This window comes from Streptomyces sp. H27-H5 (assembly GCF_026627505.1).
Taxonomy (GTDB): Bacteria; Actinomycetota; Actinomycetes; order Streptomycetales; family Streptomycetaceae; genus Streptomyces.
This window is the reverse complement of record NZ_JAPNLK010000070.1, coordinates 1-45,226: the sequence shown is the minus strand read 5'-3', so window position 1 is coordinate 45,226 and position 45,226 is coordinate 1. Positions and strand designations below refer to the sequence as shown.

The following is a 45,226-nucleotide window of genomic DNA, read 5'->3' as shown; positions in this document are numbered from 1 at the left end:
CCCCCTCCCCCTCCCCCGTCCCCGGAGTTGGCGGCGTCCGGCCGTCCGCAGGCGACGGAGAAGCCAGAGGTGAAGGAGAAGGCGGAGAGAACCGAGACAACCGAGACAACGAAGACGACGAAGACAACGGCGGCGGCACGGTCTCCGCGGCGGCGGGTGCGACGATCTCGCGCCGAACCCGCACCACGACCGCCGCCCTGGGCTGTGCCGTTCTGGCGACGTTGGGGGTCCTGCTCGCCTGGGACCCGCCGCCGTGGACCACGTTCCCGCACGATTCCCTGGGCGGGCGTGACGGCGGCCGCCTGAGGATCGGCGTCGTCGTGGACGCACCCGGGCTGAGCGAGTCGAATCGCGGCACCGTCAGCGGCTTCGAAGCGGCCATGACGGGCCGGCTCGCCCGGAGCCTCGGATTCACCGACGATTTCGAACTGGTACCGGTGACGGTCGAGAAGCGGACGGTGGCTCTCCGGGACGGGCAGGTGGACATGCTCATCGCCCATGACGAGATCACCGAAGAGCGCAGGAAGCAGGCCACGTTCGTCGGGCCCTACCTGAGGAGCTACCACGGGGTGCTGGTCAAGAAGGGGGACAAAAGCATCGCCTCCTTCAAGGACCTGAGCGGCCGGACGATCTGCACGCGCGAGCATGCCAGCACACAGGAAGCCCTGATCAGGGTCAACAAGGCGAAGATCGTGACCCGCTCGGACACGGAGCATTGCGTCCAGGCGCTGCGCACCGGCCAGGCGGATGCCGTCATCGGCAACCAGGTGGCCCTGTACGGCTACACGCAGAAGTACGCCGACGTCGAGGTGCCGCCTGCCGTGACCGACGGGCAACCCGTCGGCAACTTCGGCATCGCGCTGCCGAAGGGAACCTCCGCCGACGTGTGCAAGCAAGTGTTCAAGGCCCTCCAGGACTACGTCCGCAACGAGTGGGAGGCCGACTTCCGCACCCACTTGAACAGCGTTGTTCTGGCGTTTCCCACGACGTGGAACGCCTTCATCCCACCCGAAGGCGACATGGATCGACAGTCCTCCTGCGTCGCCTGACCGCCCGTCCTGCCCCCTCCTGACCGGCCCCTGACCCGCCCCCCTCGCCACGCGGTCGACCATCGCTCGGCAACCTGTCCAGGCCAGGGCGCTGCGGAAGCGTCGCCTGCCGCGGGCCCGCCGGTGCGGATGAACAGCGGCAACGTCCGTCGTCCGCCGCGCCGGGACGGTCGACGGCCGACACGCCACCCCGAAACCGCGTGGCCTCTGTCAGTGCCGGGTGGAAGGATTGACGCGGTCGGCATTCCGACCGCAACGGGGGGATGAGCATGGACAGCGAGAGCACCACGTACGTGTGGCCACGACAGGCGACACCGTCGGACACCGAGCAGTTGGAAGGATGGTTGGCCGAGCGCGGCTGGGAGGTCGACCCGACGGTCTACATGGCCGGCGCGGGCGGCGCCGCCGTTCAGGTCCGGCGCGCCGGGGCCGTCTGGGCCGACGGCGAGCCGGGGCTGTTGATCCTGCCTGCGGAGACCGTGGTCTGGGACGGAGCACGCATACGCATCGCGCCCCCGACGGCCGTGCCAGCGACTGCCGTGCCCACGGTTGCCAGAACGACGGCTGCCGTCGCCGCGGCTGCCGTGCCCGAGCGGTGCCCGGCCTCGTAGACGCACGTTCGAACGAGCCCCGGCGCGACGGGCCGGCGCGCGCCTGGTCCGTACGGACTCGCGCCGGTACCGGCCGATACTGATGCCGCTGTCGGTGTCGCTGCCGCTGCCGCTGCCCGCACTCGATGTCGCTCTCGCTCTCGCTCTCGCTACTGATGCCTATGCCGATGCGATGTCCGTGTCGACGGTTGCCTTCCGGCGTCCCGTCCCGGCCCGTCAGACGGTGCTGCGGGCAGCGCGGCGGCTGAGGGCGCGGGCGCGCAGCAGGGTGCGCAGGGGGGCCGCGAGTCCGTAGCCGACGTCCTTGCGCAGGGCGCCCACTCCGGCCTTTTCCACTGCCGTGAGTTGGTGGGCCATCAGTTCCGTCATGGCCGTGACCACGGGGCGCAGTCCGGGCTCCGCCAGGTCGGCGATGCCGTCGGTGGCCGCGAGGGCGGTGCGGGCGCGCTCACACTCGGCGGCGAGGAGGCCCCGTACGGCCGGGGTGTCGCGGGCCTGTTCGAGGTCGGTCCGGGTCACTCCGTGTTCGGCGAGACGGGCGCGCGGCAGGCAGAGACGGCCGTCCGCGAGGTCCCCGGCGAGGTCGGCGAGGAAGTCGACGCGCTGGGCCGCGTCCACGAATCGGCGCCAGCCGGCGGCCTGTTGCTCATCGGGGCCGTCCTGGTACTGGAGGCCGGTGGAGACGAGGACGCCGGGCCAGGCGTAAGCGTCGAGGTAGTCCTGGAACTCCGCTTCGTCGGCGAACCCGTCGAAGGCCGCCTCGGCGGTGGCGGCGCCGTCGAGGAAGCGGGTGATCCAGTGCACCGGCAGGTTCCGGGTGTGGACGGCGTCGGCGTACGCGCGCAGCAGCGGATCCGGACCGTGCTCGCCGGCCAGAGCCGCCTCGACGCGTGCGGCCAGTGCGGCGAGGCCTGCGGCGCGCTGCTCGGGAGTACCGGTCTCGGCCGTGTCGTCGACCAGGTTCATGAAGGCGACGCCGACGGCGAGTCGGGGCACCAGGTGCGGGGCGGCCAGCAGGCGCAGGGTGACGTACGGAGCCGGGTCGCGGCGGAGCACCCGGCGGGCGGTGCGGGTGTAGTCCTCCCGGAGCCGGAGGTCTGATACCCCGGCCCTGGTCAGGGTGGTGCTCCAACTGGGCATGGTGACCTTGCTCCTCGGATCGCGTCGGACCTCGCGTGAGCCCGTGCGCACGGGCTCACCGGCTCAGCGTTCCACGGGCACGCGATGTCAGGAGCCTACGAGGGTGGAGGCCACCATCGCGCCGGGGGGGGTGGTCTTCTTCGCGCCGTCGTGGAATCCGGCGAGGCGACCACGACGGCGATCGCAGGCTCCCGATCCGTCGCCGGCAGGCGGCGCGGGGTTCCGGGTGGCGCGAGCCGCCTGGCGGCGCGGGGTTCCGGGCAACGCGATCCGTCCCGGCAGCACGGGCCATCCCGGCGGCGCGGGCCGTCCCGCCGGCATGCCCGTCCCGTGCTGCACGACGGCCGGAGCCACCGCACCTCGCCGGGCCGGGCATCGGCCGGCCTCCGCCGCAGGACGCGCGGCGTCCGGCCGGCCCGGAGAACGAGGCCGGCGACTACGCGCCGGTGGCACTCCGGCTCTCCACCGGGCCGAGGGAGTCGATGTCCTCCATGAAGCTCAGCATCCGGGCATTGACCAGGTCCGGGTGGTCGATCTGCGGACCGTGGCCGGTCGCGGCGACGATCTCGGCTCGGGCGCCGGGGATCAGGCGCGGTACGCGCTCCAGCTGGCGCTTGGGGTGCACGAGCAGGCTGCGCTTGCCCATGATCAGGTAGAACGGCGTGCGGATGGAGCCCAGTTCGGCGTCCGACAGCGGTAGCGGCGCGGGGCGGCGGATCCGGAAGGCGCGGACGCCCGCCTGGATCCACGTACGCAGCTCGGGAACGACAATCACCGGCTGCTCCAGCCAGGCTGCGAGGCGGGGGCGCCACGCCTTGGGGGCGTAGGTGGCGAAGAGGCTGGCGAAGATCCAGACGAAGAAGCGCAGGCCCACCTTCTCCAGGCCGCCGGGGTCCAGGGCGGTGACGGAGGCGAACCGCTCGGGCCTCAGGTGTACCTGGTTGATGACCAGCCAGCCGCCGTACGAGGAGCCGACCAGGTGGACCCTGTCGAGTCCCAGCGCGTCGAGGGCCTCGTCCATCCACTGCGCCGCGCGCTCGGGCTGCCACATGGTCTCGCGCTGTACGCTGCGGCCGGGGTCGCCGGGGGTGTCGAGGGCGTAGACGGGCCGGTCGGCGCTGAGCGCGACGGTGTTGGGGTACCACTGGGCGGAGCAGCCGCCCGAACCGTGGATCAGGACGACGGGCGTGCGGGATTCCGCTGCCGGATCCGTGGGCCCGTACCGGTAGACGTGGGTGGTGCCGAAGGTGGTCTCGACGTCCGTCTCGGAGCGGATGGGCGCGCCCTTCGCGTAGAGCACGTCACAGGTGGCGAAGTAGCGGTCGCGCAGTTCGTCGTTGACGTAGTGGCCTATGTGGCGTCGCACGCGGTTCGTGTTCTCGGGCACGGGGCACCTCCGGGAGATCCGTTCTTCGTGATACGACAGTACCATTATGTTGATACGTCGGTACCATGAAAATCTCCCGGCCGACGGGAACGGCCGGCCCGGACCCATGGGCCAACGGCCCACGGATCAACGGCCCCATCACCCCGACCACGGCCGGAGGCAACACCGATGCCAAGGCGCGTGGACCACGCGGAACACCGCACCCGGATCGCCGTAGCGCTCATCCGGGTCGCCGGACGCCGCGGACTGCACTCCGTCGGCATGCGCGACGTGGCAACCGAGGCCGGCGTATCCCTGCGCCTGGTGCAGTACTACTTCCGGACCAAGGAGAGGCTGCTCTTCCACGGGCTCCGGCACCTCACCGATCGCTTCACGGCCCGGGTCGATGCCCGACTCGCCGCCGCCGGACCGGCCCCGGGTCCGCGCGCGACGATCGAGGCGCCGCTGCTCGCCTCGTTCCCCGTCGACGAGGAGAGCCGCACGTTCCACCTCCTCTACAGCTCCTACTCGATCCTGTCCGTCACCGACGGCACGCTCGCCGCCCAGCCGTTCACGCAGGCCGGACGGCCAGGTCGGTGATGACCTGGCCGTCCGGGACTACGTGTCGGGTGCCACGCGGCGGGCTCAGCATTCGCCCCCGGCAGCCTCTGTGGCGGCGTGGCGGGAGCGGGATGAGCGCCGCGTCAGGTCAGAGCCTGGCCTGGGATCCGTTGAGTTCCACGAAGCCGAGCGTGCGCCCCAGCCCCACGAGGCTCGTCACCACACGGCCCAGCACGTTGATCGACGCGCCCGGGTTGTTCCGGATGTTGTACGCGAACTGCGAGATGGCGCCCCAGTTGTTCTCCAGATCGGCGTAGCCCCCACCCAGAGGGGTGCTCTCCCAGCGTGCAATGTTGTTTCCGTACACGGTCGAGGATCGGGCTGAACCGGCTGGCCTCCGAGAAGATCTGAACGGCCGTCAGCAGCCCGCTTCCGACGTTGTCGCTGTAGTCGGTGGGGCTGTGGAGTTGCTGCATGCCGTGGTACATCCGCTGGGGGTTCAGCACCAGCTCGGCCCTGTTGTTCCCACCGGGCAGGCCGGCGTAGTTGCCGGTCCTCGGCATGATGCGCGCGTTCGTGATGCCGAGCGTGTTCTGGAACTCCTGGACCCGGTCGTTGAACACGAAGTGGACGTTGCTGCCCGGGGCGTAGAAGCCGGCGACGTACAGATTGTCCGCCCACAGATGGACGGACGCGAGGTGCGCGTTGTCCGTGTCCAGCACCCGGACCTGAACCAGGCGACCGCGCTCCGTGGTGGTCTGCGCGAGGCCCTCGTAGTGGGTGGGGAGGCCGTAGGTGAGCCGATGGATGTCGGCGTTGAGGTTGTAGTGGCTGCCTGAGGCTAGGTCTGCCTCGCGTGCCCGAATTGCCTCTCCGGGCACGCCTGCTGATCCCGCCGCGCACACGTCACCCGTCCCCGACGCCGCCGACCGCCCCTGCCCCCGGCCCCCCTGCCCCCGCTCCCGGCGTTCCTCCAACGGCCGCGAGAGATCGCGTCCGTACCGGGTGCGTGCTCGCTGTCTCTACCCTGGTGACATGAACGTGTTCGAGGGCGGTGACGGCCGGTACCTGGAGATGACCAACGGTGGCACGGCGGTGTTCGTGGACGTGCTGATGCTCGCCATGTCCGCGCTGGCCCGCGAGCCGTGGGACTTCCGCTTCGCCGCCCTGCTGACCCTTCAGGACCAGAACGTGATGGGCCGTGGAGTGGTCGGCTTCGACCTGGCGGAACTCGACTGGGGAGACACGCCTCAGGAGCGGGCCGCGGCCAAGGACTTCCTGCTGCGCGTACTTGACCTGGCCCTCTCGCGCCACCGGTGGGAGGAACTGACGTACGAGCCGCCCCGGGCCGAGGGGTACCTGCGTACGTACCGGGCGATGGTGGAGGACTTCGACCCCGGCACCCCGACGGCCGGCGCGGGCGTCCTGCCCGGGCCCGACGAGGCCGCGATCGCCTCGTGCGCACGCCACCGGGTACTGGACGCATTGCCGTTCTGGGAGGCGTGCGTGTTCTGCACCGCCGGCGTCTGAGGCGCCACGCCCCGTCTCCCCAGTGGTGCGGTTGTGTTCAGGTGCCTGCGGCAGTCCGCGCCGCAGGTGCCGGCCGGACGATGGCGCAGCATCCGAGGCCGATGACCAACATGGCCACGGAGAAGGCCAGGGCGGCCTGGGTGGCGGTGGTGGAAGTGCTTCCGAGGTGAGCCTGGAGGAGGACGCCCGTCGCGGCGCTGCCGAGGACCCCGCCGAGTTGGCGGGTGGTGTTGAAGACACCGGAGGCCGCGCCGACCAGGGATGGTTCCAGGGTGCGGGTGGCGATGGCGGCGAGTGGCGCCGACACCAGTCCGATGCCGATGCCGGAAACGAGCAGGGAGGGCATCAGCGCCCATGGGCTGATGCCCGGGCGCAGCAGCCATGTCAGGGAGCCGAGGCCCGCGATCAGCAGGGCGAAGCCGGCGCCGGCGAGCAGGCGGGGACTGGTGGAGTCGGACCGCTTGCCGGCGAACCGTGCGCACAGGGAGGACAGGGCGAACATCGGCACGGTGATGGCGCCCGCCGCCGGCGGACCGTAGCCGAGATCGCTCTGCAGATAGACCATCAGTGGCAGGAACAGGCCGCCCATGGCGGCTCCCATGGTCCCGCCGGCGGTGACGGCCGCGGAGAAGTTCCGGTGGTGGAACAGCCGTAGGGGCAGGAGCGGCTCATCGGGGTTGTGGTGCTGCCACCACACGAAGGCCGCCAGGCACAGGGCGCCGAAGACGAGGATCGAGGGGATCGTGATCGGACCGGCGACGGTGCCCCAGTCGTAGGCCTCGCCGCTCTGCACGCCGAAGACCAACGCCGCCAGACCGAGGCCGCTGAGCACGATGCCCCACAGGTCCAACCGGTGGTCCTTGGCCGGCCTCCAGTCCGGGAGCAGGCGGTGGGCGGCAATCCACCCGGCCACCCCGACCGGCAGGTTGATCAGGAAGATGCCCCGCCAGCCGGTCCAGGCCACGAGCAGCCCGCCGATCACGGGTCCGGCGGCCATCGCCGCGCCACCGACCGCGGCCCAGACACCGAGCGCTCGGCCCCGGCGCTCGGCGGGGAAGAGGTGGACGATCAGCGACATGGTCTGGGGTGCGATCAGCGCGGCCGTCAGCCCTTGGACGGCCCGAGCCGCGATCAGTACCGGTGCGCTCGGAGCGAGCGCGCACGCCAGTGAAGCGAGGGTGAACCCCGTGACGCCGATCAGGAAGATCCGCTTGGGCCCGTACCGGTCGCCGAGTCGGCCCGCGAGGATCAGCGGGACGGCGTAGCACAGGGCGTAGGCGCTGTTGACCCATACGGCGTCGTTGAGCGACGCGTCCAGGGACGCGCGGATGTCGGGGACGGCCACGTTCACGACGGTGGCGTCCAAGCCGATCATGAAGAAGCTGACGCACAGGGCGTACAGCGCGGCCCGGGGGCTCGGGGACGCCGAGCCGGAAGACGAACGGTTACGAAGCAGGCGGTGCAATGGCGGTCGTGTCCTAGGCATGCCCGCCTCGGCCGCACGTGACGGCACGGGAAACCGAAGTGGGGAACGGAAGCCCTCCACGGGCGATGACGTTCACACACACTTCGATCGCACAACAGGCTCCCGGATACTCGACGACACACCCAGGGCGACTCGATTCAATCCTCCGGAATCACCGTCACCCCCGGCAGCGCGCGTCCTGGCATCCGCCGCGGGTGACGTGACGAAGCCGATGTGGCGGCGGGGAACGACGCCGGCCCGGGTGCCGCGCGAACGTGTGCGGTACCCGGGCGGCCCCGCGGCCGCGTTCGTAACGACGGCCTCGTCACACGGCGGCCGGGGATCGGTGGTGAGCAGCGCGAGTCCTCCTCGGTATGACGCGTGCCACTCTCCGGGGGCTTCAGGGCGGGCATGCGCGATCATGATCGGAATGGACACTCGTTTTCTAGGCATCGCCGAACTGGACGAAGTCCCGTCCGTGGCCGTCGTGGTCGACGTCATGCGTGCTTACACCGTGGCGGCCTGGGCCTTTGCCCGGGGGGCGGAGAAGATCGTGCTCGCCGAGTCGCTGGAAGAAGCCCTGGCACTCAAGGCTTCCCACCCGGATTGGGCGGCGCTCAAGGACGGTCCACCCGCGCCCGGGTTCGACATGGTCAACTCGCCGGGCCTGCTGCGGTCCGTCGACCTCGGCGGACGGACCGTTGTACAGAAGACCACGGCAGGCACGGTCGGCGCCCTCGCGGTCAAGGACGCGTCGCTGGTGCTGTGCGCCGGCTTCGTGGTCGCGGAGGCAACGGCTCGACTCTTGCGGACGCGCGCGGGTGACAGTGTCACGTTCGTGGTCACGGGTGAGGACGGGCAGGCCGATGAGGATCTGGCGTGCGCCCAGTACATCGCTCGGAGAGCCACCGAGGCGGAGACGGACGCCACCGAGTACGTCCGCCGCGCTGCCGCGTCGCGCGCCGCCGGCGAACTGGCGGAGGGTGTGCGTCAAGGAGTCCACCCTGATGACGTCGAACTCTGCCTTGAGGTCGACCGGTTCCCCTTCGCCATGGTGGCGACCCTCGAAGACTCGCTGATGGTCCTCCGTCCGTACGCCGCGCCTTCGCCGGCCGATGACACCTGGATCTGAGTCGTTGGTGCAGCCCGACTCTCACCGGTACGCAACTTCTGGCATCCCGACTGGAGTCCGAGGCCCACCGGGACATCCGACGCGCTGCTGATCGCACGGTCCGAGGCGGGCGGCCGCCGAGCCGACCCGGCTGCTTGCGGTTGGCGGCCTGGTCGGCGGGCTGCGGGATCACCGCCCGGAAACGGCCTGGTCCTGTGACGTCCATGGCCATCGGGCCTCGCGGCCGGCCTCGACGAGGCCGATCATCCGGAACCCGGCGTCCGTCAGGCCGCCGAAGGTGTGCCGGTTGGGGCCGCCGGGGCCGTGGGCGGGCTGGTACCCCGCCAGGTTCCAGGTGTAGACCGGGACGTCCTCCGGGACCGGTTCCGCCGGACCGCGGCGCCCCAGGTGCGGACCCGTCTGCTCGTCGGTGACGATCACGACCCTCTCGTGGCCCCGGTAGTGGGCGCGTACCGCCGTGGCGGTGTCGGTGCCCCCGAGGTCGTTGAACCGTTTGAGTACGTCGAGCACCGGCTCCCCGGACCGGAACGGCACCTGCGCGCTCGATGATCCGAACTCCACCAGGTCCGCCTCCTGCGCGCGCATCGCCAGCGCCGTGCCGAAAACAGCCGCCGCGTCCGCTCGGGTCAGGGTGGACCGCTCCGAGACGGTGCCATAGAACATGGAGCCCGACCGGTCCACCAGGATCAGGGTCCGGCCGGTGAGGGCCGGCACGTTGGCCAGCGAGTGGCTCAGCGCCACCTCCAGCCGCGTCGACCAGCGCGCCGACCGTGCGTGGCGGTGGGCGGCCAGGTAGCGGAAGGGGAACTGCCTGGACCGGGCGACCTCCTCGGCGTCCGAGATCCGTGCGGCGACTCCGGCGGCAGCCTCGTCCGAGATCCCGGCCCCGTCGAAGTTGCGCAGGTTGCGCAGCAGCGCCATCGGTCCCATCGAGGGGATCACGGCTTCCCAGACGGCGGCGTCCAGCGGTCCCTGGAGCCAGCCCGCGAGGGCCTCCCAGGTCATGCCCGCCGTGGCCAGCCGCTCGGCGCCGTCCGGCCCGGTGACCACGGCGCGCCGCTCGTCCGCCGGCAACTCCATCAGCGTTCGGTGCGCGGTGAGCAGCCGGTCGCCAGGCGGCGGCGCCGCGTCCTCCGGGTGGTGCCGGCGGTCCAGTGCATACCGGAACAGCGGGCCCTGCCAGGGCTTGGCCGGGTCGGGTGTGGCGTGGACGAGGTTGAGGACGTCGCCGAAGCGGAAGGCCTTGGAGGCGGTGTCGTACTTCAGCAGGGAGCGGGACGAGTACAGCCGCCGTACCGCGTCGGCGATGCCCCGCTTCACGGGCTGTGGGACGCTCCGCCCGTAGGCCGAGGTCCAGTGGGCGAGCAACTCGCCGGGCTCGTCGGCGCGCTGGAGCACGGAATCGATGACGGACCGGTTGGACGGCCCCACGCAGGACCCGGCGGCGAGCCGTGCCCTGACGTACGCGGCTGCGCCGATCAGGGAGGCCGTACGCATGTTTCCCTCGCCTCGAAGCCAACGCAGCAGGCCGGCTGTCCATGTGGGGTCCTGGAGGGCGAGTTCACCCACGAGGCGGGTGTACCGCTCGTCGCGTTCCGGGCCGCTCTCGTAGAAGGTCTGCTGGGAGACGAAGTTCCCCACGGCCAGGAGGAAGAGCTCCTCGCGCGGCTCCCGGACGAAGCCGGGGCCGCCTTCATAGGTGAGCTGGTCCGCCCCGGTGGGGTGATGGTGGGACCACGAATCGATCGCGGTGCGGGCCGCTGCGGCGGAGATGTGCGGGGCCACGAGCATCTCGGACCAGATCTTCGACGTGCGCGGGGTGTGGCGAGGCAGGGAATCCCCCCGGATCCAAAGGCAATGGGGAGCCCCGCCCGAGGCGTCCGACGAGGCGGAGGAACGGGCGGGGCACAGGCGCCCGCGCCGCCCCGAGGTCAGAAGTGGCCGCGGCGTCACTTGGTTTCGGAAGGAAGTAGCCGCAGCCGAGCGCATCGGGGGACGCGGTCGCGCCGTCACATTAGGCAGGCCCGCGCACCGCGTGCCAGTCAATTAAAGGGCGGTGGGGAAGACGGACACCGGCATCATGCAGCGACATCCGCGTCCCGTCCGTGGACGCGTACGTGGTCGGGTCGCGTCCGTGTCCGGGGCATCGAAGCCGTTCTCAGTAGGGTTCTTCCGGTACCTCGCCCGTGAGGTACTCCGCGTCCTTCAGTAGGTGCTCGGTCACCCGCACCCCCGTGAGCCGCTCGGTCAGCGCGAGCACCGCCGCCTTGCGGTCGAGGCCGGGGTCCTCGTCGCCTGTCGGGTTGAGCCCGACCTCTCTCATCAGGGCGTTCAGCTCATCAGGAGCGCTGCCGGTTCTGTCCGCCGGCCACTCGAAGGTGACCCTCAACTCCCCGTCCTGGTACGAGTGGAAGAAGTCCATGGGCTTCCCCCCGTTGCTCGAATGCGAGACGGCTCGCGTCCCGGCGGAGAGGGCTTCCATGATGCTCGACCGTGTTCCCAGGTCGCCGCCGAACTCCAGGGCGAGGGCCCATCTCCCTCCCTCACCGGGCACCTCGAAGGCTCCTGCCAGGAAGGACTCGGGCCAACTCGCGTACCCGAACATGATCTCGCCGTGTTCCCGGATGAACTCGTCGATCCCCACGCAGGTGTCACGCGGGTCGGCCCCCGCCGTTCGCAGCAACTCCGCGGGCGAGACTCCCCGGACCAGCGTCATCGTGTACCCGATCTCCAGGGCGTAGTTGAACACGGAGGAAGCGGAGCGTATCCAGCCGTAGTCGGCTGCGCTGGGTGACGTCATGCGGCGCATCCTGCCGGCGCCGACTGACACCGGGACGCGCACCCCTCGAAGCGGGCGGCAGGTCGGCGGTCAGCGGTCAGCGGTCAGCGGTCAGCGGTCAGCGGAAAACTCGATGGGTCGTGTCAGTGCCTCGTGCGAGGCTTCTGATCATCGGCGGCATCCGACCTGTGCCGCCACCATGTCCCAGGGGGGATCCTCATGTTCACAGACCGACGTCGGCGTGCGCTCCGGGGCGTGCTCGCCGCCACGGCCGTCACTGCCGCGATGGCCGCCACGGCCGGTACGGCCTTCGCCTCCGGCGACCCGGCCGGGGCTGCACAACGGGCCCAGCAGCAGGCCCAGAAGCAGGCCGAGCATGTCCAGGGGGCAGGACGGCTCGCCCGCGCGGCCGGTTCCGTCGAGACGCCGAGCTTCGCGATGAACGCCATGGACAAGCAGTCCACCGAGCTGTACCTCTACTTCCCGAACCGCCAGGGCGCCTTCGACGACCGGTACAACGTGGAGGTCAGCTTTGACGCCTTCGCCGACTCGATCAACGTCGACAACAACAAGGACGGGTACAGCGACGGCACCTGGAGCCTCTACAAGAGCGGGGTCCTGAGCTACGGCTGGATCGACGACCAGCTCGGATACCACAGCAAGGACGTCGGCACCGCCTGGAACATCTACACCACGGTCCTGTCCCCCGGCAGTCTCGGCGGGGCCCAGGAGGCCGACCTCATCGGCCTCGACAAGGCCGGTGACCTGTGGGGTTACCTCGGCAACCCGGACGGCACGCTCGGCGAGCGCACGCGCATCGGCGGTGGCTGGGGCCAGTACACCCAGCTCGCCGGCCAGGGCGATCTGACCGGCGACGGCAAGGCCGACATCGTCGCGCGGGACAAGGCCGGCGTCCTGTGGCTCTACAAGGGCACCGGCGACTACAAGGCCCCGTTCGCCGCGCGTACGCAGATCGGCGGCGGCTGGAACACCTACGACCGTCTGCTCTCGGTCGGCGACCTCGACGCCGACGGCAGGGCGGACCTGATCGCGCGCAAGCCCAACGGCGACCTGTACCGCTACTCGGGCACGGGCGACGCCGGCGTCGTCTTCCAGAAGCCGGTCAAGATCGGCAACGGGTTCCAGATCTACAACCTGCTGTAGCAGCAGGCCGCGACGGGACGGGGGCTGCCCATGGGCGGGGGACGGCGCCCCCGCTCCGTCTCCCCCGCATGGGCATGGCCGGTCGACGGGACCCGCTACCCGTCGACCGGCCTGCGGAGCTCGCCCCGGCGCGCCGCCGGCGGCGGCTGTCGTGGCCGCAGGCGTCGGCGCGGTCCTGGCGTTCGGCCTTCGGGCGTGGTCCTTCCGCCGCTGAAGGGCCTCTTGGCTCCGGTGCTGTCGTCGATGTCGTACGAGGTTCCCGTACAAGCGGAACGGCTCCGCCCTCGCGAGGAGGGGGAGCCGTTTCCATCCGGGTGGGACCGGATCGCGTCAGGCGTGGCGGTGGTGACGGTTGTTGCCGGTGACCAGTCGGTAGACGGCGAGGAGGATCACGGAGCCGATGATGGCGGCGATCCAGGTGGACAGGTCGAAGAAGCCGTCGATGGAGTCGACGCCGAATATGACCTTGCCGAGCCAGCCGCCGAGCAGACCGCCCGCGATGCCGATCAGCATGGTGATGATGACGCCGCCCGGGTCCTTGCCGGGCATCAGGGCCTTGGCGATGAAGCCCGCGAGCAGTCCGATCAAAATCCAGGCGATGATGCCCATGACGCTTCTCCTACCTCGATGAATAAAGCCGGTGTTAACGAGCGTCTGCACCGAGTCGAGGTTTCCAAACGTGCCGAGTTCTTGATCATTCCGCGCAGGCGGAAAGTGACCTCGACCTTGACGGCCCGGGGCGGTTGTGGGCCGTGATGGCGCGGGCGACGTTACGGCCGCGCGAGGTGGTCGCACGTGAAGCGGGGGCCGGCCTCGACCGGCCCCCGACCACCATCGCGTACCGGGCCCGTACCCGGGTTCGTACCGAGTCAGCGCGCGGAGCCTGCGCGTCGCATCCGTGCGGCCAGCAGGAGGCCGGCGCCGGCGACGAGTGCGGTGCCCGCGCCGCCCGCGATCAGGACCGCGTCACCCGCGCCGGTGGCGGCGAGCGGGGAGCCGCTGCCGCCTTGGGCGGTGACGGCGGTGTTGCCCGCGTTCGTGCCGGTGTTGGGCTTGCCGGTGCCGGGCTTGGTGTCGGTACCGGGGTGGGAGCCGTTGCCGGAGTTGTTCTGGTTCTGCTTCCCGTTCTGGTTCTGACCGTTCTGGTTCTTGTCGTTCTCCTGCTGCGCCCTCTTGTCCCTGGCACTGGCTTCGTGCCGGCCGGTCGCCAGGAACGCAACGCGGTCGGCGGCGGTGCCCGCCAGCGCGGCGCGGCCCGCCTTGACCAGTTCCGGGCCACCGCCGTCGATGATCTTCGCGATGGTGACGCGGTTGTCCTGGTCGCGCAGCTCGTACTGGGTCTTCTCGAGGAACTCGCGCAGCTGGGCCGGGGTCGCGGTACCCCTGAGGAGCTTGCTGATCGCCTCGCTCAGGATGGGGCCGTCCCACGCCTCGTCGATACGGGCCAGCTCGACCCGGTCGTCCGAGGCCTGCGCGAGGTACCGCCCCGTCTTCAGGAAGGCGACGCGGTCGGCGGGGGTGCCCTTGAGCGCCTTCTTGGCCGCCTCCTTCACACCGGGGCCGGCAGTGCCGATCAGCCGGGAGATGTCGACCTGGTTGTCTTCGTCGCGCAGCTCGTGCTGGGTGACCTCGTAGAAGTGACGCAGCTGCGCCAGAGTCGCGTTGCCGTCGAGGAGCTTCATGATGCCTCCCTCCAGGCCGGGGCCGGCGCCGTTCAGGAGGCGGATGACGTGGATGCGATAGTCGACGCGACGGATCTCGTGCTGCTCGGTCTCGATGAACTCGCGCATGGCCGCCGGCCCGGCGGCGATGGCTTTGTGGCCGGCTTCCTTCATGCGCCCGCTGGCCATCGGGTCGGCAATGATCGCGAGAATGGTCTTGCGATCCTCGTCGGCCTGACCGGGTGCGGCCTGGTCGGGCACGACACGGTCGGGCACGGTCGGGGCCGGCGGGTTGCCGGCGACCGAGGCGTCCGGGCCGGCGGCGAACGCCGGCGACGAGATGAGGACTACCGGAGCAAGAGCGGCAGTGGTGACCGCTGCTGCGATCCGAGACAACTTCACGAAAACCCCCTGGAAATGTTCCTACCAGGGCGTGAGACTCGCCGGCCGCACCGATGGTTGTATGGCGCACCGAGAATTGCCGCCCGGAAAGCAGTGCCGCTCGGGGCGGGCCTGTCAGCCACTCCAGTCGATGGCGGATGATGTCGGCACCTGTGTGGTGTTCCACCCGCCCGTCGGTCGCCGGGACGCGAAGTGGGCGATGGCGTTCCGGGTCGCCGCGCAGATCGTCGACGGGTGTGTGGAGGCCGCCATCGGCGCATTCATGATCCGGGCAGACATCGCCTACGAGCTCGGCCATCCCGCGGAGTTGGAACCCCTCGTCTGCCGCGCGATCAACCTGGACGCATGGGAGGAGAGCTGGGGAGTCTCCTTCGAGGAACTCGACCGGGAAGCGGTCGAGGCGGCTCGGCGGTTCCCGAGCAGGCGCTCGACGGCGGAGGCGGGGGCCTGACCGGCGGCCTCGTTCCGAGGTCGGCGGGCGGGTGGCGGAGCCACCCCCGGACTACCGGTCCGGCGCCGCCCCGGAGTTCGTGTTCCGGGGCGGCGCCGTCGACGGCCGGGTCAGGCGGTGGTGATGTTCTCCGCCTGCGGGCCCTTCTGGCCCTGCGTGATGTCGAAGGTCACGGCCTGGCCTTCCTGGAGCTCGCGGTAGCCGGTGGAGTTGATGTTGGAGTAGTGCGCGAAGACGTCCGGTCCGCCGCCGTCCTGCGCGATGAAGCCGAAGCCCTTTTCGGCGTTGAACCACTTCACGGTTCCGCTGGCCATGATCATGCCTTCCAGTCGAGGTCGGATCCGCACCACGCGGACCCGGAGGTGATCGCCCTGGTCCGGCACTGCACAGCGAAACACCCACGCCAGGGGCGCGGGCAGGTACTGCGAACCACGACAGCTGAAGCAGAAGTTACACGCCGGAGCTGCCCGTCACCAGAGAGCAAGGGGCACTGAGGTGGATGTTTGTGTCTGAGGCGGGTGCTTCTGTGCCGGGCTGCGGTGATCATGCGGGTATCGGACCGAAGGGTCCGCCTCTCCGCGAACGTCGGACCGGGAGATCTCAGGACCGCCCCTCAGGGACGCGTGACGGCGGCCACGATCTCCCCGATGAGCTTGACCGCCTTGAGCTCGTCCAGGGCGACCAGGCCCCGCCTCCTTGGCCTCCGCTTCGGTGTCGGGGATCAGATCGGTCGACTCCCAGCGCAGGTCACGGCCGAACACCTCGTCCGATTGCTCGTCCCTCAGCACCCGCCGCCTGAGGAGGGGGCCCTGTCGGTCCTCCGCGGTGGAGTACACGACCTGCCCGTCGGCGTCGAGCGCGTCGAGGACGGTGTCGCCGAGCAGCGTGACGGGCGGGTTGCCGAGGTGGCTCTCCAGGGTGCCCGGCCGGAACCGCACACCCGTCAGATCGAGGAACCCCGCATCGTCCCGGATGAACTCGCCGCCCCGCTCGTAGAAGAGGACCAGCCGCTCGTAGAGATCGGGAAGGTCCGAGAACGCGGCAGGGTTCCGCGCCCGGAGTTCCGCCATGCGGACCGCGCCCGAGCAGGTCTGCCGAACCTCCCCGTGGGGCAGGCGATCCAGGAACTCACCGAGTTCGGCTGCCAGTTCAGGAGTCGGCTGGAATTCTGGATCCACGTACGAGGTCACATCGAAGATGGGCCGGCCACCAACGGCCGCGTACGCCTGGGCCCACACGGCCGCCCGGCGCGTGTATTCACGGAACAGGACACGACGGGACTTGACATTCCCGAAGGCGAAGTCCCAGTCACCCGTCCAATCGACCGCACGGAGGCGATTCAGCGTGGCAGACGCCGTCCGATCGGTCACTTGGACTCAAGGGTGACGAGGGTGACGAGGGTGACCGGGCCGGGTCGGTCATCGCCCGAGGAGTCCGGTGTCCGCCTCCCCCTGATGTCGACGATCGCTTCGCGACCGCTCCGATGACTGTTGACGTGGAAGTGGCCGCAGTTGCCGGGCGGTGATCTCGCGGAGGCTCACTCGTGGGTTCCTTCGGGTGCGGGGATCCTGGTCGAACCGCGCGTTGAGGTGATTGTCCCGCCAGGGGGTCGGAGAACGGGTCGAGGGTCACCTCGTACGGGCGAAAGGGCCGGCCGCCTCCCGGGCGGGGCCCTGTCGCTCAGCCCGCCGTCAGGGAGAAGCGGCGGACGACCTCGATGCTGAGGTTGTCGTGGATGGTGAAGAACGGGCAGGCGGCGAGTTCCGTGCCGCTCGCCGCGTCGCGGGCCACGACGCGGGGGCGGCGCGCTGTGCGGTCCAGGTCCGGGGCGTGTTTGCGGCCCAGTCGTACCCGGCGGGTCACTCCGTCGGCCCGTACGTCCAGGAACGCGTCCCACACGCCCGGCCCGATGGGGGCGCCGTCGTCCACCACGGCCAGGTTCGCCTCCACCCGGAAGCCGGCCGTGTCCAGGCCTTCCCCCAGGTCAGGCGAGGCGACCGCGACAACTTCGGCGGTGTGCTCCCGGCCGCTGTCGCGTTCGCGCAGGACCAGTTCGCCGCCCAGCCGGGCGGTGCTCAGCGACTCCACGTACGCGTGACCGGTCAGGCTGACCTTGCCGCCCTTCCAGGCGATCGACGCGAGGTAGTGCTGGGCGCGCAGCTTCGACGTGACGTCGAACAGGACGTCCGGAAGGCCGGCGGTCGGATCCCGGAACAGCGGGTAGAGCCGGTACACCCGGCCGTTCTCCGCCAGGTCCTCCGGGGGCTCCGCGACGGGGTCGTACTCCATGAGGTGCTCGAAGGCGCCCGGGGCGCAGCTGACGAAGGCGTACAGCCGGATCCAGTCGATCCGGCTCAGCTCGTTGCCCATGTCCGGCGTCCAGTACGCCTGGACGAGCGCCCGCCCGCGGGCGTACACCTCGGCCGTGAACGCCGGGTTGCGGTGTCGGGCGTTGACGCCCGGTAGGAGTGCCGTGCGGATCAGGCTGCGGAAGTGCCGGCCCAGCATGCGCCGGCGACCCACGGGGTCCTGTACCCGCTCGGCCACCAGGGCCATGACGCGCTCGATGTGGCGCACCGTTTCGTCGGCCGTCCGGCTGCGCGAGGTGATGTTCTGCCCGTCTTCGCGCAGGCGCAGGTAGTAGCAGTCGTAGTCGCCGACCACGGAGATCGTGCCGGCGGCCAGGTAGGCGGCGGTGACGAAGACCTGGTCCTCGCCGTACCAGAGGTCGACCGGGAAGCGGATGCGGTCGGCCTCGATGATCTGGCGGCGGATGAGCTTGGCGACGTGCAGCGACCGGTAGACCTCCGAGGTGTACAGGTCCGCGACCTCGGCGTGGCGGTACGCCTTCTCGGAGACGGTGCGGCCGAGGCCGACGTGGCGGCCGAGGACGATGTCGCTGCCCTGCGCGTCGGCCATCGTCAGGAGCCGTTCCAGCGCCTCCGGGCCGAGGTAGTCGTCGGCGTCGAGGGTGAACACGAACCGGCCCCGGGCCAGGTCGAGGGCCCTGTTGCGCGGGCCGCCCGGGCCGCCGGAGTTCGCCTGGTGCACCACCCGCACCTGGGGGTGGAGGGCGGCGAAGCGGTCCAGCTCCGCGCCGGTCCCGTCCGTGGACCCGTCGTCGACCGCGATGATCTCCAGCCGGGCCATGCCCAGGGTCTGGCCCGCGACCGAGTCCAGGCACTCGGTCAGGTAGGGCATCGCGTTGTAGGCAGCGATGATCACCGATATGTCGGGGAGACGTTCGTGGGGCATGCAGAGATTATGAATGCCGCCGGATCCCGGCCGGCCGGCCGGGGGCGATGGAGGGTCCGGGGCGGGTCGGGCGGCCGACCAACGCCGCCCGCTCGATCGGCCTGGATGAGGTCAGGTGCCGGCCAGGCTGTATCGGCGTCGATGGGCTTCGCCATCAGGCCTCCGTGAGAACGTGACACCCGGGAAACACAAGTGTCAGGGCTGAGACCACCCCAGTACGGGGACGGAGGGCGCCAACTCGGCATCCGGAAGGAGTTCAGGGCAGGGGAAGGTCATGAGCGTGCCGGTACTCGCCACTCATGCCGGAAGGAGCACCCGTGGCACCACGGCCCGGAGCGACACCGCAGACGAACCGATACCCCTACCGGAATGTACCGCGAGCGCCTTGCGCGAAGCCTTACATCGCACCGCTCACCGCCCTGGAATGGTGGCGACTCCACTCGACAGCCTGCGCACGCGACTGCAGCGGGGGCACCACGAAGCCCGCATGCCCCTCGCCCCGGCTCGCCAGGATCGGCGGCAGCGGTCGAAGGGCCCTCGGCAACACCAGGTAGAGGAGGAACGTTCGGCGCTCTGCATCACCGGCCGCAACGTCAACTTCGAACCCGCAACATATGCGGATGTGCTCCTTGTCGCCTCCGGCCGACCCGACGGTGCCCGGCCCCGAACGACACCATCCGGTGGGGCCGGAAGGCTCCGTGGCCCGGGCATATGACTTGTCGAAACGCGACTACCCGGCCGCCGAATTCCTCGGCAGTCGGGTAGTCGATTCACGCGACCCGTTCAGGGTTTGACCGCGCACGGAGAGATTGACCGGTCACATGACATGATCCAGCGTCTCAGGCGCAATGCCCTCAGTCAGGGTCACCTGGAGATGGGCTCAAGGTACCGCCCCCATATGAGGGCCTTCCTATAAGGCCCATCACCATCACTGTCATACTGCGGCTCGTCAAACTTCACCCAGTATTCCATCTCTCCAGTGCGTGCCATTGCATGATCCACGGGAGATCCCAGGCCATCAATCTCCCCTTCGAATTCTACTTGCCACGGCCCACTCCAGGATGAGTCCTGAATTACGGTGACGCGCGTTCCCGAAGGTAGAGTTGCGGGCCCACCAGCACCGCTCGGCGCAGCAATGTTGATCTCGTCACCCACCAGATCGATCCTTGAATTTGAAGTCTGCAGATTCCAGCGTGTTCTTATTGTAGACGTAGTGTACCTCGACCTCCTTTACTTTCATTTCCATTTTGACCCACCCGTCGGACGCAGGCCAGCGCGGATCCTTCATCACTGTGGGAAGTTCAGTGCCATAGATCGGATTCTCCTTGGCAAGGTCCATCGCGAGCTGCTCGTTCTTCCCACCTGCCGAGGTGCGCCCCGTCGATGCCGACTCCGCCTCGCGAAGTGCGGTACCAAAACCATTGTTGAATCGCTGGATACCGTCAACAGCCGTGTATCCACCCCCGACAGCCACGCCAGTCGAAAGAACGATTGCGGGCGCCCCTGCAATGCAGCCGATTCCCGTGAGGCAAATGGCACCGCCGGCGATATCCCCTCCGACACCGGCGGCTATCATCGCGAAGCCACCTGCGGTTTCTGCCGCCCCAATCCACACTTCGGGCTCACTGAAGATGGCCTGTGCGTACGCACCAGTGGTGCGCGCAGCATCCTTTACCCAGTCAGGGAGCCAGTCTTCGTCCTGCTTCTCCGGGACTGAATGCTCCTTGAGCCATGCCTCCTTTGCCGCCTGCCAAGCAGCCAGTTCAGCCTGCTGCTTTTCGATGACGGAATTCCTGGCTTCTACGGATGCCTGCTCCGCCGCCTCCGAGTCCTTGCCCGCTGCGGTCGCAGAAGCACGTGCTTGATTCGCGGCCACCGTGGCCTGTTCTGCGGAACTGCGCGCCTGATTGGCGGACTTTTGCGCTCGGGTGGCAGAGTTGACCGCGCTGGCTGCCGCCCGCAACGCGTCGGCTTCGGCCTGACGTGCCGTCTTCGCGGAAGCCGCGGCCCTGGTGGCGGAGGCAGCAGCGTCCTGTGCGGACTTGTCCGCCTGCGCGGCGTAGCCATTCGCTTCCGCAAGGGAGGCCTTGGCCTGCTCCGCGTACTGATTGGCCAGGTCCGCGGCGCCTCGTGCAGTCGCTGCGGCCTTGCCGGCCTCGGCAGCCCTCTCCTGGGCGGTGGCCGCAATACCGGCGCCGGTGGAGAGGAGCTGCTGGATCTGCAGGTGATGCGTATTGGCGAGCTGGTCCTTGCGCACCGCCTTGTACTGGCCGGTCTCTATGAAGTTGTGTAGAAGGTCTGACGGGCCTTCCACCGCGATGCGTGCAGCCGCCTTGAGTTCGGGGCAGCTGTTCTGCGGGCAGTCACTGCTGACAAGCTGGGTGGCGCGGAGGCGTTCATCTTCCGTACGGGCAGCGTACTGACCGGTGTTGAGGAAGACCCGGTAGGTTTCGACGTTGCCGGAGTTGAGGGCCGCCCGGCCTTGTTCCTTGAGAACCGTTCCGCCGGTGGAGATGGCCTGCGTAATGTAGAGCCGCAGTTCATCCGCCATGGCCTGGTACTGACCACTGCTCAGGAACGCGCTGATCCTGGCCTGATCGCCCTTGAGTGCCTCGGTCGCTGCGGCTCGGACCTTGAGTGACTTGGCGTCCAAAGACACTGCTTCGACGCGGGCACGGCTGTCCTGCTGCTTCGCCGTGTTGCGCCCCTTGCGAATGTAGTCGGCAATGGCTGCGTCCGAACCGGCGAGGGCTACCTGGGCGGCGGTGCGGCTCCAGGGCTCGCTGGCCTTCAAGGTCTGCAGGGCGATCTTGCGACCCTTGCTCGCGATGGCCTTGACGTCCGCCTCAGGCTTGGCGGCTGCGTCTGCCAGGGTCTGGGCCTCGGCTTCCAGATTCTTGGCCTGCTGGGCTACGGTTGTCTGCGCCTTCGTCCGCTGCTCTGCCTGGAAGGCAAGGTCCTTGGCCCTCTCGATGCCTTCATTGGTGCGGGCCTTGAGCTCCTCAGCCTCGACCTCCCGTGCCAGAGCGTGAACGGCGTTGGCCTTCGCGATGGCAGCCGTGGCCGCGTCTGCGGCCTTCTTCGCCCCGTCGGCGTGGAGTGCGGCCTTGTCGGCGGCTCCGGCAGCCTCACCGGCGTGGTCGGCGGCTTCGTCGGCCGCCTTGGCCGCGTTCTCCGCATGAGTGGCAGCCCCTCTGGCCGCGTCGCGGGATTCGCGGGCGGCTGCAGCCGACTTGCGCGCGAGCGACTCGGCCGCGTTGGCGGCGCGCGTTGCTTCGCGTGCATGCCGCTTTGCGGAGGCGGCAGCAGCAGCGGCCTCGTCCGAGTGCGCGCCGGCCTGGTCGGCGTAATTGCTGGCATTGGCGGCGGAGTTGGCGGCGCTGTCCGCGTCGGCACCGGCTCCTGCCGCTGCCCTTGCAGCTGCCCCGGCCGCATCCGCGGCGTCGCCTGCCTTGTCTGACGCTTCGGCTGCCAGCAGAGCGCCCTTGGCGGCGTTCCGGGCGTTCTCGGCGGCCTTACGGGCAGTGCTCGCATCGCCGGCATTGGTCGCGGCATGTGCGGCGGCGTTCTGCGCGTACGTCGCCGCCTGAGCCGCACCGGCGGCCGCGGACGCTGCCTGACTGGCAGCGTTCGAAGCAATACGGGCAGAGTTGTTGGCCGCGCGTGAGGCGCTGATGGCCTGCTGGGCTGCTGACGCGGCCTGTTGCGCCGCAGCAGCAGCCCTTCGAGCCGCGCTCGCGGCGCGCAGCGCGTCATTCTTGGCCGCAGCCGTCTCGACTGCAGCCTTCTGGGCCGCTTCCTTGGCCATCTGTGCGGCGGCAACGGCTACAGCGGAGGCGGTCTTGGCTGCTTCCGTCTCCGCCGCTGCCTGGCGACCGGACTCGGTGGCCTGTTCGACGAGTTGCGCGACGGTGGCGTGTTCCTTGTCCTGCGCCCTCGCAGTGTGCTGTCCGACCTGCAGGAATTCGCGGACGTCCTCGGCCGAGCCGCTCATCGCGATCCGGCCGGCCTTCCGAACGTTGGGGCCACCGGTGCTCAGGATCTGGGTGAGTTGGACCCTGTCGTCCTGCTCTTGCCGCTGGTACTGACCCTGCTCGAGGAAGTTCTTGAGGTCCTCGGGCTTCCCGTTCAGCGCGGCGCGCCCTGCCTCCTTGACCTCCGGTCCACCAGTGCTGACGATCTGGGTGACACGGACCCTCTGATCTTCCTCCAACGGCGCCTTCCAGCCGTCCTTGAGGAAGGTCTTCAACTCGGCGTCGGTGCCGGACAGCGCCTTGCGGACCGCGTCCTGCAGGCTTCGCCCGCCCACACTCGCTATCTGCGTGGCAGCGATCTGGTTGTCCTGGTACCCGGTCTCGCCCGCCACCCGGTCAAGGAACGTCTTGACTTCCGCATCACTGCCAGTCAGAGCAACTTCAGCAGCGGCCTTGAGCCCGGGACCTCCGGTCTTCCACAACTCCAGGGCACGGCCGCGGTCGGTGGCCGGGATCGGGCCGCCGCCGGTCTCGGCTGCTCCGGCGGGAGCCGCGCCAACCAGGCCCGCCACCATGGCCATCGGCAGCAGGCTCAAACCGAGGGTGCGAAGCGCACGTCCTGTCTTTCCCGCCGTTCCAATTGGCAGGTCTCTTCGTATCAAGGTCTCTCATTTCACTGACCGCCGGCTCTGAGAACCACCGGGCGCCGCATCTCGACCGCAAGATCATAACCAGGACCTTCTAGAAATTTTTTCGGCCAACACTTTTCAGCCATCAGTTCTCAGTTGCAGACCTGCTCACGGATCAAAAACCGCCGGAAGGACCGGGCCACAGGGCGGCTCGGGCACCCCAACCAACGCTCCATCCGGAACAGGGAATTCCGTGGCGCAGCGAAGCATTCGCGACACACTCGCCTTCTAATTTGTGCCATTTTGTCAGTTTTTTAGCAATAACTCCTGGTTCTATGAATTTGACGAAGCAGCAGGTCAGGGCGCTACGCTGCGCGACGAAGATCTCCTTCACATCTCTCACACACACGGGCTTGGGGATCCATATCGCCCCTTCCCGGAAAAGGAAAAATCGATGACTTCGCTTATCAGAAACATCTTCATCGGTGGAACCGCCTGCGCCGCCGTAGTGATTGGTCTCCCCGCCCTCGCCTCTGCCACGTCGTCCACGGCGGCTACAGCTTCCGCATCGAACGACGCTCCTCCTTTCGCCATCGAGGACTTCTCCTACCCGAATGCAGACAAGATCCTCATCGAAAAGGGGATCAAGATCCTCAAGGGTGACGGCCGTCTTCTGCTCGCTGATTGCAACCCGAATGTCCCCCAGATCAAGGTGAGGACCGTCTCCGATGCGGCTACCGGCAGGGCCGGGGTGTACTGCTTCGGAGCCACGGGCAAGTTGGGCTTCCTCACTCTGGAACTGCCTCGCGTCACCTCGCTGGAGACCGCCGACCACTCCATCAGCGCGGACCTGACCGCCGAGGGGCAGACGAAGACGATCGACGTACCGCAGGACGACTTCAAGCCCGTGGGCGAAGGTGACATCCCCTCAGGAGCGAAGCGCTCTGTGCTCGTCGAACTCCGTATCACCGGCTGACCACCATCAGATTGGGCCGCAAGGGTTACGGGCGGCGGCGGTAGGAGCGAAGCCCGCACCTCCCTCACCGCCCCTTGCACACTGCCCCGCGCACCGCACCACCGGCGGAGCTCGCACGTCCGTGCCCGCACGCTCTCGAACCACCGCTCTTACCTCCCGGCCGCGCGCCGGTTGACCGCGTGAAGAGTCCTACAAGAAGAGGAAGCATGTCCTTCGTCCGTCCGAGACCGAAGTGGTTGGCTGCCTGCATGACAGCAGGCATCGCCGCTTCGCTGCTGTCCGCCGGCACCGCCGAAGCCGTGGTGGGGACTCCCGCCACCGCAGGGAAGTACGCGTTCGCCGCCCGGCTGAGCATCGGTTCCGAGGCCACAGCCCGGGCGTGCACCGCCGCTCTGGTCGATGACCAGTGGTTGGCCGCCGCCGCCAGTTGCTTCGCCGGCACCCCGGGAGAGACCGTCCCGGCCGGGCAGCCGCAGCAGCCCGCCACCGCCACCTTGAGCAACGGTCAGACCCTCAAAGTCATCGATCTCGTTCCCCGCGACGACCGAGACCTGGTCCTGGCCCGGCTGGAGCGCTCGGTCACCGACATCACCCCGGCGAAGCTCGCCACGGCCGCCCCGATCCAGGGCGCGCAGCTCGTCGGCGCGGGCTACGGACGCACGAAGACGGAGTGGGTGTCCGACCGGCTCCACCAGGCCAACTTCAGCGTGACCGGCACGAACGCCGGTGCGTTCGACGTCGTCGGCAAGACCGCCGCGGACGCGCTGTGCAAGGGAGACACGGGCGCTCCGCTGCTCAACGCGGCCGGGGAGATCGTCGGCGTGGGCAGCAGGTCCTGGCAGGGCGGCTGCCTCGGCACCGACCCGACGGAGACCCGTACCAACGCGGTCGCGGCCCGTGTCGACGGCCTGGCCGGCTGGCTCGACTCGGCGCGGCAGCGCCCCGTCGTCGTCAAGAGCGGCCAGACCCTGCGGTCGGGCGAGACCCTCGCTTCCGAAAACGCCCAGTTGATCATGCAGGACGACGGCAACCTGGTCCTGTACCACCGCACCGGCGGACAGAACAAGGGTGGCGCCCTGTGGGCGTCGGGCACCGGCGGCAACCCGGGCGCGTTCGCCAGGATGCAGCCCGACGGCAACTTCGTCGTCTACAAGAAGGGCTCCACCGGCGACGAAGCCACGGGCGCCCTGTGGGCGTCCGGCACCGCCGGCAACGCGAGCGCCCGCCTGGAACTCCAGGGCGACGCGAACCTCGTCGTCTACACCAAGGACGGCGGCCACGGCATCGGCGGCCACCTGTGGCACTCCGACACCTACCCCCGCGGTGACAAGCTTGCCTCCGGCGCGAAGCTCATGCCCGGTCACTGGCTGACCAACGGCAAGAACGTCCTGATGATGGACATCCAGGGCAACGTCCTCGTCCGCGACGTGGCCACCAGCCGCGAGGTGTGGGGCAAGTACACCTGGGACTGGGGTTCGTACCTGTCCATGCAGGCCGACGGCAACCTCGTCCTGTACAAGAAGGGCACCAACACTGGAGCCCTGTGGGCCACCGGCACTCACGGCGGCGACGGTTCCTACGCCACCCTGGACAACAACGGCAGTCTGACCGTGCGTTGGAAGGAAGGCGGCCCGCGTTGGGGCAGCAGCAGCCTGGTCGGCGCCCAGTCGAACCGCTGCCTGGACTTCGACGGGGCCAAAGCCACCATCTACGGCTGCTGGGGCGGATCCAACCAGCAGTGGGACTACACCCCCGCCAAGGAAATGCGCCTCGACGGCAACCTGTGCCTGACCGCCGAGACCGGCGCCCCGCAGACGTCGCGGCTCAAGGCCCTCACCTGCGACGGCCGCGCCGAGCAGAAGTGGAACTACGACGGAACCACCATCGCCAGCGCCCTGAAGCCCGACCAGTGTGTGAACGTCTTCAGCGAGGCGACCGCCGACGGTTCCGCCGTCGGCCTGTGGGCCTGCGGCAACGGCGCCAACGCCAAGTGGAACCGCGTCTGACCTCCAGGTGGAACCGCTTCTGACCCCCGGATCGAAGCGCGTCTGACCCCTCCCTGCCCTGGGGCGGGCGGCCCGGGTGGCCGAAGGGCCTGAACCGAACCACCCCGCGCGGGGGCCTGACCGACCGGGCCCCCGCGTCGCGGGGCCACGCCCCGGAACACGGGTCCGGCGGGTACTCGGGGGCTGCGATGCACCGATGGCCCCCGTCCGCCCCATCCTGACAGAACTGCGCTTCCACGAACGGCAGTTGCCGTGCATTCGCTCTCCTCACGCGCGCCCGCGCACCGACTCCCGGCTCAAAGGATGCTCCACATGTCTGTTCTCCGTCCGCGCCCGGCGCGGATGACCGGTCTCCTCGTGACCACGACGGCGCTCACCGCCGGCCTGGTCAACGCCGGTACCGCCCAAGCAGTGACCGGCCCGGAATCCCCGGCGGGCCGGCACTCCTCCGTCGTCAAGCTGAACATCGGCGACGAGGCCAACAGCCGCGCCTGCACCGGCACCCTCGTCGACGCCTCCTGGGTCCTGACCGCGGCGAGCTGCTTCGCCACCACGCCTGGTCAGACGGTCCCCGCCGGCAAGCCCGCCCTGAAGACCATCGCGACCCTCAGCGACGACAAGGCCGTCGAGGTCGCCGAGATCGCTCCGCGCACGGATCGCGATGTGGTCCTCGCCCGCCTGGCCACCCCGGCCACCGGCCTCACCGGTGTCAAGCGCGCCACCACCGCTCCCGCCGCCGGTACGGACACGACCGCGGCCGGGTTCGGGCGGACGAAGACCGAGTGGGTGCCCGCCAAGCCCCACACCGGCGCCTTCACCGTCACCGCCGCGGACGCCACCACCCTCTCCATCACCGGCAAGGGCACCGACGCCCTCTGCAAGGGCGACACCGGCGGCCCCCTCCTCAACGCCGCCGGCGAACTCGTCGCCATCAACAGCCGCTCCTGGCAGGGAGGTTGCCTCGGCACCAACCCCACCGAAACCCGCACCGGAGCCGTCTCCGCCCGCGTCGACGACCTCCGTGAGTGGATCGACGGGTACCGTTCCCGCGCCCCGGGTTGGAAGACCCAGGCCCTGGTGCAGTCGGGCAGCAGCCTCTACCAGGGTGTCCGTATGCCCGACGGTTCCTGGACCGACTTCACCGACGTCCAGGCCAAGGCCGGCAGCCTCAACGGCATCAGGTCCTCCGCGGCCGTCGGCATGAACGGCGACACCCACGTCCTCGCCATCAGCAACAGCGGCGGGCTCTTCCACACCGTCCGCAAGCAGGACGGCACCTGGGGCACCTTCGGCGACGTGTTCTCCCAGGCCGCCACCCTCGGCAACCTCACCCAGGTGTCCGCCACGAACACCGGCTGGGACCTCCACGTCATCGCCGTCGCCGACGGCAAGGCCTTCCACACCGTCCGCACCGCGGACGGCCAGTGGTCGAAGTTCAAGGACATCTCCAGCGGCTCCGTCGGCAACGTCACGGCCGCGGCCACCGCGAGCGTCCGCGGTGAGCTCCAGGTCGCCCTCGTCTCCGGCGGCAAGGCCTACCACTCGATCCGCCAGACCAACGGGAACTGGCTCGGTTGGGGCAACGTCGCCCAGGCCGCCGGCAACACCGGCCCCATCACCGCGATCAGCGCCGCCGGCAGCGGCGACGAGGCCCACTTCGTCATCGCCACCGACAACGGGGCCCGCCAGTACCACACCATTCGCAACTTCAACGGCACCTGGGCCCCCTTCGGCGAGCTGAAGGACGTCCTGGGCACCGTGACCGCGAAGTCGGTCTCCGCAGCCGCCGTCAACGGCGAGGTCCAGGTTGCCGTGACCACCGCCGACGGCAAGGTCCTCCACACCACCCGCCACGCGGACCGCACCTGGGACTCCCCCACGCCGGTAGCCCTCCAGGGCCTGCCCGCAGCACCCGGCCACCTCGCGATGACCCCCACCTGGAACGGCTGACCGAGACCCGGATCGACCGTCCGCCCGGCCCCGCTCGCCCCAGGACCAGCGTCCCGGAGCGAGCGGGGCCGTGTGCCACGCGCCCCCGGATCCGCTGCCTTCGGCGGCGGCCCCCGCACGCACAACACCACGTCTCGCGCGTCATCGCGTACCCACTCGACTCCCCCAAGGAAGCTCCGCATGACCACGATTCTTCCCCGCCCGGCGCGGATGACCAGCCTGCTCGTCACGGCGACCGCGGTCGCCGCGGGCCTGGTCTCGGCCGGCCCCGCCCAAGCGGTCACCGGCCCCGAGGCGACGACCGGCGCGCACACCGCCGTCGTGAAACTGAACATCGGCGACGAGGCCAACAGCCGAGCCTGCACCGGCACCCTCGTCGACGCCCGTTGGGTCCTGACCGCCGCGAGCTGCTTCGCCACCACTCCCGGTGCGGCGGTGCCCGCCGGGGCGCCCGCCCTGAAGACCACCGCGACGTTGAGCGACGGTCGGAACAGCGGGATCGTCGAGGTTTCCGCGAGCGCCTCCGACCGGGACCTCGTCCTGGCCCGCCTTGCGGCCCCCGTCACCGGCATCGCCCCGGTCAAGCGCGCCGGCGCCGCTCCGGCGGCGGGCGGCGACGTGACGGCCGCAGGCTTCGGCCGGACGGCAACCGAGTGGGTACCGGGCAAGCCCCACACCGGCGCCTTCACCGTCACCGCCGCGGACGCCACCACCCTCTCCATCACCGGCAAGGGCACCGACTCCCTCTGCAAGGGCGACACCGGCGGCCCGCTCCTCAACGCCGCCGGCGAACTCGTCGCCATCAACAGCCGCTCCTGGCAAGGCGGTTGCCTCGGCACCAACCCCACCGAAACCCGCACCGGAGCCGTCTCCGCCCGCGTCGACGACCTCCGTGAGTGGATCGACCAGGCGATCGCCCCGCGCACCGCCGGTCAGGTGTCGCTGCTCGCCGGGGGCGGCGGGGTCATGTGGTCGCAGTTCGGCGACCTCGGCTACGGGGAGTACGGCACCTCGTGGGCCAAGGTCAACGGCCAGGACATCTCGCGGGTGAGCACCGTTCGTGACGGTGAACTCGTCCGCGCCTACGGCATCGCGGGTGGCAAGGTCTACGGCCAGGACCTGAACGTGCGAACCGGCACCTGGTCGGGCTGGGGCGAGGTCCCCGGCGGCGCGGCGGGTGCGAAGGACATCTCCGCGGCGCTGGTCGGCACCAGTGTCCACGTCCAGATCGTCGGATCCGAGGGCAACCTGTACTCCCAGGTCGCCGACTACAAGGCGGGTCGTTGGAACGACAGGTGGACGGCCGTCAGTTCCTCGGGCCTGACCCGTGTCACCAGCACCGCGGCGGGCACGACCGTACGGGTCCTGGCCATCAGCGGCGGCAAGGTCTTCGGCCGTGATCTGAACACCCTCAACGGCAGCTGGACCCCGTGGGGCGAGGTCCCCGGCGGCGCGGCGGGTGCGCAGGACATCGCCTCCTCCACCGTCGGCAACAACGTCCATGTGCAGATCGTCGGCGGCGAAGGGGCCCTGTACACGCAGTACGGGAACTACGACGCCGGCCACTGGGACGAGCGGTGGACGAAGACGGCCGGTGCCGGCTTCACCAACGTCACCAGCATTCCCAACGGCAGCGGTGTCGAGGTCTACGCCATCGGCGGCGACGGCAGGATCAACACCGCCACGTTGAACACCACCGGCAACACCTGGAGCCCGTTCAAGGAGCTCCAGGGCGGCATCTCCGGGACCACCGACGTGGCCGCGGCCGTGTCCGTCGCCCCCTCGAAGATCGCCCTGGCCGCCGGCGGCACCCACACGATGTACTCCCAGAACGGCAGCCTGGCCACCGGCCGGTTCGGCGCCCAGTGGGCGCAGGTCGGCGGGATCGAGGTCACCCACCTCACCAGCGTGACGGCGGGCGACGTGGTCCGCTACTACGGTGTCGCCGCGGGCAAGGTGTACGGCCGCGACCTCGACACCCGCAACGGAACGTGGACCGCCTGGAGCCTCGTCCCCGGCGGCGCCGAGGGCGTCAAGGACATCACCGCCGCGCTCGTCGGCAACAACACCCACCTGCAGATCATCGGCAGCGACGGCGGCCAGTACTCCCAGATCGGCAACTACGACGCGGGCCGCTGGAACACGCAGTGGAACAGGGTCGGTACGACCACCGGACTGACCGGCATCACCAGTGTCAGCGCAGGCACCCAGGTCCGCGTCTACGCCGTCAACAACGGCAAGGTCCTCGGCCACGACCTCGACACCCGCACCGGGAACTGGACCGTCTGGGGCGAGCTGACCGGCGGGATCACCGGTGTCAAGGACATCGCGGCCGGCATCGTCGGCGACAACGTCCACCTCGGTGTCATCGGCTCCGACAACGCCCTGTGGTACCAGCTCGGCAACTACACGGCCGGGCGCTGGAACCCCGACTGGACCAGGACCGGCGGTACCGGCCTCACCCGCCTCGCCGAAGCCACCGCCGGGAACAACGTCCACGTGTACGCCATCGGGGCCGGCGGCAAGGTCCAGAGCACGACGCTCGACACCACGACCGACACCTGGACCCCCTTCCGCCAGATCCCGGGCGCCCTCACCGGCCCGACCGACATCACCGCGAGCGCCACCAAGTAGTCCCCCCGCTCCCGCACGTGACCGTCTGCGGCGGCGTCCGCTGCCCGGCTGCGTGCCGCCCCGCACACCGCTCTCCCCAAGGAACATTCATGTCTGTTCTCCGTCCGCGCTCGACGCGGATGTCCGGCCTGGTCGTGACCGCGACCGTGGTCACCCTCGGCATCGCGTCCGCCCTGCCCGCCCAGGCCCTCACCGGCGCCGAGGCATCCGTCGGACAACACCCCGCCGTGCTCAAGCTGAACGTCGGCGACGAGGCCGACAGCCGTGCCTGCACCGCGACCCTGATCGACGAGTGGTGGATCGCCACCGCCGCCAGTTGCCTCGCCGGCACGGCGGGTCAGCCGGTCGCCGCCGGCAAGCCCGCGGTGAAGGCCACCCTCACCCTGGCCGGTGGGGACACCCGTGAGGTCACGGAGCTCGCACCGCGCTCGGAGCGCGACCTGGTCCTGGCCCGGCTGGCACTGCCCGCGCGGGGCGCGGTCACCGCCAAGGTCGCCGCCAAGGCCCCGGAGGCCGGTACCGACCTCACCGCGGCCGGCTTCGGGCGTACGAAGACGGAGTGGGTCCCGGGCAAGCCGCACACCGGTACGTTCACCCTGAACAGCAGCGACGCCACCACCCTGGCCCTCACGGGCAAGGGTGCCGACGCCCTCTGCAAGGGCGACACCGGCGGCCCGCTCCTCAACGCCGCCGGTGAACTCGTCGCCGTCAACAGCCGCTCCTGGCAGGGTGGTTGCCTCGGCACCAACCCCACCGAGACCCGTACGGGAGCCGTCTCCGCCCGCGTCGACGACCTCGCGCCGTGGATCGCCCAGACCATCGCGCCGCGCCGGTCGGCGGCGGTCAACGAGGCGGGTGGCAGTGGCCGGATCCGGTGGGCGGACTGGGACGGTGACGGCAAGCCGGACTACATCAACGTCGCCGACAGCGGCAGCGTCGAGGTCTACCTCAACCGGGGTGGCGACGGCCGCGGCGGCTGGCAGGGCCTGGGCAAGGTGGCCGAAGGCGTGACCGCCGACCGCAACCGGGTCCGCTTCGCGGACTGGGACGGCGACGGCAAGGCCGACTACCTCGTCATCAACACCGATGGATCCGTGGAGGCCTACCTCAACCGGGGCGGCGACGGCCGCGGCGGCTGGAGCGGTACCGGCAAGATCGCCCGGGGTGTCACCAACGACGCGAGCAAGGTCCGCTTCGCGGACTGGGACGGTGACGGCCGCACCGACTACCTCGTCTTCAACGACGGCGGCGCCGTCACCGCCTATCTCAACCGGGGCGGCGACGTGGTCCCGGACAACGGCTGGCAGGTCCTCGGCCAGATCACCACGGGCGCGACCAGTGACCGCAACCGGGTCCGCTTCGCCGACAACGACGGTGACGGCAAGGCCGACTATTTCGCCGTCAAGCCCGACGGCAAGGTCGACCTCTACCTCAACCGGGGCGGCGACGTCGTACCGAACACCGGCTGGCAGGTCGTCGGTCAGATCGCGGCCGGTCTGACCACCGATCACACCCGGGTCCAGTTCGTCGACTTCAACGCCGACACCCATGCCGACTACGTACTGGCCGGCGCCGGCAACAGCGCGTCCGTCTTCGCGTGGAACGGCGGCGACAAGGGCAACGGCTGGACCGACCTCGGCAAGGTCGCCAGCGGCTCCTGACCTCGGGCTCCCGCTCCTCCCGCCCCGCCGGGAGGGACATTCCGCACGGCTCGACGTGATCGACCCGGCGCGAGCGACCCAGCGTGATCGACCGCCTCCGGTTCCCTTGCGGGGGAACCGGGGGCGGCGTCCGTTGCGCCCCTCCCCCTGGGCTCGCCCCACCCCTCCCTCAGCACGGCTCACGTCTCGTGTCGTGCGCCGCCCTCACCCCCGAAGGACAGCACGACGATGCGACGCAGCACCTCCCTGGCCCTGGTCCTGACCGCAGGTGTCACCGCCGCACTCGGCCTGGGCGTCACACCGGCCGCCGCGGCCCCGCAGCCGGCCGCGCCGCTCGTGAGGATCATGCCGCTGGGCGACTCCATCACCGCCGGCGCGGGCAGCTCCGACGAGGCCGGATACCGGTCCCGGCTCTGGGATCTGATGACCGGCCAGTCCCGCTACACCGCCGACTACGTCGGCTCCGGCTCGTTCGGCACCACCGTCGACCCGGACAACGAAGGGCACAGCGGCTGGACCATTGGCGGGATCCGGGACAACATCGACCGGTGGCAGGCGGCCGCCGCACCCGACGTCATCCTGCTGCACCTGGGCATCAACGACCTCAACTCCCACAACGCCGAACCCGAGGGCGCCTCGGCCGAGCTGGTCTCGCTCATCGACCGCGTCCACGCCAACAAGCCCGGCGTCACCGTCATCGTCCAGGGGCTGCTGCCCGACACGCGCGGCCAGTACGAGCGTACGAACACCTTCAACGCCGCCGTGCGGGCCGCGGTCGCCGCCCGCTCCGCCACCGGTCGGCACCTGACCTACGTCGAGCCCCCGCGCCTGAACCCTGCGACGGAACTGCCCGACGGCCTGCACCCCAACGACGCCGGCTACCGCAAGATGGCCGCCGCCTATCACCAGGGCCTGGAGCAGGCCGTCACCGACGGCTGGACCCGATCCGCTCCGGCTCCGCGGGCCGGCACCGAGGCGGGAGGCGCCGGACGCGTCCGGTGGGCCGACGTCGACGGCGACGGACGGACCGACGAGCTGACCGTCGCCGACTCCGGAGAGGTCCGCGCCCGCCTCAACCGCGGGGGAGCGGGCGCCGGGACCTGGCAGGACATCGGCCGTGTCGCCACCGGCGTCACCACGGACCGTACCCGCGTACGCTTCGCCGACCATGACGGCGACGGGCGCGCCGACTACCTGTACATCGCCCCGGACGGCTCCGTCACCGCCTACCTCAATCGCGGGGGCGACGTCACCGGACCCAACGGCTGGGAGGGCATCGGCCGGATCGCTCGGGGCACCACGCCCGCGCACCAGCAGGTGCGTTTCGCCGACTTCGACGGTGACGGACGCGCCGACTACTGGAGGATCTCGGACTCCGGAGCCGTCAACGTCCACCTCAACCGCGGGGGCGACACCCCGGGGGCGGTCGGCTGGGTCGACCTGGGTCAGATCGCCACCGGCACCACCACCGACCGCGCCCGCGTCCGGTTGGCCGACCTCGACGGCGACGGACGGGCCGACTACTCCACCGTCAACCCGAACGGCAGCCTGACGACCTACCTCAACCGCGGCGGCGACCGCCACGGTGGCTGGCGCGGTGTCGGCCAGACCGCGTCCGGCGTCACCACAGCGCACGAACGCGTCCAACTCGCCGATCTCACCGCCGACGCCCACGCCGACTACCTCGTCCAGGAGGGCGACGGCCCGACCACCGTCTACGCCTTCAACGGCGGCGACCCCTCCCCCACGGGCTGGACCAATCTGGGCAGGATCCCCGACGGTTCGTGACCACGCCCGCCGTGTCTGGTCTGCGGTAGGGCTGTCGGTAGCCCTACCGGGGCACGTGGCCACCGAGTCGCGTGGCCACCGGGTCGCGTGGCCACGCTTGGACATGAGGTCATTTGGCCACCAAGTCATCTGACCACAGGTCAATTGGCGACCGGTCACTTGGCCTGCAGGTCACTCCGGATCAAGGACATGGCGGAGGCCAGTCGGCCGATGCCCTTCTGTACCTCGCGGATGCCCTCGGAGGCCCTGGGCTCGTCCTTCTTGGCGGCTCCGTCGACGCACTCGTTGCCGCCGTGTTCGAAGGCGGTCAGGGCTTCCGTCCAGAACCCCCGGGCGTTCTCGCTCGGGATGGTGTCGAGCTTCTTGGCCTTGCCGACCTCCGCCAGCAGTTCCTGGCAAGTGGTGCTCCAGACGTCCATCGGACGCATGCTCACCGCGTTGACCTGGCCCGCGGTGTCGGAGAGCCCTTTGACCCGGCTCTCACCCCCGGAGGACCACCAGTCCTCCAGTTTCTCGGCCGGGGTCGAGCTGCACCCGGTCAGCAGCAGCGCGGTGGCGATGGCGGTGGTGGCGACGGTGGATAAGCGGACGCGGATGCGCATGGGCCCCCCTTGTTCGGTCCTGTGATGCTGTCAGGAACCACCGGAACCGGGTAGGGCCCGTGCCCGGATCGTTCACTTCCTCCAGAACAGGTGGTGCGTCACTCCGCTCGGGCTGGGAACGACGTCCAGGTGGAACCGGTCGAGCAGCTCATCGGGCGACTCCCACAGCCGCACACCGGTCCCGAGCTTCATCGGTGAGACCGCCACGTGCAGGGTGTCGACGAGGTCGGCGTCGAGGAACTCCCGGATGGTGGTCGCTCCCCCACCGAGGCGAACGTCCCTGCCCTGCGCCGCTTCCCGCGCCAGTTGGAGGACCGTGGCCGGGTCTTCGTCGACGAAGTGGAACGTGGTGTCGGAAAGGCTGAACGAAGGACGCTTGTGGTGGGTCATCACGAACACCGGCGTACGGAAGGGGGGCTCGTCGCCCCACCAGCCCTGCCAGTCGTGGTCCTGCCAGGGCCCCCGCTGGGGCCCGAACTTGTTGCGGCCCATGATCTCGGCGCCGATGTTTCGGGGGTAGTCCCGGGTGAGGTAGTCGTCCAGGCCCCGGCTCCCTCCGGGGTCGGTGCGCATGGGCCAGCTCGCCGTGGCGCCGGCCCAGGCGAACAGCCTCCCGGGCTCGACATGGCCGAAGGGCCGTTCGAGGGTCTGGTCCTCGCCGGCGCCGATTCCGTCGATCGAGACGTTGAAGTTCTGGACTCTCAGCAGCTGAGCCACGTGTTCCTCCTGTGATCGCGACAGCGGTGATCGATTCAGAGGGTGGCGCGGGCGCCGCGCCTCTCTTGAAGCATCATCGAACGAACACCTTGAACCGTTCCACCCGCCATTCCGTACGGCGCGGTCCGGGCTCGGTGGGCCGCACGCTCCTTCGCCGTGGCGGGCTCGCTCACCGTGGAACGCCGGCTCACCGTGGAGCGCCGACTCACGGTGGCAGGCTCGCTCCCAACGGAACCGTAACCACCACGTGCGCGTGCTGTAACGGTCCGTACGCGGGCGTGAATCCGGGCCCGGGGCGGGCATCTTCACCGAACCCAACCCATCCCGGTACGTCAGCAAGACCACCCAAGCCAGAACGCTCGGCGCCCTCGGCCTCGCCGCCGCCTCGCTCCTGGCCGCCACGGCCTGCGGGCCGAGCGACGACAAGGCCGGCGCCACCCCGCCGCCGAAGTCCCCCACCTCCCCCTCGGCCTCCGCGCCGTCCTCGGGGAAGCCCTCCGCGCCGTCTTCGGGAAAGCCCTCCGTACCGTCCTCCGCGAAGCCCTCCGCGTCCTCTTCCGGGCCGGGCCGTCCGGGCGAGGCCGAGGGAGATCCCACGGGCATCGACGGCAACTGCCCCGACGAGTACACGAACGTCACGGTGGAGTGGGCCGTGCCGCCCGCGAAGGACGACTCGAAGCTCCTGCTGACCGTCACCAACACGGGGACCAAGCCGTGCAAGCTGCGCAGCCACCCGGTGCTGCGGCTGGAGAACGGCCACGGCCGGCTCGTGGGGGTGTTCGCGAACGGCCCGCTTGCCCGCTTGCCGTCTCCACGCTTCCCCGCTTGCCCACTCGCCGCTTGCCCACTCGCCCACTCGCCCACTCAGGCGAACAGTTCGCCGAGCAGCTCGGGGCCGAGAGGGATCGGGGCCGGGCGGTAGGCGGGCGGCTGCGTACCCATCAGCTCGCGCACGAGGAAGTCCCAGGAGCGCTTGCGGACGTAGGTCAGGCAGTCGATGAACGTGTGCTCGGCCCCCGGCACGATGAGCAGCTCGAAGTCCTTGTCGGCGGCGATGAGCCGGTCGGCCAGGCGCAGTGTGTGGTCCGGGTGGACCTGGTCGTCCAATTCGCCGTGGACGAGCAGGAGTTTGCCGGCCAGTCGGTCCGCGATGTCCACGTTGGAGGTACGGGCCCAGGCCTCGGGGTTGTCCGCGCCGTCGTAGGTCTCCACGAAACCCGGGTTGAAGTGAGGGGCGTCGTGGGAACCGGAGAGTGCGACCCCGACCTTGAACACCTCGGGGAAGTCCAGCATGGCCCGCGCCGCGGCGAACCCGCCTCCTGAGTGACCCATCACGCCGACCCGGTCCAGGTCCATCCACGGGCGGGTACGGGCCAGCTGCCGCAGCGCCGCGACATGGTCGGCGAGGCAGCCGGCGTCGGCCAACCGGCCGTACGAGGCGTCGTGGAAGGACTTGCTCCGCCCCGGGGTGCCCCGCCCGTCCAGTGCCACCACCACGAAGCCCAACGCCGCGAGGGGTTCCGCGTCGAGGCCCATCGCGCCGGGGTCGAAGGACGGGGCGACCCGGTCGAGCTGCGGGCCGGGGTAGACGTTGTCCACCACCGGGTAGCGCCGGGCGGGGTCGAACCCGCGGGGTCGGTAGAGCACTCCGTGGATGTCCGTCACCCCGTCGGCCGCCCTGACGCGGAACCGTTCCGGCGCCGTCCAGCCGATGGCGGTGAGCTTGCCTGTGTCGGCGCGCTCCAGCTCGACCAGCACGCGCCCGGTCCAATCCAGGACGCGGGTCACGGGCGGGGTGTCGACGGTGGACGCGGAGTCGATGAAGTACTCCTGGTGGTCCGGCAGGGTGACGACGTGGTCCAGCGCGTCGTCCGTGACCTTGGCGAAGTCGGAGCCGTCCAGGGCGACCCGGCACACCGTGCGCCGGTACGGATCCTCGTCGACCAGCCCGGAGGCGGTGAAGTACACCACCCGCTCGGCCTCGTCGACGCGCAGGATCTGCCGCACCGCCCACTCACCGGACGTGACCTGCCCGAGCAGTTCGCCGGTGCGCAGGTCGTAGCGGTACAGGTGACCCCAGCCGTCCCGCTGCGAGTACCACAGCACCTCGTCGGCGAGGATGCGTACGAGCGGCGGCTCGTACATCCACTGGTTGGGTTCCACCCGGGTGGAACCGGTCTCGCTGAGCACCGCGGTCACCTCGCCGGTGATCGGGTCCATCCGGTACAGGGTGAGCGTGCGCAGGTCGCGCGGCCGGTCGAGGTAGTACACCGCCGAGCCGTCCGGGGCCCACCACGCCCACTTGGCCGTGATCGGCGACAGCTGCGGCATGAGCAGCGGTTCGGCCTGTGCGCGGACCACCGTGCCCTCGACGACGTCCAGCACGACCAGTTCGGCCAGCGGCAGGTGCTCGTCCCCGGCGTAGGCGTACCGCTGCGTGTGCAGGCGGGGTGCGCCGCCGTCGGCGGGCCTGGCCTCCACGAGGTGGGTCAGGCGGACTGCGCGCTCGTCGGTCCGGTGCGCCAGCACCTTCGTCGAGTCGGGCGACCAGGCAACGGCGGGCGGCAGGTGGGGGAGGCCTATCTTGCGCAGCAGGGTGCCGTTGGCCGTGCTCTGCGGGCCGGGGCCGTACTGGTGGTCGGGGGCGCCGTCGGTGGTCAGCGCCCACTCGCGGCCGTCGGACAGCGAGCGCGCCCACAGGTCGTGCCCTCGCCGGGACACCGCGATCTTCTTGTCGGGGGACGGCACTTCCAGGGGGTTGCCGGGCGGTGTGAACTCGGCCCGCTCGCAGGCGTAGCCGCCCAGGCGGCAGCGCCAGTACTCGCCGAACGCGACGAACTCCACTGCGGCGTCCGCCAGTTCGATGGCCGTGAACGGCAGGGCCTCGGGGTCGACCTGCTGCTCGGAGGCCGCGGCCAGGGCGTCGGCGAGCCGCGCGTGGTCGAAGGCCGGCTCGCGGGTGCCGGCCGCCGGGTCGACCAGGACGAACCGGCGGCCGGCGCCCGTACTCACGGCGTACAGGAAGCGGGCGCCGCCATCGATCCACTGCGGTCTGACCTTGTCGCCGATGACGAGCTCGCCGGGGCGAACGGGGCGGCGGAAGAGTTGTTCTGCGGCTTGGTAGTCCTGAGTGGTGGTCATTCTCTGTTGGCCCCTGTCGCTTTCGATCTCGGTGTCGGTGTCGGTGTCGGTGTCGGTGTCGGTGTCGGTCAGAGGCTGTGGGCGGTGATGTCGCCGTAGGTGGTGGTCGCGTGGAGGGTCAGCGCGGCGGTGGCGCCTTCGGTGTTCCGGAGTGCGTTGTGGATGCGGCCGTGGCCGGTGCCGGCGTCCAGGGAGGCGGACACTCCACGGGCCGCGCCGACCGAGATGTCACCGGCCTCGGTGCGCAGCTCCACCGTGCCGCTCACGGCCTCGGCGATGTGGAGGTCGCCCTTCTGAGTGGTGAGGTGTGCGGGCCCGGCCAGGCGGCCGACGGAGATGTCACCGGCGAGGAGGGTGAGGCGGGCGCTCGCGGTCTCGTCGAGCTTGACCGTGCCCTGCGCCCTCGAAGGTCACGTCACCGAGCCGGCCGACGCCCCGGAACTCGCCTGCGGCGGTCTTCGCCTCGACGTGGGAACCGGCGGGCAGTTGAACGGTCACCTCGACGGATCCGGAGGAGGTGCCCAGGATCCGGCTCTTCGCCGATGCGGTCTCGATCCGCAGGACTCCGTCGCGGTAGTCGACGGTGATCTGCTCGGCCGCCTTCACGTCGCGGCCCTTCGAGGCGTCCTCGGGCAGGACCTCGACGGCGGTGTCGGCGCGGTCGGCGGCGATGAACCGGATACGGCCGGCGGGGATGTCGAGAACGGCCGAGATCGGGGCGGTGGTGTCGAACTTCAGCATGATGTCTTCCTTCGCTTCATTGTTTCCGATGAGGGAAACGCTACGTTGCGTTCTACAGATGAGCAACGTACCTATCGAGCGAAGTGGCCATAATGGCAGTTCAGATGCCCTACATCGTTGCAACAGAACGGCATCTAATGCAACAACTGCTCTGCCGCGCGTTGCAATGAAATGAGAGTGAACGCTATGGCCGAGATGCCGGGGGCCCAGGAAACGTCGAGGAGACGTACGAGCGTCCGCCCCCGGACGTCATGGCGTGGCGGGAGCACGGCGAGACGCCGGCAGTCGTGGTGGAGTCACTCCACGGCGCACCCGTCACCCCGTCGGACAACGCGGTGGCCTACCGGGCCGACGCGGCGCAGCGGTTCCGGCTGCGCCCGCCGCCCGGCTTGCCGACTGTGGACACCGGCATCTGGAGGTGGAAGTTGCGCCAGGTGCCATTCTCCGAGCCGTGGCCGAGCTTGTCGTACACCGCGGCCAGTGCCTGCTTGGCGGCCGTGTCGTCGGGGGCGGTGAAGACCGCGTGCCCGAGCAGCGTCGCGGCGAAGCGCAGGTCCCCGGAGGCGGCGCACTCCTGGCCTTTGGCGACCAGTGCGGGAACGCCGCCGTAGTCGGCGGCGTAGCGGCGGCCCTGCTCGACGGGCGGGTGTTCCCACAGGTGGGCGGGGTTGCCGTCGAACCAGCCCATGCCCATGTAGCGCTGGTGGATGGCCTTCACGTTGTGGCTGAGGAAACCGTAGTAGCCGCGGCGGCGCGGAGCCGGTGGTCCGTCAAGATCAGCGGGATGGGAGACTGACCGGCCGTACACATGGCCGAGGGGCGATGGCAGGTGGCACGTGACATGTGGCACGTGGCCGATGCAGAGAGCAGACAAGGTGGGGATCATCGTGCGACGACGACCGAGGCGCACAGCCGTGGCGTTCCTGGTCATGACGGCACTGATGACGGCGACGGTGACGGCCTGCGTCCATCCGCTACAGGATCTCGGCCCGCTGCCGCCCCGGTTCTCGGGCCCGCCGCTGCCTGCGGACACGGCGGTGGCGGAGATGACGTCCGTGCTGGCGGCGGAGGGCATCACCATGGAGCGGGAGCCCTCGAACGTCAACGGCATCTGCCTCGAACGACTCTCGGGACGGCACGCGCCGGAAACGGTGGACGCCGCCCTCAAGGCGGCCTTCGCGCGCGCACGTTCCGAGCACGGCTGGCAGACCGGTCCCGACCTGGGCAGCCGGACGCTCACCCTGACGAAGAACAACTGGACGGTCACGGCAGGCCTCCCCGGAGGACAGGTGGCCCAAGGCATCCAGCCGCTGATCGTCATGTCGCTGATGTGCGTGGACGGCGCCGGCACCCCCTCCGCCGTCACCTCACCGCCCGCGACCGCGCTCACGCCTTCGGCACCGCCGGCACCCTCCCCGGCCTCGCCCTGACAGGCCTGACAGAACTCGCAGGACTCGCAGGCCTCTCGGACACCTGACAGACGTGGTGGAACCCGAGAGGTTCAGGAGGGTGGTGTGGAGGGCCTTCATCGACTGCGCCGTGTGGTGGGCGCGGGAGCCTCAGGAAGGCGGACCGCCACCAGCGGCAGGAAGCAGCCGACGAGAGGCCCCATGCACAGTGCGATCAGTACCGTTCCGACGCCGAGGGTTCCGCCCAGCAGCCATCCGGCGCCGGCGACGGTGACCTCGATGCCGGTGCGGACCACGGCGAGGGGCAGGTGGGTGAGTCGTACGAGTCCGGTCATGATGCCGTCGCGCGGTCCCGAGCCGAACTGCGCGCCGAGGTAGAGCGCGTCGAAGAACGCGAGTGCGACCAGGCCGAGGGCGAGGTATCCGACCTGGGTGAGTGGTCCTTGGGGGTGGGGGAGCACGGCCGCGGTGGCATCGGCGGCGAACCCGACGATCGCCACGTTGAGGAGCGTGCCGAGCCCGGGCGGTTCTCGCAGGGGGATCCATGCCAGGAGCACGAGCAGCGAGATCAGGTTGGTCGCCCAACCGAACGAGATTCCGAGGGACTTGGCCGTCCCTTCCGTGAGCACGTTCCAGCCGGCGGCGCCGAGTCCGGACTGGACGAGGAGCATCACGGCGGCCCCGTACCCCGCCAAGCCGAGCAGGAGTTGGGGGATGCGACGCGCTTTCCGGGCTGCCCGGATCTGGGCGAGCGCGTTCATGCGCGGGATCAGGGGTGTCACGGGCGGGTCGTGTGGAGCGGTGGCGGGGGTGTGTGCCGTGGAGGAAGGAGGTGCCGGAGGTGCCATGCGGCGAGTCTCCGAGTGATCTGGCCCTGGGTTCCATAGCCAGATTGACTATGCTGGTCGGGTGAAGATCAGCTCGCACGCGGTGACCCGGATGTTGGGGCCGTGGCAGGAGGGGCCGGGGCCGGCGCACCAACGGCTCTCCGACCGGCTGCGTCTGCTCATCCTGGATGGACGTGTCTGCCTGGGTGCGGTCCTGCCGAGCGAGCGTGACCTGGCCACCGCGCTCGGCACCAGCAGGACCACGGTCGGTGCCGCGTTCCGCACGCTGGTCGAGCACGGATACCTCGCCACACAGGCCCGTACCAGGGCGACGGTACGGCTGCCCGGCGACACGACGCCCCGCAACCCGCCGCGCACGGACGCGGAGACCATCGACCTGTCGTTCGCCGCGCCGGCCGCGCCCGTCGAGATCCTCCACGCCGCGTTCGCGATGGCTCTCGAACAGCTGCCACGCCATTTCGAGCGCCACGGTTACGACCGGTACGGCACCGCGGAACTGCGCGAAGCAGTCGCCCGGTGGTACGAACGACGAGGATTGCCCACCCGGCCCGATCACATCCTGATCACCAACGGTGCGCAGCACGCGCTGGCGCTCCTGACGCGCGTACTCGTCTCGCCGCGCGACACGGTCCTCGTCGACCATCCGACCTACCCGCACGCGATCACGACCTTCACGGAAGCGCGCGCCCGCCTCCTGCCCGTCCCGGTGGGATCCGCGGTGGGCTCTGCCGGCTGGGACATCGAGCAACTCCACGCCGCGGGGCGGGCCGCGCACCTGGCCTACCTGATTCCCGACTTCCACAACCCGACGGGGATGTGCATGCCCGCGGGCGTGCGCCGACAGCTCACGCTCACCTGCCCCACGGTCGTCGACGAGACGATGACCGATCTGGCTCTGGACGTTCCGCCCCCGGAACCTCTGGCCGTGCACATGCCGACAGCCATCAGTATCGGCTCGGTGTCCAAGAGCGTCTGGGGCGGCCTGCGCACGGGGTGGATCCGGGCGTTGCCCTCCCTCCTGGAACGCGTCGCGCAAGCCCGTCCCACCACGGACCTCGGCACCCCTGTCGTCGAACAGCTCGCGACAGCAGCACTTCTGAATGGACATCAGACACGGCGGTCCGACTCGCTCCGGCACCTCAGGGCGCAACGTGACGCGCTGGGGCGCGCACTCACCGAGTACCTCCCGGACGTCCACACCCTGCAACCGGTCGGAGGCGTGACGCTCTGGGCGACGTTCCGCGAGCCCATCAGCTCCCGGCTCGCAGCCGTGGCACCCGACCACGGGGTGACGATCGCGGCCGGACCACGCTTCGGGGTCGGAGGTGCTTTCGAACGCAACATCCGACTGCCGTACACGCTCCCACCCGAGCAACTGATCGAGGGAATCCGCAGACTCGCACGAGCGGAACAGGCGCTCCGTCACGGCGCCACCGGAACGCACACCCCCGCACCCGTCGCATGAGGGCGACGACGGCGTCAGGACGCCTGGCAGCCGGCTTCAGGGTCAGGTACTCGGGGCCCGGCGCGCCACGCGGTAGCGGAGGTAGTGGACGCTCGACGTGAACGTGCGGGTCTCGACGAGTTCGAGATCCAACCGGCGCTCATCCCGGGGAAAGAACGGAATGCCACCGCCGACCAGCACCGGGTAGACCTTGGGCCGGTACTCGTCGATGAAACCCAATGCGGCGGCCTCGGCGGCGAGTTGCGCGCCGCCGATCGCGATGTTGCCCTCCCCGGGCTCGGCCCGCAAGCGCGCGATCTCCTCCGCGAGGTCGCCGGAGGCCAGGCGGGCATTGCCCCGTACCGTCGACAGCGTGGTGGAGAACACCACCTTGGGGAGCGCGTTCCAGAGCGCGGTCCACTCACGCGTCGAGTCGTCGAGCGACGGACCCTGGTCGACGGTCTCCCAGTAGAGCATCGCCTCGTACAGCCGTCGTCCCAACAGGTGGACGCCGACCTCCCGGATCTGGTCGATGGCGAAGCGGAAGACTTCCTCGTCGGGCGGCGTCCAGTCGAACCCGCCGTCCGGCCCGACGATGTATCCATCGAGGGAGACACCCATCGAGTAGGTCACGCTGCGCATCGGAAGTCCTCCTCGGGAACCGGTGATTCGACATGATGACCCGCCGGCCGTCACACGACTGTGCTGCACGACGGGGCCCGGGGGCCTCGCGACACGGCCCGGTACGACACTGTCTAGGCGTCCAACGCGGTCAGGCCGTCCTGCCAGCGCGTACGCCGTTCCTCGGGGCTCTGCTCCCACCAAGGGGTGCCCCGCTCCCCCAGGGCCACCTTCGCCCACTGCACCCTGTCCCGGGCGGCCCGCTCGGCCGCGGGGTCGTGGGCGCGGAGCGCGACGCCGACGGCCCGGCGGGCAGCCATCAGGTGGACGCGCAGGCGGGCGCCGACGTCATCGGGGATGGCCGGGTCGGTGGCGCGCCAGCGCCGTCCGCCGATGACGACGTGGTGACCGTCCGGGGTGGTGTCCGGCGGGGGTTTCCGAGTCACGGGAACCGACTGCCCACACCGGGCGGACAACAACCAACCTTGAGCCGAACGCCTGCCGCCCGGCCCGTGGCCGTCGCCGTGACCGTGGCCGTGGCCGTGGCCGTGGCTAGCCCGCCGGGTACGCCCCGACCGCCTGCCGGTAGGCGACGTGACCGCCGAGCGCGCCGGTGACGGCGACGGCGGTCAGCCCTGCCATCGACCACAGTCGGCCCTTCGTCCGCCGGCCGCCCAGTCGGTTCGTGAGGGCGATGACGTAGCAGGTGACCGCGACGGCGTTGGAGGCCGCGTGGGCGAGTCCCACCCGGGCCTGCTCGGGTGGGAGGTCGGCCCAGTCGACCCAGCCGGCCACGGCAGCCGGGGCCACACCGGCCAGGCCCACCGCCGTGAGGACGGTTGCCCCGCACTGCGCTCCCGGTACGAAGTCCAGGACCGCGGCCGACAACCAACAGCCGATGGGCACCTGCACCAGAACGGGATGGACGGGGTGGCCCAGGGCCCGCCCGCGAAGATGGTCACGCGCCCCGCCCAGGGGCAGCGAACGGATCGCCTTCTGCAGGGCCCGCACGGCCGGGTCGGCCTGCGTGGCGTGCTCGATACGGTCCAGGGCCGTCAGCCACCGGGTCGAAACCGTCCCCAGCACGGATCGGCCGGGCGGGGCGGCCAGGGCAGGGGGGCCGGGAAGGTCGGAGGTGTGAGTGTCCATGCGCAGCACCTACCCGCCCTCGCACGGCACCCCGCCGGCGACCGGGCGCGTGCGCCCACAAGGCCCTGCGACGTCAGCCTCCCGAGTGACCCCGCCCCTGCCACGACGCCACGGCCACCGCGACCATCAGGAGGGAGCGGGAGGCAGCGGGCAGCGGGAGCCGGCGGCGGTCGGCATGAGGGCGCGCCGGGCGGGAAGACGCAGCCGTAGCGGAACCCGTACCCGCCGTTTGCGGCCCCCAGAGACCCTGATGGTTAATTCGTGTGGCTGAGGGTGCTGGTGGGAGCGGGTGGGCAGGTTGTTCCTGTGTCGGTAGGGTCCGGCCGGGGAGGGGCTTGTTGTGTCGATGTCGCCGCGGTCGTGGCCGGAG

Annotated in this window: 35 protein-coding genes and 3 pseudogenes; 17 read left to right on the top strand and 21 right to left on the bottom strand. The window is 70.1% G+C overall.

The window, feature by feature from the left end:
* Positions 1-1,049, top strand: a 1,049-nt coding sequence (locus tag OTB19_RS29495) for a transporter substrate-binding domain-containing protein (protein ID WP_267801603.1), incomplete at its 5' end; no start/stop codon positions are given.
* 269 nt (positions 1,050-1,318) lie between these two features.
* Positions 1,319-1,660 carry a hypothetical protein gene (locus tag OTB19_RS29490; RefSeq protein WP_267801602.1) on the top strand — a complete coding sequence of 114 codons (342 nt, stop codon included), beginning with the start codon at positions 1,319-1,321 and terminating at the stop codon, positions 1,658-1,660.
* Between the two features lie 216 nt (positions 1,661-1,876).
* On the opposite strand, the gene OTB19_RS29485 is transcribed toward OTB19_RS29490, so the two are convergent.
* Positions 1,877-2,800: a squalene/phytoene synthase family protein gene (locus OTB19_RS29485; protein ID WP_267801601.1), complete on the bottom strand. Its 924-nt coding sequence runs from the start codon at positions 2,798-2,800 to the stop codon at positions 1,877-1,879.
* Positions 2,801-3,236: 436 nt separating this feature from the next.
* A complete protein-coding gene (locus OTB19_RS29480) occupies positions 3,237-4,187 on the bottom strand; it encodes an alpha/beta fold hydrolase (RefSeq protein WP_267801599.1) in 951 nt (316 codons plus the stop codon).
* Between the two features lie 168 nt (positions 4,188-4,355).
* Between OTB19_RS29480 and OTB19_RS29475 the strand changes: the two are divergent.
* A pseudogene (locus OTB19_RS29475) lies at positions 4,356-4,739 on the top strand (TetR/AcrR family transcriptional regulator); the annotation flags it as partial.
* A 131-nt stretch (positions 4,740-4,870) separates the two neighbouring features.
* Here the strand turns inward: OTB19_RS29475 and OTB19_RS29470 are convergent.
* Positions 4,871-5,608: a ribosome-inactivating family protein gene (locus OTB19_RS29470; RefSeq protein WP_267801598.1), complete on the bottom strand. Its 738-nt coding sequence runs from the start codon at positions 5,606-5,608 to the stop codon at positions 4,871-4,873.
* Positions 5,609-5,762: 154 nt separating this feature from the next.
* Here OTB19_RS29470 and OTB19_RS29465 point away from each other — a divergent pair, with 154 nt between their 5' ends.
* Positions 5,763-6,257, top strand: a complete 495-nt coding sequence (locus tag OTB19_RS29465; RefSeq protein ID WP_267801596.1) for a hypothetical protein — start codon at positions 5,763-5,765, stop codon at positions 6,255-6,257.
* Between the two features lie 37 nt (positions 6,258-6,294).
* On the opposite strand, the gene OTB19_RS29460 is transcribed toward OTB19_RS29465, so the two are convergent.
* The gene (locus tag OTB19_RS29460; RefSeq protein ID WP_267801594.1) at positions 6,295-7,743 is read right to left on the bottom strand and encodes a DHA2 family efflux MFS transporter permease subunit; all 1,449 of its coding nucleotides are present in this window, start codon (positions 7,741-7,743) and stop codon (positions 6,295-6,297) included.
* Between the two features lie 409 nt (positions 7,744-8,152).
* Here OTB19_RS29460 and OTB19_RS29455 point away from each other — a divergent pair, with 409 nt between their 5' ends.
* On the top strand, positions 8,153-8,854 hold the full coding sequence (locus tag OTB19_RS29455) for a 2-phosphosulfolactate phosphatase (RefSeq protein WP_324290551.1): 702 nt from the start codon (positions 8,153-8,155) through the stop codon (positions 8,852-8,854).
* A 168-nt stretch (positions 8,855-9,022) separates the two neighbouring features.
* On the opposite strand, the gene OTB19_RS29450 is transcribed toward OTB19_RS29455, so the two are convergent.
* Together OTB19_RS29450 and OTB19_RS29445 are read right to left on the bottom strand one after the other, a co-directional pair.
* Positions 9,023-10,645, bottom strand: a complete 1,623-nt coding sequence (locus tag OTB19_RS29450) for a TROVE domain-containing protein (RefSeq protein ID WP_267801590.1) — start codon at positions 10,643-10,645, stop codon at positions 9,023-9,025.
* A 367-nt stretch (positions 10,646-11,012) separates the two neighbouring features.
* Entirely contained in the window at positions 11,013-11,654 is a 642-nt protein-coding gene (locus OTB19_RS29445) for a DUF6461 domain-containing protein (protein WP_267801589.1), read from the bottom strand.
* Between the two features lie 198 nt (positions 11,655-11,852).
* On the opposite strand from OTB19_RS29445, the gene OTB19_RS29440 reads away from it, so the two are divergent.
* Positions 11,853-12,797, top strand: coding sequence for an FG-GAP repeat domain-containing protein (locus OTB19_RS29440; RefSeq protein WP_267801588.1), 945 nt, complete (start codon positions 11,853-11,855; stop codon positions 12,795-12,797).
* A gap of 330 nt (positions 12,798-13,127) precedes the next feature.
* On the opposite strand, the gene OTB19_RS29435 is transcribed toward OTB19_RS29440, so the two are convergent.
* Together OTB19_RS29435 and OTB19_RS29430 are read right to left on the bottom strand one after the other, a co-directional pair.
* A complete protein-coding gene (locus OTB19_RS29435; RefSeq protein ID WP_053683645.1) occupies positions 13,128-13,406 on the bottom strand; it encodes a GlsB/YeaQ/YmgE family stress response membrane protein in 279 nt (92 codons plus the stop codon).
* Positions 13,407-13,666: 260 nt separating this feature from the next.
* Positions 13,667-14,860 (bottom strand): ALF repeat-containing protein, encoded by a 1,194-nt coding sequence (locus OTB19_RS29430; RefSeq protein WP_267801587.1) that lies wholly within the window; start codon positions 14,858-14,860, stop codon positions 13,667-13,669.
* 130 nt (positions 14,861-14,990) lie between these two features.
* On the opposite strand from OTB19_RS29430, the gene OTB19_RS29425 reads away from it, so the two are divergent.
* On the top strand, positions 14,991-15,311 hold the full coding sequence (locus OTB19_RS29425) for a hypothetical protein (protein ID WP_267801585.1): 321 nt from the start codon (positions 14,991-14,993) through the stop codon (positions 15,309-15,311).
* A 110-nt stretch (positions 15,312-15,421) separates the two neighbouring features.
* Here the strand turns inward: OTB19_RS29425 and OTB19_RS29420 are convergent, their stop codons facing one another.
* A complete protein-coding gene (locus OTB19_RS29420) occupies positions 15,422-15,625 on the bottom strand; it encodes a cold-shock protein (protein WP_267801583.1) in 204 nt (67 codons plus the stop codon).
* Between the two features lie 333 nt (positions 15,626-15,958).
* Here OTB19_RS29420 and OTB19_RS29415 point away from each other — a divergent pair, with 333 nt between their 5' ends.
* Entirely contained in the window at positions 15,959-16,798 is an 840-nt protein-coding gene (locus OTB19_RS29415) for a hypothetical protein (RefSeq protein WP_267801582.1), read from the top strand.
* Positions 16,799-16,991: 193 nt separating this feature from the next.
* Here OTB19_RS29415 and OTB19_RS29410 read toward each other — a convergent pair whose 3' ends face one another.
* The 3 genes from OTB19_RS29410 to OTB19_RS29400 all read right to left on the bottom strand — a co-directional run bounded on the left by OTB19_RS29410 (position 16,992) and on the right by OTB19_RS29400 (position 23,136).
* Positions 16,992-18,566 carry a glycosyltransferase family 2 protein gene (locus OTB19_RS29410; RefSeq protein ID WP_267801580.1) on the bottom strand — a complete coding sequence of 525 codons (1,575 nt, stop codon included), beginning with the start codon at positions 18,564-18,566 and terminating at the stop codon, positions 16,992-16,994.
* Between the two features lie 864 nt (positions 18,567-19,430).
* Positions 19,431-19,721 carry a ferrous iron transport protein A gene (locus OTB19_RS29405; protein ID WP_267801578.1) on the bottom strand — a complete coding sequence of 97 codons (291 nt, stop codon included), beginning with the start codon at positions 19,719-19,721 and terminating at the stop codon, positions 19,431-19,433.
* Complete coding sequence (locus tag OTB19_RS29400; RefSeq protein WP_267801576.1) at positions 19,714-23,136, bottom strand: chemotaxis protein; 3,423 nt, start codon at positions 23,134-23,136, stop codon at positions 19,714-19,716. The genes OTB19_RS29405 and OTB19_RS29400 overlap by 8 nt, the downstream gene beginning before the upstream one ends.
* A gap of 487 nt (positions 23,137-23,623) precedes the next feature.
* Here OTB19_RS29400 and OTB19_RS29395 point away from each other — a divergent pair, with 487 nt between their 5' ends.
* The 6 genes from OTB19_RS29395 to OTB19_RS29370 all read left to right on the top strand — a co-directional run bounded on the left by OTB19_RS29395 (position 23,624) and on the right by OTB19_RS29370 (position 34,184).
* Positions 23,624-24,145, top strand: coding sequence for a hypothetical protein (locus OTB19_RS29395; protein WP_267801574.1), 522 nt, complete (start codon positions 23,624-23,626; stop codon positions 24,143-24,145).
* A 248-nt stretch (positions 24,146-24,393) separates the two neighbouring features.
* Positions 24,394-26,151 carry a trypsin-like serine protease gene (locus OTB19_RS29390; protein ID WP_267801572.1) on the top strand — a complete coding sequence of 586 codons (1,758 nt, stop codon included), beginning with the start codon at positions 24,394-24,396 and terminating at the stop codon, positions 26,149-26,151.
* Positions 26,152-26,463: 312 nt separating this feature from the next.
* The gene (locus OTB19_RS29385) at positions 26,464-28,101 is read left to right on the top strand and encodes a trypsin-like serine protease (RefSeq protein WP_267801571.1); all 1,638 of its coding nucleotides are present in this window, start codon (positions 26,464-26,466) and stop codon (positions 28,099-28,101) included.
* A 180-nt stretch (positions 28,102-28,281) separates the two neighbouring features.
* The gene (locus OTB19_RS29380) at positions 28,282-30,735 is read left to right on the top strand and encodes a trypsin-like serine protease (protein ID WP_267801569.1); all 2,454 of its coding nucleotides are present in this window, start codon (positions 28,282-28,284) and stop codon (positions 30,733-30,735) included.
* 89 nt (positions 30,736-30,824) lie between these two features.
* Complete coding sequence (locus tag OTB19_RS29375) at positions 30,825-32,396, top strand: FG-GAP-like repeat-containing protein (protein ID WP_267801567.1); 1,572 nt, start codon at positions 30,825-30,827, stop codon at positions 32,394-32,396.
* Between the two features lie 228 nt (positions 32,397-32,624).
* On the top strand, positions 32,625-34,184 hold the full coding sequence (locus OTB19_RS29370) for an FG-GAP-like repeat-containing protein (protein WP_267801565.1): 1,560 nt from the start codon (positions 32,625-32,627) through the stop codon (positions 34,182-34,184).
* A gap of 155 nt (positions 34,185-34,339) precedes the next feature.
* On the opposite strand, the gene OTB19_RS29365 is transcribed toward OTB19_RS29370, so the two are convergent.
* Positions 34,340-34,786, bottom strand: a complete 447-nt coding sequence (locus OTB19_RS29365; protein ID WP_267801564.1) for a hypothetical protein — start codon at positions 34,784-34,786, stop codon at positions 34,340-34,342.
* A gap of 72 nt (positions 34,787-34,858) precedes the next feature.
* Positions 34,859-35,503 carry a dihydrofolate reductase family protein gene (locus OTB19_RS29360; protein ID WP_267801562.1) on the bottom strand — a complete coding sequence of 215 codons (645 nt, stop codon included), beginning with the start codon at positions 35,501-35,503 and terminating at the stop codon, positions 34,859-34,861.
* A 640-nt stretch (positions 35,504-36,143) separates the two neighbouring features.
* On the opposite strand from OTB19_RS29360, the gene OTB19_RS43725 reads away from it, so the two are divergent.
* On the top strand, positions 36,144-36,425 hold the full coding sequence (locus tag OTB19_RS43725) for a DUF4232 domain-containing protein (RefSeq protein ID WP_420716936.1): 282 nt from the start codon (positions 36,144-36,146) through the stop codon (positions 36,423-36,425).
* On the opposite strand, the gene OTB19_RS29355 is transcribed toward OTB19_RS43725, so the two are convergent.
* The 3 genes and pseudogenes from OTB19_RS29355 to OTB19_RS29345 all read right to left on the bottom strand — a co-directional run.
* Entirely contained in the window at positions 36,368-38,644 is a 2,277-nt protein-coding gene (locus OTB19_RS29355; protein ID WP_267801561.1) for a S9 family peptidase, read from the bottom strand. The two genes, OTB19_RS43725 and OTB19_RS29355, sit on opposite strands and share 58 nt — an antisense overlap.
* A 68-nt stretch (positions 38,645-38,712) precedes the next feature.
* A pseudogene (locus tag OTB19_RS29350) lies at positions 38,713-39,385 on the bottom strand (DUF4097 family beta strand repeat-containing protein).
* 415 nt (positions 39,386-39,800) lie between these two features.
* A pseudogene (locus tag OTB19_RS29345) lies at positions 39,801-40,133 on the bottom strand (alkyl sulfatase dimerization domain-containing protein); the annotation flags it as partial.
* 166 nt (positions 40,134-40,299) lie between these two features.
* On the opposite strand from OTB19_RS29345, the gene OTB19_RS29340 reads away from it, so the two are divergent.
* Positions 40,300-40,815, top strand: coding sequence for a hypothetical protein (locus OTB19_RS29340; protein WP_267801559.1), 516 nt, complete (start codon positions 40,300-40,302; stop codon positions 40,813-40,815).
* Positions 40,816-40,910: 95 nt separating this feature from the next.
* Here the strand turns inward: OTB19_RS29340 and OTB19_RS29335 are convergent, their stop codons facing one another.
* Positions 40,911-41,576 (bottom strand): YczE/YyaS/YitT family protein, encoded by a 666-nt coding sequence (locus tag OTB19_RS29335; RefSeq protein ID WP_267801557.1) that lies wholly within the window; start codon positions 41,574-41,576, stop codon positions 40,911-40,913.
* A gap of 127 nt (positions 41,577-41,703) precedes the next feature.
* Between OTB19_RS29335 and OTB19_RS29330 the strand changes: the two genes are divergently transcribed.
* On the top strand, positions 41,704-43,107 hold the full coding sequence (locus OTB19_RS29330; RefSeq protein ID WP_267801555.1) for a PLP-dependent aminotransferase family protein: 1,404 nt from the start codon (positions 41,704-41,706) through the stop codon (positions 43,105-43,107).
* A 42-nt stretch (positions 43,108-43,149) separates the two neighbouring features.
* Here the strand turns inward: OTB19_RS29330 and OTB19_RS29325 are convergent, their stop codons facing one another.
* The 3 genes from OTB19_RS29325 to OTB19_RS29315 form a co-directional block, all read right to left on the bottom strand.
* Positions 43,150-43,728, bottom strand: a complete 579-nt coding sequence (locus OTB19_RS29325; protein WP_267801554.1) for a dihydrofolate reductase family protein — start codon at positions 43,726-43,728, stop codon at positions 43,150-43,152.
* Between the two features lie 113 nt (positions 43,729-43,841).
* Positions 43,842-44,153: a hypothetical protein gene (locus OTB19_RS29320; protein ID WP_267801553.1), complete on the bottom strand. Its 312-nt coding sequence runs from the start codon at positions 44,151-44,153 to the stop codon at positions 43,842-43,844.
* Positions 44,154-44,259: 106 nt separating this feature from the next.
* Positions 44,260-44,856, bottom strand: coding sequence for a DUF2231 domain-containing protein (locus OTB19_RS29315; protein WP_267801552.1), 597 nt, complete (start codon positions 44,854-44,856; stop codon positions 44,260-44,262).
* Positions 44,857-45,226 lie beyond the last annotated feature (370 nt).

Coding starts and splice junctions, on each gene's coding strand:
- OTB19_RS29415 (WP_267801582.1), top strand. CDS start 15,959: ATGAGCTTGACCGCCTTGAGCTCGTCCAGGGCGACCAGGCCCCGCCTC.
- OTB19_RS29460 (WP_267801594.1), bottom strand. CDS start 7,743: ATGCCTAGGACACGACCGCCATTGCACCGCCTGCTTCGTAACCGTTCG.
- OTB19_RS29450 (WP_267801590.1), bottom strand. CDS start 10,645: ATGCTCGTGGCCCCGCACATCTCCGCCGCAGCGGCCCGCACCGCGATC.
- OTB19_RS29445 (WP_267801589.1), bottom strand. CDS start 11,654: ATGACGTCACCCAGCGCAGCCGACTACGGCTGGATACGCTCCGCTTCC.
- OTB19_RS29455 (WP_324290551.1), top strand. CDS start 8,153: ATGGACACTCGTTTTCTAGGCATCGCCGAACTGGACGAAGTCCCGTCC.
- OTB19_RS29420 (WP_267801583.1), bottom strand. CDS start 15,625: ATGGCCAGCGGAACCGTGAAGTGGTTCAACGCCGAAAAGGGCTTCGGC.
- OTB19_RS29380 (WP_267801569.1), top strand. CDS start 28,282: ATGACCACGATTCTTCCCCGCCCGGCGCGGATGACCAGCCTGCTCGTC.
- OTB19_RS29465 (WP_267801596.1), top strand. CDS start 5,763: ATGAACGTGTTCGAGGGCGGTGACGGCCGGTACCTGGAGATGACCAAC.
- OTB19_RS29390 (WP_267801572.1), top strand. CDS start 24,394: ATGACAGCAGGCATCGCCGCTTCGCTGCTGTCCGCCGGCACCGCCGAA.
- OTB19_RS29395 (WP_267801574.1), top strand. CDS start 23,624: ATGACTTCGCTTATCAGAAACATCTTCATCGGTGGAACCGCCTGCGCC.
- OTB19_RS29485 (WP_267801601.1), bottom strand. CDS start 2,800: ATGCCCAGTTGGAGCACCACCCTGACCAGGGCCGGGGTATCAGACCTC.
- OTB19_RS29435 (WP_053683645.1), bottom strand. CDS start 13,406: ATGGGCATCATCGCCTGGATTTTGATCGGACTGCTCGCGGGCTTCATC.
- OTB19_RS29375 (WP_267801567.1), top strand. CDS start 30,825: ATGTCTGTTCTCCGTCCGCGCTCGACGCGGATGTCCGGCCTGGTCGTG.
- OTB19_RS29425 (WP_267801585.1), top strand. CDS start 14,991: ATGGCGGATGATGTCGGCACCTGTGTGGTGTTCCACCCGCCCGTCGGT.
- OTB19_RS29355 (WP_267801561.1), bottom strand. CDS start 38,644: ATGACCACCACTCAGGACTACCAAGCCGCAGAACAACTCTTCCGCCGC.
- OTB19_RS29315 (WP_267801552.1), bottom strand. CDS start 44,856: ATGGACACTCACACCTCCGACCTTCCCGGCCCCCCTGCCCTGGCCGCC.
- OTB19_RS29410 (WP_267801580.1), bottom strand. CDS start 18,566: ATGCCCCACGAACGTCTCCCCGACATATCGGTGATCATCGCTGCCTAC.
- OTB19_RS29385 (WP_267801571.1), top strand. CDS start 26,464: ATGTCTGTTCTCCGTCCGCGCCCGGCGCGGATGACCGGTCTCCTCGTG.
- OTB19_RS29365 (WP_267801564.1), bottom strand. CDS start 34,786: ATGCGCATCCGCGTCCGCTTATCCACCGTCGCCACCACCGCCATCGCC.
- OTB19_RS29490 (WP_267801602.1), top strand. CDS start 1,319: ATGGACAGCGAGAGCACCACGTACGTGTGGCCACGACAGGCGACACCG.
- OTB19_RS29440 (WP_267801588.1), top strand. CDS start 11,853: ATGTTCACAGACCGACGTCGGCGTGCGCTCCGGGGCGTGCTCGCCGCC.
- OTB19_RS29370 (WP_267801565.1), top strand. CDS start 32,625: ATGCGACGCAGCACCTCCCTGGCCCTGGTCCTGACCGCAGGTGTCACC.
- OTB19_RS29325 (WP_267801554.1), bottom strand. CDS start 43,728: ATGCGCAGCGTGACCTACTCGATGGGTGTCTCCCTCGATGGATACATC.